At 58.9% G+C, this 57,671-nt stretch carries 41 protein-coding genes (1 of these 41 only partly in view); 15 read left to right on the top strand and 26 right to left on the bottom strand.

Annotated elements, in window-relative coordinates; genetic code table 11:
* Both Q0V31_RS16285 and Q0V31_RS16280 read right to left on the bottom strand, forming a co-directional pair.
* A protein-coding gene (locus tag Q0V31_RS16285) for a cyclic nucleotide-binding domain-containing protein (RefSeq protein ID WP_298189349.1) crosses the window boundary here: on the bottom strand, window positions 1-278 show its 5' portion. The gene continues 196 nt to the left of window position 1, outside the view; 278 of the gene's 474 nt are visible here — the first part of the coding sequence; the start codon lies at window positions 276-278; the stop codon falls past the left edge of the window.
* A 104-nt stretch (window positions 279-382) separates the two neighbouring features.
* Window positions 383-2,413: a S9 family peptidase gene (locus tag Q0V31_RS16280; RefSeq protein WP_298189346.1), complete on the bottom strand. Its 2,031-nt coding sequence runs from the start codon at window positions 2,411-2,413 to the stop codon at window positions 383-385.
* Window positions 2,414-2,566: 153 nt separating this feature from the next.
* Here Q0V31_RS16280 and Q0V31_RS16275 point away from each other — a divergent pair, with 153 nt between their 5' ends.
* From Q0V31_RS16275 to Q0V31_RS16265, 3 genes are all read left to right on the top strand, one after another.
* Window positions 2,567-3,040 carry an MFS transporter gene (locus tag Q0V31_RS16275; RefSeq protein ID WP_298189343.1) on the top strand — a complete coding sequence of 158 codons (474 nt, stop codon included), beginning with the start codon at window positions 2,567-2,569 and terminating at the stop codon, window positions 3,038-3,040.
* A 194-nt stretch (window positions 3,041-3,234) separates the two neighbouring features.
* Window positions 3,235-4,023 carry a class II glutamine amidotransferase gene (locus Q0V31_RS16270; protein WP_298189341.1) on the top strand — a complete coding sequence of 263 codons (789 nt, stop codon included), beginning with the start codon at window positions 3,235-3,237 and terminating at the stop codon, window positions 4,021-4,023.
* Window positions 4,024-4,042: 19 nt separating this feature from the next.
* Complete coding sequence (locus Q0V31_RS16265; RefSeq protein WP_298189339.1) at window positions 4,043-4,567, top strand: DUF2937 family protein; 525 nt, start codon at window positions 4,043-4,045, stop codon at window positions 4,565-4,567.
* A gap of 8 nt (window positions 4,568-4,575) precedes the next feature.
* Here the strand turns inward: Q0V31_RS16265 and Q0V31_RS16260 are convergent, their stop codons facing one another.
* From Q0V31_RS16260 to Q0V31_RS16250, 3 genes are read right to left on the bottom strand one after another with little or no spacing between them, the layout of a single operon-like run.
* Complete coding sequence (locus tag Q0V31_RS16260) at window positions 4,576-5,916, bottom strand: TolC family outer membrane protein (protein ID WP_298189337.1); 1,341 nt, start codon at window positions 5,914-5,916, stop codon at window positions 4,576-4,578.
* Window position 5,917: 1 nt separating this feature from the next.
* On the bottom strand, window positions 5,918-7,264 hold the full coding sequence (locus Q0V31_RS16255; RefSeq protein ID WP_298189335.1) for an HlyD family type I secretion periplasmic adaptor subunit: 1,347 nt from the start codon (window positions 7,262-7,264) through the stop codon (window positions 5,918-5,920).
* A gap of 5 nt (window positions 7,265-7,269) precedes the next feature.
* Window positions 7,270-9,009, bottom strand: a complete 1,740-nt coding sequence (locus Q0V31_RS16250; RefSeq protein WP_298189333.1) for a type I secretion system permease/ATPase — start codon at window positions 9,007-9,009, stop codon at window positions 7,270-7,272.
* 643 nt (window positions 9,010-9,652) lie between these two features.
* Here Q0V31_RS16250 and Q0V31_RS16245 point away from each other — a divergent pair.
* A complete protein-coding gene (locus Q0V31_RS16245; protein WP_298189331.1) occupies window positions 9,653-15,658 on the top strand; it encodes a peroxidase family protein in 6,006 nt (2,001 codons plus the stop codon).
* A 124-nt stretch (window positions 15,659-15,782) separates the two neighbouring features.
* Here the strand turns inward: Q0V31_RS16245 and Q0V31_RS16240 are convergent, their stop codons facing one another.
* Window positions 15,783-16,961 (bottom strand): VWA domain-containing protein, encoded by a 1,179-nt coding sequence (locus Q0V31_RS16240; RefSeq protein ID WP_298189329.1) that lies wholly within the window; start codon window positions 16,959-16,961, stop codon window positions 15,783-15,785.
* A 144-nt stretch (window positions 16,962-17,105) separates the two neighbouring features.
* On the bottom strand, window positions 17,106-17,951 hold the full coding sequence (locus Q0V31_RS16235; protein ID WP_298189327.1) for a MoxR family ATPase: 846 nt from the start codon (window positions 17,949-17,951) through the stop codon (window positions 17,106-17,108).
* Between the two features lie 262 nt (window positions 17,952-18,213).
* Between Q0V31_RS16235 and cysK the strand changes: the two genes are divergently transcribed.
* On the top strand, window positions 18,214-19,188 hold the full coding sequence (gene cysK / locus Q0V31_RS16230; protein ID WP_298189325.1) for a cysteine synthase A: 975 nt from the start codon (window positions 18,214-18,216) through the stop codon (window positions 19,186-19,188).
* 164 nt (window positions 19,189-19,352) lie between these two features.
* Here cysK and Q0V31_RS16225 read toward each other — a convergent pair whose 3' ends face one another.
* The 3 genes from Q0V31_RS16225 to metH form a co-directional block, all read right to left on the bottom strand.
* A complete protein-coding gene (locus tag Q0V31_RS16225) occupies window positions 19,353-21,308 on the bottom strand; it encodes a methyl-accepting chemotaxis protein (RefSeq protein ID WP_298189322.1) in 1,956 nt (651 codons plus the stop codon).
* Between the two features lie 270 nt (window positions 21,309-21,578).
* Entirely contained in the window at window positions 21,579-22,904 is a 1,326-nt protein-coding gene (locus Q0V31_RS16220) for a leucine-rich repeat-containing protein kinase family protein (RefSeq protein WP_298189320.1), read from the bottom strand.
* A gap of 125 nt (window positions 22,905-23,029) precedes the next feature.
* Window positions 23,030-26,740, bottom strand: a complete 3,711-nt coding sequence (metH, locus tag Q0V31_RS16215; protein ID WP_298189317.1) for a methionine synthase — start codon at window positions 26,738-26,740, stop codon at window positions 23,030-23,032.
* A gap of 164 nt (window positions 26,741-26,904) precedes the next feature.
* On the opposite strand from metH, the gene Q0V31_RS16210 reads away from it, so the two are divergent.
* Complete coding sequence (locus tag Q0V31_RS16210; protein WP_298189314.1) at window positions 26,905-29,184, top strand: fatty acid cis/trans isomerase; 2,280 nt, start codon at window positions 26,905-26,907, stop codon at window positions 29,182-29,184.
* 57 nt (window positions 29,185-29,241) lie between these two features.
* On the opposite strand, the gene Q0V31_RS16205 is transcribed toward Q0V31_RS16210, so the two are convergent.
* Both Q0V31_RS16205 and acnA read right to left on the bottom strand, forming a co-directional pair.
* Entirely contained in the window at window positions 29,242-30,807 is a 1,566-nt protein-coding gene (locus Q0V31_RS16205) for a PAS domain-containing methyl-accepting chemotaxis protein (RefSeq protein ID WP_298189312.1), read from the bottom strand.
* Between the two features lie 136 nt (window positions 30,808-30,943).
* Complete coding sequence (gene acnA, locus Q0V31_RS16200) at window positions 30,944-33,688, bottom strand: aconitate hydratase AcnA (protein ID WP_298189310.1); 2,745 nt, start codon at window positions 33,686-33,688, stop codon at window positions 30,944-30,946.
* 283 nt (window positions 33,689-33,971) lie between these two features.
* Here acnA and rlmM point away from each other — a divergent pair, with 283 nt between their 5' ends.
* The 3 genes from rlmM to Q0V31_RS16185 are packed head-to-tail and all read left to right on the top strand — an operon-like array spanning window position 33,972 to window position 35,777.
* On the top strand, window positions 33,972-35,027 hold the full coding sequence (rlmM, locus tag Q0V31_RS16195; protein WP_298191111.1) for a 23S rRNA (cytidine(2498)-2'-O)-methyltransferase RlmM: 1,056 nt from the start codon (window positions 33,972-33,974) through the stop codon (window positions 35,025-35,027).
* A gap of 43 nt (window positions 35,028-35,070) precedes the next feature.
* On the top strand, window positions 35,071-35,322 hold the full coding sequence (gene tusA, locus Q0V31_RS16190; protein WP_298189307.1) for a sulfurtransferase TusA: 252 nt from the start codon (window positions 35,071-35,073) through the stop codon (window positions 35,320-35,322).
* Window positions 35,322-35,777, top strand: coding sequence for a gamma-glutamylcyclotransferase family protein (locus tag Q0V31_RS16185; RefSeq protein ID WP_298189305.1), 456 nt, complete (start codon window positions 35,322-35,324; stop codon window positions 35,775-35,777). The genes tusA and Q0V31_RS16185 overlap by 1 nt, the downstream gene beginning before the upstream one ends.
* Here the strand turns inward: Q0V31_RS16185 and Q0V31_RS16180 are convergent.
* Window positions 35,735-36,817, bottom strand: a complete 1,083-nt coding sequence (locus Q0V31_RS16180; protein ID WP_298189299.1) for a DUF3080 family protein — start codon at window positions 36,815-36,817, stop codon at window positions 35,735-35,737. The genes Q0V31_RS16185 and Q0V31_RS16180 overlap by 43 nt on opposite strands.
* Window positions 36,817-38,196, bottom strand: a complete 1,380-nt coding sequence (locus Q0V31_RS16175) for an MATE family efflux transporter (protein WP_298189296.1) — start codon at window positions 38,194-38,196, stop codon at window positions 36,817-36,819. The genes Q0V31_RS16180 and Q0V31_RS16175 overlap by 1 nt, the downstream gene beginning before the upstream one ends.
* Window positions 38,197-38,349: 153 nt before the next feature.
* On the opposite strand from Q0V31_RS16175, the gene pdxB reads away from it, so the two are divergent.
* Window positions 38,350-39,498, top strand: a complete 1,149-nt coding sequence (gene pdxB, locus Q0V31_RS16170) for a 4-phosphoerythronate dehydrogenase PdxB (protein ID WP_298189293.1) — start codon at window positions 38,350-38,352, stop codon at window positions 39,496-39,498.
* Between the two features lie 45 nt (window positions 39,499-39,543).
* Here the strand turns inward: pdxB and Q0V31_RS16165 are convergent, their stop codons facing one another.
* Window positions 39,544-39,705 carry a PA1571 family protein gene (locus Q0V31_RS16165; protein ID WP_298189290.1) on the bottom strand — a complete coding sequence of 54 codons (162 nt, stop codon included), beginning with the start codon at window positions 39,703-39,705 and terminating at the stop codon, window positions 39,544-39,546.
* 154 nt (window positions 39,706-39,859) lie between these two features.
* Between Q0V31_RS16165 and Q0V31_RS16160 the strand changes: the two genes are divergently transcribed.
* The 4 genes from Q0V31_RS16160 (at window position 39,860) to Q0V31_RS16145 (ending at window position 45,073) form a co-directional block, all read left to right on the top strand.
* Window positions 39,860-40,975 carry an ATP-NAD kinase family protein gene (locus Q0V31_RS16160; RefSeq protein ID WP_298189287.1) on the top strand — a complete coding sequence of 372 codons (1,116 nt, stop codon included), beginning with the start codon at window positions 39,860-39,862 and terminating at the stop codon, window positions 40,973-40,975.
* 27 nt (window positions 40,976-41,002) lie between these two features.
* A complete protein-coding gene (locus tag Q0V31_RS16155; protein WP_298189284.1) occupies window positions 41,003-41,440 on the top strand; it encodes a thiol-disulfide oxidoreductase DCC family protein in 438 nt (145 codons plus the stop codon).
* 146 nt (window positions 41,441-41,586) lie between these two features.
* Complete coding sequence (locus tag Q0V31_RS16150; protein ID WP_298189282.1) at window positions 41,587-43,365, top strand: ABC transporter transmembrane domain-containing protein; 1,779 nt, start codon at window positions 41,587-41,589, stop codon at window positions 43,363-43,365.
* 154 nt (window positions 43,366-43,519) lie between these two features.
* Window positions 43,520-45,073 (top strand): phospholipase D family protein, encoded by a 1,554-nt coding sequence (locus Q0V31_RS16145; protein ID WP_298189279.1) that lies wholly within the window; start codon window positions 43,520-43,522, stop codon window positions 45,071-45,073.
* 9 nt (window positions 45,074-45,082) lie between these two features.
* On the opposite strand, the gene rhtA is transcribed toward Q0V31_RS16145, so the two are convergent.
* The 9 genes from rhtA to puuE form a co-directional block, all read right to left on the bottom strand.
* A complete protein-coding gene (gene rhtA, locus Q0V31_RS16140; RefSeq protein ID WP_298189276.1) occupies window positions 45,083-45,955 on the bottom strand; it encodes a threonine/homoserine exporter RhtA in 873 nt (290 codons plus the stop codon).
* Between the two features lie 257 nt (window positions 45,956-46,212).
* The gene (locus tag Q0V31_RS16135) at window positions 46,213-46,980 is read right to left on the bottom strand and encodes an SDR family oxidoreductase (RefSeq protein WP_298189273.1); all 768 of its coding nucleotides are present in this window, start codon (window positions 46,978-46,980) and stop codon (window positions 46,213-46,215) included.
* A 37-nt stretch (window positions 46,981-47,017) separates the two neighbouring features.
* On the bottom strand, window positions 47,018-48,085 hold the full coding sequence (locus Q0V31_RS16130) for a phosphotransferase family protein (protein WP_298189270.1): 1,068 nt from the start codon (window positions 48,083-48,085) through the stop codon (window positions 47,018-47,020).
* Window positions 48,086-48,466: 381 nt separating this feature from the next.
* The gene (locus Q0V31_RS16125; RefSeq protein ID WP_298189265.1) at window positions 48,467-49,318 is read right to left on the bottom strand and encodes an outer membrane protein OmpK; all 852 of its coding nucleotides are present in this window, start codon (window positions 49,316-49,318) and stop codon (window positions 48,467-48,469) included.
* A gap of 85 nt (window positions 49,319-49,403) precedes the next feature.
* Window positions 49,404-50,879 (bottom strand): nucleobase:cation symporter-2 family protein, encoded by a 1,476-nt coding sequence (locus Q0V31_RS16120; protein ID WP_298189262.1) that lies wholly within the window; start codon window positions 50,877-50,879, stop codon window positions 49,404-49,406.
* Window positions 50,880-51,265: 386 nt separating this feature from the next.
* The gene (locus tag Q0V31_RS16115) at window positions 51,266-52,561 is read right to left on the bottom strand and encodes a urate hydroxylase PuuD (RefSeq protein WP_298189258.1); all 1,296 of its coding nucleotides are present in this window, start codon (window positions 52,559-52,561) and stop codon (window positions 51,266-51,268) included.
* 49 nt (window positions 52,562-52,610) lie between these two features.
* Complete coding sequence (locus Q0V31_RS16110; protein WP_298189257.1) at window positions 52,611-53,114, bottom strand: ureidoglycolate lyase; 504 nt, start codon at window positions 53,112-53,114, stop codon at window positions 52,611-52,613.
* Between the two features lie 135 nt (window positions 53,115-53,249).
* The gene (gene uraD / locus Q0V31_RS16105) at window positions 53,250-53,765 is read right to left on the bottom strand and encodes a 2-oxo-4-hydroxy-4-carboxy-5-ureidoimidazoline decarboxylase (protein WP_298189255.1); all 516 of its coding nucleotides are present in this window, start codon (window positions 53,763-53,765) and stop codon (window positions 53,250-53,252) included.
* The gene (gene puuE, locus Q0V31_RS16100; protein WP_298189252.1) at window positions 53,762-54,706 is read right to left on the bottom strand and encodes an allantoinase PuuE; all 945 of its coding nucleotides are present in this window, start codon (window positions 54,704-54,706) and stop codon (window positions 53,762-53,764) included. Before puuE ends, uraD begins: the two co-directional genes overlap by 4 nt.
* A gap of 413 nt (window positions 54,707-55,119) precedes the next feature.
* Here puuE and uraH point away from each other — a divergent pair, with 413 nt between their 5' ends.
* On the top strand, window positions 55,120-55,473 hold the full coding sequence (gene uraH, locus Q0V31_RS16095; protein ID WP_298189249.1) for a hydroxyisourate hydrolase: 354 nt from the start codon (window positions 55,120-55,122) through the stop codon (window positions 55,471-55,473).
* A 102-nt stretch (window positions 55,474-55,575) separates the two neighbouring features.
* On the opposite strand, the gene Q0V31_RS16090 is transcribed toward uraH, so the two are convergent.
* Together Q0V31_RS16090 and Q0V31_RS16085 are read right to left on the bottom strand one after the other, a co-directional pair.
* Window positions 55,576-56,202 (bottom strand): LysE family translocator, encoded by a 627-nt coding sequence (locus tag Q0V31_RS16090; protein ID WP_298189245.1) that lies wholly within the window; start codon window positions 56,200-56,202, stop codon window positions 55,576-55,578.
* A gap of 67 nt (window positions 56,203-56,269) precedes the next feature.
* On the bottom strand, window positions 56,270-57,619 hold the full coding sequence (locus Q0V31_RS16085) for an NCS2 family permease (protein ID WP_298189242.1): 1,350 nt from the start codon (window positions 57,617-57,619) through the stop codon (window positions 56,270-56,272).
* Window positions 57,620-57,671 lie beyond the last annotated feature (52 nt).

Here is a 57,671-nt window from a genome sequence, read left to right as displayed (position 1 = left end):
ACCGCCATCTCACCGAAGGCGCGGCCCTTGCGAAGTTTGGCGATCTCGAGGGGGTGGCCGCTGGAATTGGTTTTGCGGATCGAGACCGCACCGAAGTGAATAATGCACATAAACGTGCCGGGATCACCTTCCATGCAGATAACGGCATCGGGCTCAAACTGACTGATGCTGAAGTAGCCAGCCGCGCTCAGCACCTCAGTAGCATGCAGGCTGTTGAACAGGCCGCAGTCGAGGAGCATGTCGCGAATTTCATCAATCAGATACGACTTTTCTGGCATGGGCTTGGGCTGCGCGATAAAGGGAAGGGCATGACGGTATCTGCCACGAGCGGGTTTGCCAACTGCCGCTCGCCAGAAGTCGGGTGGTCATCACCACGTTAGTTTCAGCAGCGTTTGAGCACCTTGAGGATAAAGGCGTACTCCAGCGCGACATCCTTGAAGGCCTGGTAGCGTCCACTCATGCCGCCATGGCCGGCATCCAGGTCGGTTTTCAAGAGCAGCAGGTTGTTGTCGGTCTTGTGCGCGCGCAGCTTGGCCACCCATTTGGCCGCTTCCCAGTACTGCACGCGGCTGTCGTTGTAGCCGGCTACGGCGAGGATCGCCGGATAGGCTTGGGCCTGCACGTTCTCATAGGGCGCGTAGGCTTGGATGCGCTCGAATACCTCGGGCTCGCTCGGGTCGCCCCATTCGTCATATTCGGTGACGGTCAGCGGCAGGTCGGGGTTCTGCATGGTGTTGAGCACATCGACAAACGGCACCTCGGCGATGGCTGCTGCGAACAACTCTGGGCGTTGGTTGAGCACATTACCGATTAATAGCCCACCCGCGCTGCCGCCGCTGATCACCAGCCGCTCGGCCTGGGTGTAACCGCTGCTGATCAGGTGTTCGGCGCAGGCAATAAAGTCGCTGAACGAGTTATGTTTGTGTTGCAGTTTACCCGCGCGGTACCAGGCTTCCCCAAGCTCGCCGCCGCCGCGCACATGGGCGATGGCAAACACAAAGCCGCGCTCAAGCAGTGACAGGCGCGCGTGGGAGAACCAGGGGTCGAGGCTTTCGCCGTAAGCACCGTAGCCATACAAATACAGCGGTGCATGGGTGCCGAGTACCTCGCGCTTGGCCACCAGACTGATCGGCACCTGCGTGCCGTCTGCTGCTGTGGCCCACAGGCGTTGGCTGACGTAACTGTCGGCATCGAACGGCCCGAGCACCGGGGTTTCCTTGAGCACGATCTGCTCACCAGTGGTCAGCTCCAACTGACGCACTTGCGCGGGGCGGTTGAGCGCTTCATAGCGCAGGCGAATCACCGGGCTGTCGAATTCCAGGCTGTCCTGCACATACAGGCTGTAAGCCGCATCGGGCAACTGCACGCGGTAGGCGGTTTGCCCTTGCGCGTGCACCTCGATGATCGGCAGGCCGTTCTCGCGCAGGCTGAGTGCCAGTGCCTGTTGATTGAGGCTAAAGCCTTCGAGCATCACCTGCGGATCATGTGCGCGGCGCAGTTGCCAGTGCGCACGGCTCGGCGTTGAGTCGTCGGCACTGAACAGGGCGAAATTGATGCCGTGTTGATTGCTGCGAATCAGCCAGCACCATTGATCCTCCAGCATGCCGTGGTCGATGTCATATTCATGGCCTTCTTGGCGCGGGGCCACGCAGCTGAAGTTGCCTTGTGGTGTGGCGGCGTCCAGCACCCAGGCTTCGCTGGTGGTTTTGCTGCCCAGTTGCAGAATCAGCTGGCGCTCGGAGCTGCTGCGGTAACAGCTGAGGAAAAAGCGTCCGTCAGGTTCATTGAACACCAGCTCGGCCGCGTCAGTACCCAGTGTGTGGCGATAGAGTTTGTGCGGGCGGTGGGTGTCGTCCAGTTCGCCGAAGAACAAGGTCTGGCTGTCATTGGCCCAGGTCATGCTGCCGTCGCAGTCAGCGAACGGCAGCTCAATCAGGCTGTCGTCGGCCAGTTCCTTGACGAACAACTGGTAGGTTTCCTCACCGCTGGTGTCCAGGCTGTAGGCCAGGCGCTGATGATCAGGGCTGATGCTAAACGCGCCCAGCGAGATAAAGCCGCCATCGGCCAGGGCATTGGGGTCGAGTAGCAACTGCTCGCTGTTTTCATCGACACGCAGCGAGCCATCGGCCGGTTTGCGGCAGCGGTAATGCCGTGGGTATTCGTCGCCAGCGACAGTGCGCTGGTAATACAGGTACGGCCCCCAAGGTGAGGGCAGGCTCAGATCGGTTTCGCGGATACGCCCCTTGATCTCCTCAAACAGGCTTTCACGCAGCGCTAATTGTTCGCTGAGTTGCTGTTCCAAGTAGGCGTTTTCCGCCTTGAGATGATCGAGCACCTCCACGCTGTCGCGGTTTTCCAGCCAGCAATAAGGGTCAGCGGCGTTATCGGCGCGGGCGATGGGGGCGTATGACATGAAACAACTCCTGGAGCTGAGAGCGGACAGTAGGACGCCGCAGCAGGCAAAAGCCGTTATCATAAGCGCCACTTCGCCCGTCGGCTGCTGAAATGTACACGCTCATGTGTCGACTCGCCGGCCGAGCCCTTAATGCCAGAGAATTTGCGTGTTATGACTGAAAACGACTACCTGCTTGCCTGGGGGGCCTACCTAGTGGCAGCGCTTGGCTGTCTGTTGGTGTGGTTTCGTTTGACCAGCTGGATGTGGCGTTACGTGCGTGAGCCGCTGCGCGTGCTGGTCGTGGTGCTGTTGTTCAGCCCGACCATCGTGGACCCTGGCAAAGAGCAGTTCGCCCCGGCGATTGCTATTACCGCCATGGACCTGCTGTTGGATGTAGGCAACAACGCCTGGCGCGCCGCGGCTGATCTGAGCATGTACGGCTTGATCCTGTTTGTGCTGTATGCGCTGTTTGTGGCCATTCGTTGGCCCGTAGAACGCTGGTGGCAGGGGCGCAAAGGCCCTGCACCGATTGCCGATGATGAGCCTACCCTGCGCGAAATGATGGCGCACGATGCTGAAGACTCTGGCGACACCCGCGTAGATGCGCGTGGCGAGCGCCGTTTTCGGTTAGAACCGCGTCTGTAAGACGCTGTGCTACCTGCGCGAGCAGTAAGTACGTGCCGCCTGTGAAGGCAAAACCCTGGATTGGCAACGCCCACGGCATCGCGATATCTGATGCAGGTGCTGTGGTGCGTCCTGACGCGTTTTTACCCTGCGGCCTAAGCGCCTGGAGGCCGGATTGCTAGTAGAAGCGGAACAACTGCGCGAGGCGTTACGCCATGTGTGAATTGCTGGGCATGAGCGCTAATGTGCCGACCGACATCGTCTTCAGTTTTACCGGTTTGATGCAGCGTGGCGGGCGCACTGGCCCGCATCGTGACGGCTGGGGGATTGGCTTCTACGAGGGCCGTGGTCTGCGTTTGTTCCAGGACCCGCGGGCGAGTAGCGAGTCGGAAGTGGCGCAGTTGGTGCAGCGTTACCCAATCAAGAGCGAAGTGGTCATCGGCCATATCCGTCAGGCCAATGTTGGCCGGGTGTGCCTGGCCAATACCCACCCGTTCGTGCGCGAAATGTGGGGGCGCAATTGGTGCTTTGCGCATAATGGCCAGTTGGCAAATTTTGCCCCGCGCTTGGATAACTACCGGCCGATTGGTGATACCGACAGCGAAGCGGCGTTCTGTGATCTGCTCAATCGTTTGCGCCATGCATACGCTGAGCCGGTAGCCATGGCTGCGTTGCTGCCGACCCTAGTCAGTGCCTGTGCCGGTTACCGGCAACTCGGTGTGTTCAACTGCCTGCTCAGTGATGGCGAGTGGTTGTTCAGCTTCTGTTCGAGCAAGTTGGCGCACATCACCCGGCGTGCACCGTTTGGCCCGGCGCATTTAAAAGATGCCGACGTGCAGGTGGATTTCCAGGCCGAAACCACGCCCAATGATGTGGTCACGGTACTGGCCACCGAGCCGTTGACCGACAACGAAAACTGGACGCTGTACCAGCCGGGTGAGTGGCGTTTATGGCGCGGCGGTGAATGTGTGGCGCAGGGTTTGGCTGATTCGCTGCAGCGTTGATTTAGAGGGGGAGGGAGTCATGTTCAGAAGCTATCTGCGGTTAGCCTTGTTTGCCCTGGGGTTGCTGGTCGGGGTGCAAGTGCCGGGCTTTATCGATGACTACAGCAAGCGAGTCGAAGCCCATCGCATTGAAGCCGAGCAGGGCCTCAAAGGTTTTCGGCAAACCGCACAGCGCTTTTTTAAAGGTGACTTGGTCGCGTTGGTCGGCCATTACCAGGCCAGCCCTGACCCGGTAATGCGCAGCGATGCACAGAGCCTTGGCAGCTTGGTCGAGCGTACGGCATTTTTGCAGCGTGAAGCCAAGGCCATGCAAGGCCCTTGGTACGCTCAGGTCTTGCACCTGGCCACAGCCGCAGACCATGAGCTCATGGAAGAAACCTTCAGCGCCTACCGTTATCAAGTGCTGTTGGCACCCGAGGCGATTGCCTGGGGCATTGCCTGCGCCATGCTGCTGGCCTGGTTGCTGGAAAGCCTGGCGCTGCTGATTGGTATGCTGCTCGGCGTTGGCCGCAGCCAGAAGGTGCAGCAGCGCCATTGGCGCTGAATACGTGCTTAGAAACTCATCGTCAGTTCAGGGCCAAGGTAGGCGTTGGCTTGGAGAATATCGTCCTCGCCGAGTAGGCCAACCGCCGCGGCCAATTGCAGGCGTGCCAGCAGATAACGCAATTTCGCTTCAAGCAAGTCACGTCGGGCGATAAACACCTGCTCTTCGGCGTTGAGAATGTCGACGTTGGTGCTGGAGCCGGCAAGAAAGCCCTTCTTAGCTGAGTCTTGGGCGCGGTTGCTTGAGACCACGGCCGTTTCCAGGGCTTTGATGCGAGCCTGACCGCTTTGCACCCCCCTGAACTCGCGGGTTATCGAGGAGAAGACTTCCTCGCGTGCGGCATTCCCTTCCTCGCTTGCCTGCTCTCGGCTGGCCACGGCTTGGCGCACTCGGGCACTCACACCACCACCGGCATACAGCGGCATGTTGAACTCCAGCCCGGCTGATGCGTATCTGTTTTGTTGGTTTATGGTGGACAGTGACTCGCTCTCATTGTCGGTGTAGCCCAGCACTAAATCGAGGGTTGGCCAGTGACCGCCTTTGGCCCGATTAACTTCTTCATCCGCTACGCTCTGGTTGAAATCCCGCGCTTTGAGCACAGGGTTATGGGTCCGCGCTTTATCCAGCCAAGCCTGTAAATTACCGGGGTGCAGCAGTGGCATTGTAAAACGCTCCTGCAGAGTGGCGACTTGCCGTGGCTCCTCACCGATCATCTCTTGCAGCAGGCGCAGGGCAACGACCAGACGGTCCTGCGCCTCAATCAGTTCGGCCTTGGCCAAATCGCGGCGCGCAGTGGCTTGATCGACATCGGTGATGGTGCCATCGCCCAGATCGAAACGCCGTTGTGAGGCGCTGACTTGTTGCTCGAAAGCCTTGAGTTTGGCATTCGCCAGATCAATGGTTTCACGCGCCAGCAAAACGTCAAAGTATCGATTGGCCAGCCTCACCGCTACATTCTGCGTCTTGGCGTCGAACACCGCCTCGCTGTAGTCGGCGCGGTATTTACCCTGGCGGTATTCGGCCATTTTTTGTTTGTTGAACAACGGCTGACGCAACTGCACGGCGAGATTTTGCGAGTCGTAATCGAGGTCATTGCTCACTGACCTGCCAAACATATTGTCCTGTTCCTGAGTACCATTGATACGGTTTTTGCTGGCGCTGGCATTGATCCGCGGTAACAGGCCAGCACGTCCGAGGGCGCGATTTTCCATGCCAGCGTCACGCTCATAGGCTGCGGCGCGGTAGGTTGGTCCTTGCAGTTGGGTGATTGCCCAAGCCTCCTGCAAGTCCAGCGCTGCGGCAGGCAGGCTAATGAGTCCAGCGAGACACAGGAGTAGTCGAGCGGTCATGTCATTGCTCCTTGAAAGCGCCATCAATGCGGTCAAACATCGGTTTCATCAGGTAGCTCATTAGGTTACGTTCGCCGGTCTTGATGGTGACGGTGGCCGGCATGCCCGGGCGAATCATGCTGTTGCCGAGCTTATCCATGCCGGAACTCGTCACCTCGACCTGAGCCAGGTAGTAAGGTTGTTTGTTGGTTTCGTCGATCAACCGGTCAGCCGAAATGGTCATTACGCGTCCGGGGATGCTGGGTGTTTGGGCGTGGTTGAAGGCGGGGAAGGTGATGTCCACCGGCAAGCCTGGGATCATTTTGTCGATCGCTTGCACGGGAATCATGGCGTCCACTTGCAGCGGCTCGCCGGCGGGCACCACATCCATAATGGTTGAGCCGGCCTGGATCACGCCGCCTACGGTTGAGACATTGAGAGCCAATATGATGCCGTCTATTGGCGAGCGGATAACCGTATTGGTCACTTCATAATCGAGTACGCGTAGACGGTCAGCCAGGGCAGTGGCTTCTTTCTGGGTGTCGCTGAGTTGCGACTGCACCTCTTTCTGATAGTCCTGCTCAAGTTGCAAAATACGCAGCTTAAGTTCGGCAATCTGGTTACGAGTGCGGCCGATGTCGGCAATGTTTTGCGAGAGTGCGGCATTTAGATCGGCACCGTTGCGCTCCAGTTCGAGCAAGCGATTACGCGTCACGTAGCCTTCCGCCGCCAAGCTACGAACGCCCACCATTTCCTGCTTGAGAAAATTTACCTGTGCACTGCGCGAGCCTTGAATCTGCCGCAGGCCTTTGAGTTGCTCTTCGGCACCGAGGATGTTTTCACGCAAAATACTGGCTTCGCCAAGCAGTGCCGCACGGCGGGTGTTGAAGAGCCGTTGTTGCAGGCTCATGGCCGACGCCAGGCGCGGGTCGTTGGCGAATTGGCTAAGCAGTTGTGTATCAAAACTGACCTCGCGAGCACCGTCACGCTCGGCCTGCAGGCGGTTTTCGACGGTGCGCACCACAATGTATTGCGCGCTGACCACGCCTTGCTCAGCGATGGCGCGGGTGGAGTCGAGCTCAATCAGCGCTTGGCCTTTTTTAACCTGGTCGCCTTCACGCACCAGAATGGCCCGTACCGATCCGCCGGTGAGGTGTTGGATGGTTTTGCGGGCATCGGTCACGTTGACTGTGGCAGTGGCCACCACGCCCGCATCCAGAGGGGCCAGGCTAGCCCATAGCAGAAACCCACCAAAGCCGGCCAAAACCAACCACAGGCCCCAGCGACTAGGTCGATGGTCGTCGATGTCGATCACCTGCTCAGGGTTGGCCAGGATCAGACCCTTGTGCTCGTAGTCGAGATTGGACATGGACCTCACTCCTTGCTCTTGACGGAGGCCAGGGTAGGTGCGTTGCCCTGGTTATGCGCCACGTTGGCTTGACGCAGGCTGGCGAAGACTTCGTCGCGGCTGCCGAATACCTGCACTGCACCCTCGTGGAGCATCAAAAGCTTGTCCACGATGTTCAGTACGGTGGGGCGATGGGAAATCAGTACCAGGGTTTTGCCTCGGCGCTTGAGGTCTTGTAACGCCAGCACCAGAGCCGCTTCGCCGACGTCATCGAGGCTGGCGTTGGGCTCATCAAGGACAACCAGAGATGGGTCGCCGTACAGCGCGCGAGCTAGACCTATGCGTTGTTTCTGCCCGCCGGAGAGCGAGCCGCCATCAGCGCTGAGGTAGGTGTCATAGCCTTGTGGCAGGTGCAAGATCATGTCGTGCACGCCGGCTTGTTTGGCCGCGAGAATGACAGCTTCGCTGTCGATGCTGCCGAAGCGTGCGATGTTTTCGGCGATGCTGCCTTCAAACAACTCGACATCCTGAGGCAGGTAGCCAAGCCAGGGGCCGAGTTCCTCCTTGTTCCACAGGAAAATATCCGCGCCGTCCAGACGAACCTTGCCGGCATAGGCGGGCCAGACGCCCACCAGTAAACGTGCGAGGGTGGATTTGCCTGCGGCCGAGGGGCCGATCACACCGAGCGCCTCGCCAGGCATGAGGTTAAAACTTACACCGCGCAGGGTGGCGTTGCCAGAACCGGGGGGGCTGGCAAAAACCCCGTTTAAGCTGAGCAGGCCAGTTGGCTTGGGCAATGACATTGAGATCGGGCGGGCAGGAAAATCATTCAACAGAGTATTGAGTCGCTCCCAAGCACTGCGACTGGAGAGCACTTGCTTCCAGGCGGCAATCACTTGCTCGACTGGGGCGAGGGCGCGTCCGGATAAAATCGAGCAGGCGATCATCATCCCGGGGGTGATCACGCCTTTGATCGCCAGTAATGCGCCAGCGCCGAGGATCAAAGATTGCAGGGCGACGCGAACAAAGCGCGTGGCCCCATTTATATAGGCTGCTCGATCAGAGGCCAGGGTTTGCATTTCGAGGATGCGCAAGTGATTGCCGAACCAGCGCTTGCGGATTGCCGGCAGCATGCCCATGGCTTCAATGACTTCAGAGTTGCGCAGGTTGTTGTTGGCAAAACTGCCGGACATTAGTGAGGCCTTGTTGGCTTCACCTAAAGGTTTACGGGTGGATATTTCGGTTAGGTAGGCGAGGGCAAACAGCAGCAGTGAACCAATCAAGCTGATAAGCCCGAGCAGCGGGTGTACCAGATAAATCACCAGCAGATAGATTGGCGTCCAAGGTGCATCGAAAAACGCGAACAAGCCATTGCCAGTGAGAAATTGCCGGACCAACGCCAAGTCTTGCAGGGCTTGTGCGGGGTTACCGCCACTGCGCCTGAGGTTGCGTTCAAAGGCGGCAGTGAAAACGCGTCTGTTGAGCATCATGTCGAGCCGATTACCGACCCGAATCAACACGCTGGAACGTACCACCTCGAGCAACGCCATCAGCACGTAAAGGCCCAACACCAATACGGTCAGCATGAGCAGAGTGGTGACGTTGCTGCTAACCAGGGCGCGGTCGTAAACCTGCAGCATGTAAACCGCTGGGGTTAGCATCAGCAGGTTGATCACCCCACTGAAGGCGGCCAGTACATAGAAGGTGCGGCGTAAGCGAAACAACACTTCGGCTAATTCGGAGCGATGGGACGGCAACGTGTCCATATATAGGTCTCCAATACAGCAGGCCAACAAGTGCCGGGCAGGCAGGGCGATAAAACGTATTCACCTAGCAGTAGACATCGCCTGCAAGCGCCGCGTGTGGCATCAGCTTGAAGCGCAGCTAGTGAGCTAGGTATAGATGGCGTTTTACGCTTTCGCCAAAGTATTGGTTGGAATGATCTTATCTTTCTGCTGAGTGGTTTCTTTGTATTTTTTCATTTGCAGCAGTAGCTTATGATTTGTAATGGATTTTATTGTTCGGATAGACGGTATCTTGACAGTACTCGGTAGTGCGACTTAAGTCTGACTATGCGTGTGGGTATTGCTGAAGCAAACGGCGAGGTAATTACGTTTGCGGCAACACCCACTCATAGCGCTTAGGGCATAAATAATCATGGATAGAGTGTCGCGTCTCCTCACCACTCGCGTTGCAACGCAAGGTCACTACTTGCTTGCGCGCCGATTCCACGGGCCGCCTGGGTTGACTGCGTGGCCTTAAGTCACAGGCTTATGCATTGCGTAGGTATGGCTTAGCAGCCAGGCACTAGAAGGTTTGCTTAATCGCTTAAGCGCGCGTTAGTCGTGCGGCGAGGGGGTTTTTGGGTCTTTTAAAGTACGGGGGTTTACTTCATTTGGAGCAATCGTCATGTCTAGCAGCCAATATGATTTCACCGTCACACAACAGGACCTTGAGTTCATTCTCAAGCAAATAAAGATTTCCGAAGCGACTACCGACCCGTTGACCGGAGCGGTAGTCGGCTTGCCAGAGCTGGTTGGCAGCCCTTTGCTGCCTTACGGCTTACGCACGGTGGATGGCTCCTGGAACAGCCTGCTACCTGGGCAACAAGCTTTAGGCGCTGCCGATAACATCATGCCGCGCCTGGTTGAGGCCAACCTGCGCGATGCCGATCTCTCGCCCATCCAGTTCGGGACGCAGATGCCGACGTCTTATGCCCAAACCAGCGGGTTTGTCTTCGACTCACAGCCGAGGATTGCCAGTAACTTAATTGTCGATCAAACCGCCAATAACCCGGCTGCCGTGGCCGCGGCTCTGCAATTGGCCGGGCATGCCGATCCTTATGGTGAGGCAACTGTCATCGCCACCTTTAATGTTCCGGTACAAACCGCCAATGCGCTGATTCAAGCCGCGCACGCGAGCATCATCGCGGCGGGCAGTGACCCTGTTCTCTTAGCCGAAGCGCAGCAACAATTAGTCGATGCTAAGGCCGTGCATGCAGTGGCCTTTTCAGCATTGAGAGCGGAGATGGAGGATGCCGGCCTGACCGTGTCGGACAGCGGCACCATCGGCATCGAAAACCAATCTCCGGATATCGGCTTATCGCCAGCCTTCAATGGCTGGATGACCTTGTTTGGTCAGTTTTTTGACCACGGCTTGGACCTGGTGACCAAAGGCGGTAACGGCACGGTGTTCGTACCGCTGCTGCCCGACGACCCGCTGTATGTGGAAGGCAGTCAGACCAACTTCATGGTCTTGAAACGTGCCACTCAGGTGAATGGCCCAGGTCCTAATGGCATTCTGGGTGACGACGACGACACCACTCATGAAAGCATCAACACCACCACGCCGTTCGTCGACCAGAACCAAACCTATACCTCACACCCGTCGCATCAGGTCTTCCTGCGTGAATATGTGATGGTCGACGGCAAGCCGATGGCCACTGGTCATTTGCTGAGTGGTGCACATGGTGCTGGCAACTGGGGCGAGGTCAAAGCCCAGGCCAGCTCCATGCTGGGCATCCAGTTGGTGGATATGGACGTGCACAACGTGCCTTTGCTGGCCACCGATGCCTATGGTGCGTTTCTGCGCGGTGCCAGTGGCTTTGTGCAAATCGTTACGGTCAGTGGTTTGGTCGAAGGTGACCCTGCTGCCAATGGCGGGCTCGGTGTTTTACTGCCGCCCGATACGATTCGCACTAATCATGCCTTCCTCGACGACATCGCACACGGAGCGGCCCCTGGCTTTGCCGACTTGGATGGCAATCCGGCTACCCCGCCTACCGAGTTGCTGGCGGATTCCGACACAGTAGTGGGCTCCATGCCCAACCCAAATTTCGACCCAAGCTTGCCCGTTGGGCCGAATAACATGCCGATCCTGCCTCAGGCGCCCGGCACCTATGACAACGAACTGCTGGATCGGCACTTCATCACCGGTGACGGGCGGGGTAACGAAAACATCGGTTTGACGGCTGTGCACACGATTTTCCACTCCGAGCACAACCGCCTGGTCGAGGCTTACAAGCTAACCATCCTCAAGAGCGCCGACCTGAGCTTTATCAACGAATGGCTGGTGACTGACCTGACTAACTTGAATCAGGTGCCGACTGATCCGGCAGGTATCGCCGCGCTTAACTGGGACGGTGAACGGCTGTTCCAAGCCGGGCGCTTCGTCACCGAGATGCAGTACCAACACTTGGTCTTCGAAGAGTTTGCCCGTGCCGTACAGCCGACAATCAACCCCTTCGTATTTTCCAACTCGGCCGACATAGACCCAGCCATCATGGCTGAGTTCGCCCATGTGGTTTATCGCTTTGGCCACTCTATGTTGACCGAGACGGTTGATCGTCTGGATTTCAACATGCAGTCGGACGATATAGGCCTGATTGCCGCTTTCCTCAATCCGCTGGCCTTTGATGGTGATGGTGCCATGAGTGTGGAAGCCGCTGCTGGGGCTATTGTGCGGGGCATGACGCGCCAGGCGGGCAACGAGATTGACGAGTTTGTCACCAGTGCGCTGCGTAACAACGTGCTTGGTCTGCCACTCGACCTGGCCACGCTGAATATGGCCCGTGCCCGCGACACCGGGATGCCGAGCTTTAACGAGGCGCGCGCACAGTTTTATGCCAACACCGGCGACAGCCAATTGGCGCCCTTCACCAGTTGGGCCGGGATGGCACCGGAGCTAAAAAACCCGGCATCCATCATCAACTTCATTGCGGCCTACGGTACCCACTCCAGCATCACCAGTGCCGATACCTTGGCGGGTAAGCGCGACGCGGCAATGACCTTGGTCTTTGGCGTTGCCGGCCCGGGTGGCACGGTGCCCGCTGATCGCATGGATTTCCTCAACAGCACCGGCGCGTGGACGGCGGCTAATTCCGGCCTCAACGATGTCGACTTCTGGATCGGTGGTTTGGCTGAACGCAAAAATGAGTTTGGCGGCATGCTCGGCGCCACCTTCAATTATGTGTTTGAAAACCAGATGGAGAACCTGCAGAACGGCGACCGTTTCTACTACCTCAGCCGGGTACAGGGCACCAACATGCTTAACGCGTTGGAGGCGAATACCTTCTCCAAGTTGATCATGCGCAACACCGACCTGGGCAACGAGGGCTCCTCGCACCTGCCGAGCCTGATTTTCCATACGCCTGATCTGATTCTGGAAATGGATATCAGCAAGCAAATTGGTGCCGACCCCATCGAGTCGAATCCCATTCTGCAGATTCTCCATCCCAAGGTTATTCGTGTTGCACCCGGCGCCGATGTGGATGGTGACGGTAAGGCGGATGGCGGCTATTTGCGTTTCACCGGCGGTGAGCACGTGGTGCTTGGTGGCACAGCGGGCAACGATACAATTATCGGCGGTAATGGCATTGACACTATCTGGGGTGGTGCCGGTAACGACCGTCTGGATGGCGGTAATGAAGCCGACCAAGTGCATGGCGGCGATGGCGACGACATCATCACAGATCTCGGCACGCCAGCTGGCGGCGCAGACTTCTTGCATGGTGACGCCGGCAATGACGTGATCTCCTCAGGCATGGGCAACGACCTGGTGTTTGGCGGTGCGGGTCAAGACTTCATCATCACCGGTCATGATGCCACTGAGGTATTTGGCGGCCTTGACAACGACTTTATCCTGGGTGGTAACGATTCAGACTTCCTGCTGGGTAACGAGGGGGATGACTGGATTGAGGGCGGCGAAGGGTTTGACACCCTAGCCGGGGAAAACTCGGAGTTATTCTTCAACAGCCCGATCATTGGCCACGATGTGCTCAATGGACAGGGCAACGACACCGACTACGATGGCGAGTCGGGCGATGACATCATGTTCCAAGGTCCCGGCATTCAGCGTAACAACGGCATGGCCGGGTTTGACTGGGCTGTGCACAAGGGCGACCCTAATGGGGCTTTCTCCGACTTGGGAATCCCGATCTTCGTTAACCAGCAGAATCTCATTCTGCGTGATCGCTTTGACCTGGTCGAAGGCCTGTCGGGATGGAACTTCAATGACACCCTGATTGGTCGCGAGGTCGTGACCGGGGCCGCAGGTGCCGATGGTGGTGGGGCGGCGATATTTGATGCGAATACTCCATTGGAGAGCTTCTCGAACGCCCTGTTGCAAACAAGCGTTGACCGGATCAATGGTTTTGATCAGTTGGTCAGTCACTTGATCACAGAAACCTTTACCTGGAACGGTAAGGCGTACACCGTTGTGGTGATGGACGAAGCCGCTGTGGTGCGTGATGGCAACGGTATCGTCACTTTTGTCGGTGACAGCCCCTCCGACATTTTGCTCGGCGGGGGCGGCAGCGACTTTCTCCAGGGTAAAGCCGGTAATGACATCCTCGATGGCGACGCCTGGCTGAATGTGCGCATTAGCGTGCTGAATGCGGTTCCAACGGCTGCCAACCCTAATCCGGGTCAGTGGTTCAGCGTCGATAGCATGAATGAAATCAAGCTGCGCATGCTTAGCGGTGAGATCAACCCCGGTCAATTGCAGATCGTGCGGGAGATTCTCTATAGCAACAGTGCGGACGATATCGATACCGCGGTGTTTAGTGGAGTCTTTGCCAACTTTGAAGTCACCGAGAACTTCGACGGTAGCTTCCAGGTAGTCGATACGACGGGGGCTGAAGGCTCTGACTGGCTGCGCAACATCGAGCGGGTTGAGTTTGCTGACCACACAATGTGGCTGGTTGATCGTCCTGCCACAGGTAGTGTGACCATTAGCAGCCTGACCCCAGCCGAAGATCAGCTATTGACCGTCACGGATACCATCAGCGACCCCAATGGCTTGTTGAATGCGACCATTACCTACACCTGGCAGGCGGATGTGAATGGTGTGTGGACGGATGTCGGCAACGGGCCAAGCTTCCAGCCTGGAGATGCTGAAGTAGGTTTAACGCTGCGGGTAGTTGCTTCGTTTGTCGATGATGGGGGTTATCCAGGATCAATTACGTCTGACATCACGGCGGCGGTCACTAACGTCAACGATGCACCGACCGGTTTACCGCTGCTTAGCAATGACACGCCAATTGTCGGGCAGCTGTTGAGTGCGTCGACCCTTGGCTTGGCCGATGCCGATGGCTTGGTCGGAGTGACATTTGCCTTCCAGTGGCAGTCCGGTAGTGGCGCCACCTTCAGCGATATTGCGGGAGCCAATGGTGAAACTTTCACCGTCACCGCAGCTCAGTCGAGTCAGCAGATACGTGTAGTGGTGTCCTACACCGACAACCGCGGTACGTTCGAGAGCGTCACGTCGGCGGCTACAGCACTGGTTGCCAGTGCCGTGATCATCGGCACCAATGCAAGCGAAACCCTGACTGGCACCGAGTTTGATGACCAGATATTCGCATTGGGCGGCAATGATGTGCTCATTGGTTTGGCGGGTAATGACTTGCTGGATGGCGGCGCGGGTAGCGACATTCTAGATGGTGGCTTAGGCGCCGATGTGATGATTGGCGGCACTGGCAACGATACCTACATTGTCGATGATGTTGGCGATGTGGTGACTGAGCTGGCGGGGCAAGGCACCGATACTGTGCTGACCTCACTGCTGAGCTATGTGCTCGACGCTAACGTAGAAAGGCTGACCTTTACCGGCATCGGTGACTTTGTTGGGACAGGTAATGCCTTGAACAACATCCTGACAGGTGGCAATGGTAATGACAGCCTGGATGGTGGCGCCGGCGCTGATCGGATGATTGGCGGTTTTGGCGACGACAGCTACTTTGTCGATGTCGCCAATGACATCATCATCGAAGGAGTTGGCGGTGGTATTGATACCGTCTATTCCACCAGCTCTAGCTTTAACCTGCGTGCCAACGTGGAGAACCTGACCCATGTCGGTAGCAATGCCACGGTAGTCAACGGCAACGGCTTGGATAACGTAATCCAAGGCGGGGTCGGCAACGATACGCTGAATGGCGCTGGCGGTAACGATACCCTGATAGGGGGCGATGGCAACGACACCTTAAACGGCGGTGGCGGTAATGACCTGCTTGAAGGCGGGATGGGTAATGACACCTTGCTCGGCGGAGCCGGTAACGACACCTTGGAAGGTGGCGCGGGTGATGACTTCTTGAACGGCGGAGGGGGCAATGACCGCATGATCGGTGGCGAAGGTAACGACATCATGGACGTCAGCCAAGGCAATGACATCTTGGTGTTCGGGGCGAACTTTGGCAACGATACCGTTATTGGCTTCGATGCCAACCCCGTGGGTGGTCAGGATCTGCTAAATATCGCCTACTTCAACCTGACTGCGGCAACCTTCAATAGTCGCGTGAGCATCACTGACATTGGCAACGACACCTTGGTGTCAATCAATGGCGCTGACGGCGGCACTATCACCTTGGTTGGTGTCACCAATGCTACTACGGTGACCATTGCTGACTTCCAGCTGGTGTGAGAGCCACGATAAACCCATGCCAGGGACGGCAGGCTTTGCACGCGCTTGCGTGATGCGTTAACAAAAAGCCCCAGTCGAGAGTCGGCTGGGGCTTTTTTTGTGCGCGCTGAGTGTTGGCTCGGGGTTACTTCGACAAAAACTTCATGCCGTCTTCCAACCCCTGCAAGGTCAGCGGGTACATCTGGTCTTCCAGCAATTCACGCATGATATTGGTCGACGCGGTGTAGCTCCATGTGTCCTTGGGGTAAGGGTTGATCCAGATAAGTTTTTTGTACTTCTCCATAAAGCGCTTAATCCAGACGTAGCCCGGTTCTTCGTTCCAATGCTCGACGCTGCCGCCGGCCTGGGTGATCTCATACGGCGCCATGGCGGCGTCGCCGACGAAGACCACTTTGTAATCAGCACCGTATTTATGCAGCAGATCCTGGGTGGAGAAACGCTCGGAAGTGCGGCGTAGGTTGTTCTTCCACACCGACTCGTACACGCAGTTATGGAAGTAGAAGTACTCCATATGCTTGAACTCGGTCTTGCAGGCGCTGAACAACTCTTCGCAGACCTTAACGTGGGCGTCCATCGAGCCGCCGATGTCGAACAGGATCAGCAGCTTCACCGCATTGCGCCGTTCCGGGCGCATCTGGATATTCAGCAGGCCGCCGTCCTTGGCGGTGTGGTCGATGGTGCCGTCCAAGTCCAGTTCATCCTGCGCACCCTGGCGAGCGAACTTGCGCAGGCGCCGCAGGGCCACCTTGATATTGCGCGTACCCAGTTCGACCTGATCGTCGAGGTTCTTGTACTCACGCTGGTCCCAGACTTTAACCGCCTTGCCCTGACGCTTACCCGCATCACCGACACGAATGCCTTCCGGGTTGAAACCGCCTGAGCCGAATGGGCTGGTGCCGCCGGTACCGATCCATTTGTTGCCGCCCTCGTGGCGTTCCTTTTGTTCTTCGAGGCGCTTCTTGAACTCCTCGATCAGTTTGTCGAGGCCGCCCAAGGATTCGATTTTGGCGCGCTCTTCATCGGTCAGTGAACGCTCGAACTCTTTGCGCAGCCACTCATCGGGGATCAGTGCCTCGATGTGCTGGTTGAGGTTTTCCAGGCCCTTGAAGTAAGCCCCAAACGCGCGGTCGAACTTGTCGAAATGCCGCTCGTCTTTGACCAAGATGGTGCGCGCGAGGAAATAGAATTCGTCCATGTCGGCGAACACCACGTTGTGTTTCAACGCGTTGATCAGGTCGAGCAGCTCACGCACCGACACCGGCACCTTAGCGGCGCGCATTTCATTGAACAGGTTGAGCAGCATATAAGCGCCCTCATGAGTAACCGTAGGGTGGGTTAGACGCGCAGCGGCGTAACCCACCATCGATGCCGCAGGCACCGTCATGGCCAGCCAGTTGGCTGGTGGGTGGGTTACGCCTCTGGCTAACCCACCCTACAAGAGCGTCGCTTAGCGCGAGGCGCGGCGGCTCATAAACGCCAGGCGCTCCAGCAGCTGCACATCCTGCTCGTTCTTCACCAGGGCACCGGCCAGTGGCGGGATGGCCTTGGTTGGATCGCGCTCGCGTAGCACGGCTTCGCCGATATTGTCGGCCATCAGCAGCTTGAGCCAGTCGACCAGCTCGCTGGTGGACGGCTTCTTCTTCAGGCCCGGTACTTTGCGCACGTCGAAGAACACGTCCAGCGCTTCGGCGACCAGGTCTTTCTTGATATTTGGGTAGTGCACGTCGACGATCTTCTGCAAGGTCGCGCGATCCGGGAAGGCGATGTAGTGGAAGAAGCAGCGACGCAGGAAGGCGTCCGGCAGTTCTTTCTCGTTGTTCGAGGTAATGATGATGATCGGGCGCTTGCTGGCCTTGATCGTCTCGTTGGTCTCGTAAACGTAGAACTCCATCTTGTCGAGTTCTTGCAACAGGTCGTTGGGGAACTCGATGTCGGCCTTGTCGATTTCGTCGATCAGCAGAATCACCCGCTCTTCGGCCTCGAAAGCCTCCCACAGCTTGCCTTTCTTGATGTAGTTGCGCACATCGTGGACTTTGTCCGAATCCAATTGCGAGTCACGCAGGCGGCTGACCGCATCGTACTCATACAGGCCTTGGTGGGCTTTGGTCGTGGATTTGATGTGCCAGGTGATCAGGCGTGCACCAAAGGACTCCGCCAGTTGTTCGGCCAGCATGGTTTTACCAGTGCCCGGCTCGCCCTTGACCAGCAGTGGACGCTCCAAGGTAATAGCGGCATTGACCGCGAGCTTGAGGTCGTCGGTGGCGACGTAGGACTGGGTGCCTTCGAACTTCATCGGTAAATCCTCGAACGGTAACGCGCAGGCCATACCTGCGGGTTCAGTATTTGAAAAGCAGACTATAACGCGCAGCCCTGCCGACTGTGAACGCAGACGGGCCATTCAGTCACTGAATGGCGGGTCACGCAGCGCTTGTCACAACTATTGGCTATCAAAACGGCTGCGGCTTTGCGCCAGAGCACTCGCGCTGCTGGACTGCTGCTGCAAGCGGCCTTAGGCTTGAGAACTTACTCGGCAACCGATGAACAAGGACCTCGCCATGAGCCGCATCTTCGCAGACAACGCACAAGCTATCGGCAACACGCCGCTGGTTCGGATCAATCGCCTGGGCCCGGCTGGGGTAACCATCCTGGCCAAGATCGAAGGGCGCAACCCCGCCTACTCGGTGAAGTGCCGCATCGGCGCGAGCATGGTCTGGGATGCCGAAAAGCGCGGTGTGCTCAAGCCCGGTATGACCATCGTTGAGCCGACCTCCGGTAACACCGGTATTGGCCTGGCCTTCGTCGCGGCGGCGCGCGGTTACAAGCTGCTACTGACCATGCCGGCCTCGATGAGCTTGGAGCGCCGTAAGGTACTCAAAGCATTGGGTGCTGAGCTGGTTTTGACCGAGCCGGCCAAAGGCATGAAAGGCGCCATCGACAAGGCTGCAGAAATCGCCGCCTCCGACAGCAGCACCTACTTTATGCCGCAGCAATTCAATAACCCCGCCAACCCGGCGATTCATGAAGCGACCACCGGCCCGGAAATCTGGAATGACACCGACGGCGCGATTGATGTGCTGGTGTCTGGCGTCGGTACCGGCGGGACCATTACCGGTATCTCGCGTTACATCAAGCAGACTCAGGGTAAGCCGATTATCTCGGTAGCCGTTGAGCCGATTGGCTCACCGGTGATCAGCCAGACCATCGCCGGTGATGAGGTCAAACCCAGCCCGCACAAGATTCAGGGTATCGGCGCCGGCTTTGTCCCAGCCAACCTCGATTTGAGCATGGTCGACCGGGTGGAGCTGGTGTCGGACGATGACGCTAAGGCACTTGCTTTGCGCCTAATGCGCGAGGAGGGGATTCTCTGCGGTATCTCCTGCGGCGCAGCCATGGCGGCGGCGCTGCGTATTGCCGCCGAGCCTGAGATGCAGGGTAAAACCATTGTGGTGATCCTGCCGGACTCCGGTGAGCGCTACCTGTCGAGCATGCTGTTTGCCGACATGTTCACCGAGCAGGAATTGCAGCAGTAAGCGGCAGCGGCCTCAAAAAAACCGCCAACTAAGGCGGTTTTTTTGTGAGGACTTACTGGGTAATTCACGATCCACATGGTCGTACCGTCGGCCAGCAGATCAACCAGATACAAGTGCCTATTTAGCTATAGGCACCTACACGCCTGCCAACGACCGCACAGCGCTCAGTCCGTACGGAAGCAGCCCACCAGCTTGTTCAGCTCGCTGGATATTTGCGTCAGCGAGTGCGTGGTGGTTTTGGACACGCTGGACACCTCGCTAATACGACCGGCATCGCTGTGAATATCAGTGATATGGCGGTTGATGTCTTCGGCCACAGCATGTTGCTCCTCGGCTGCAGTGGCTATCTGGGTGTTCATGTCCTTGATCGTTGTCACCGCCACATGCACGCCAGCAAATGCCTCTTCCACCTGGGCGGTAAAGGCCACCGACTCGTTTGATTGCACCAGGCTGTGCTGCATCTCCAGTGCCACACTCTGGCTGCTGATGACCAGCTTGTGCAGCAAACCGTTGATCTGTTCGGTCGAATCGGAGGTGCGCTTGGCCAAGGCGCGTACTTCATCGGCAACCACGGCAAACCCACGGCCTTGGTCACCGGCACGAGCGGCCTCGATGGCGGCGTTGAGCGCCAACAGGTTGGTCTGGTCGGCAATGCCGCGAATGGTGTCGAGAATGGCGGTAATGTCCTGGGTATTCTGCTCCAGCTGGCTGATCGACTCAGATGCCAGACGAATACGCTCACCCAGGCTGCTGACCTGGCTGACCATAAGGCCGATGACTTGCTGCCCTTTATTCGCCTGATCCTGGCCATGCTGAGCGGCTTCAGCGGCGCGATTACAGTTCATGGCCACTTCATTGGCCGTGGCGACCATTTCATGGAACGCAGTAGACACCATGTCCACGGCCATCGACTGGCGTTGCGCTGTAGAGTCGAGTTGGTCGGCCTGAATCCCTATATCCATAGCCTCCCGTTCAACTTCTAGGCTGGAAGCGCGAATTTCCCTGATCAAGTTCTGGATGCTGGCAACAAAACTGTTGAACCCATTGGCCATTTGCGCCGTTTCGTCATTGCCCTTGACCAGCAAACGCCGCGTCAGGTCAGCGTCGCCGCTGGCGATATCGCGCAAGCCGGTCGAGGTATTGTTGATCGGCGCTATCAGCATCTTGGACAGTGCTACGCCGCACAGCCCAAAAACCACTACCAGAGCACTGCCGAGAAGCGTGATCACCCACACCAGATGCCAGGCACCGGCGCTGATTTCGCTGCTTTCGATCAGGCCAATATAGGTCCAACCCAGAGTTGGCGATTTATACACGCTGGCGTTGTAGTCTTTACCTTCCAGCTCCACGCTATAAAAGCCTGCCGGCTGGCTGGCGAGAAACTTGTACCCATCCCCCAGACTAGCCAATGCTTTAAAGTTGTATGTGGGGTGCATAGGGTCAGCCAATACTGTGCCGTCACCTTCCACCAGTAACAGATAACCCTTGTCACCAAAGCGGACATTCTTGGCCACTTCTGTCAATTTGTTCAGCGAAACATCCAGAGAGATAACACCTGTTCCGCCATCGGCATCGGTAAAAGTCTGCGTGGTGGAAATGATGACGGCGTTAGCTTCTTTGAACTCGTAAGCCTGAGTACGGACAGGCTTGCCGTTGCCAGTGAGCGCTGCTTTGAACCATGGCCGTTCGCGTGGATCGTAGTTGGCGCGAAGCTCAGACACTGGCCATTGCAGATAATGCCCCTGGCTAGTAGACGCATACACAAATGAGTAGCTGGGGTGTGTTGTGCCGAACTGCTCGAATAGTTCATAGATTTCGACGCCAGCCCCACTGGTAGGGGGTGACATTTGCGTTGCTTGCGATTTTTCCATGTAGCGAGGCAGGCTGCTATCGGCGGACTGCAACAGCCGAGTCTGAGTCAATAGCGTGACGTTTTCTGCAGCGCTTTCAAGGAAAATAGAAAATGCATTATCCACTTCTTGAATCTGCTTAACGCTGCTCTGATTGAACTGGGTGCGCTCCCGGTCCATGGCCTGCCTAGTGACAAACAGCGTAATAATCAGCACGGGAATCAAGGTCACGACAATAAAGGCGGCTATCAGTTTGAAGCGAATAGTCATATATCCCTCTGATTTATTATTTATGCCGTCCGGGAGGACTTGCCACCATAAACTTTGTAGGAATAGTGACACTTGTCTGAAATCGACCTGAAGTTGTATGGATTCACCCCATCAATGTCGGATCAAGACCTAGATCGCGTGAAAACGCATAGGCTGGAAATTTAAGCGCCAGTCGTATTCAAATGGCGCAGGCACTATCAGGAAACAAAAATAAAGGGGCGGAATGATTTATTTTTAATCACTCCGCCCCTTTAAACGCTGATGATTTACTTAGGTCATGTCGCAGTCTTTCAGCCACTCTAGGATGTCGACAAACAATGGCCGCTCGGAAGGTTGCGGGTTGTTACAACGCGCATGCAGTTGCCACAAGCGGGTTTGTTGATGTGGCTGATCATCCTTATTACAGCGGCGTAACAACTCCTCCAGCAAACCGGCAAAGGCCCTGGCCTCGAGTTGTTGCAGGGCGATCCCGCTGCTGCTCTGGGGTTCAAAAAACGAAGCAGCGCCGAAGTCGCCCAGTAGCGTTTGCCCTGCTGCGTCGACCAGCAAGTTATGTGCATACAAATCGCCATGAAGAATGCCGCGTTCATGCAGGTGAGCGACGGCCGCCGCTGTGCCGCGCAAAATGCGTAAGGCTTCTGCCACGGTGAAACGGCGCTGCTCGGCGTAACAGTCGCGCGTGCAGCTGGCGAGTGAGGGTGGCCCGGCCAGTGTTTGGAAGCTTGGCGCAATACGCTCCAGTAACAGGCCGGGCGGGCCGTCCTGCAGTCGTTGCAGTGGGCCGGCCACGCTGATCAGGTTGGCGTGTTCACCGGCTGCGATGCAGGCGGCCATCTCACTGTGGGCAAGCCCGTCGCTGGTCACATCGCCCTTGAATATTTTCACCGCCATGGCCCGCGCCGGCTGGTTGGGCTGCTGCCAGGTTGCGCTGTGGATGATCCCCGAGGCGCCCTGGCCGAGTATTTCACCCAGTTCAAGGGTGTCGTGCGCGATGGTCGGCAATGGGTGTTGCCGGAGAATTTCAGTTTCGCTGGCGTCACTGAATGGATTGCCGGCAAAGGCCAGCCAGCACAACGACGGTAAGTCCGTGAGCCATGCCGGCAGATGCTCTAGGCGGTTTGCCGCGATGCGCAGCAGCTCCAAGCGATGCAGGTTGGCCAGGCTCGCGGGTAGCGCGCGTAGTCGGTTGCCCGCCAGCATCAGCTTTTGTAAGTACGCACAGTCACCTAACTCAGCCGGTAGCTGCTGCAGTCGATTGTCGGTCAGGATCAACCAGCGCAACTTCGGTGGTAGTGCCGCAGCAGGCAGGTGTTGAATGCGGTTGCTCTTGAAACCGATCATTTCTAGCTGGGTGCAGTTGCCCAATACCTCAGGTACTGAGGTGAACTGGTTGTCTGAGCAAAACAGAATGCGCAGCTTGTGCAGGCGCGCTAAGTCAGCGGGGAGTGCGCTGAGGCGGTTTCCCGAGAGGTTGAGCACTTCGAGGCTGTCGGCCAGGGAGAAAATCTCCTCTGGGAAGTCGGACAGGTCGCAGCAAAGGTCCAGCCGAGTGATACCGGCCAGTTCTCCGCTGCGAAGTTGTTCAAGGCTGTGCATAAGGGGAGGGGGCTCGCGCACTGACAACAATGCCCGGTGCTGTTTGGCTGACCAGGGCGTAACCACAGCGGCTGCGGGCTGAGCATGAAGCCGCCCGCAGCCGTGTGTTTATCCGCAGCAGTTGTTTAGTTGTCGTACCCCAGATTCGGCGCTAACCAACGCTCGCTTACGTTGAGGTCCTGTTTCTTGCGGGTGGTGTAGCTTTCCACCTGGTCCTTGTCGATTTTGCCGACGGCGAAGTACTGCGCCTGCGGGTGGGCGAAGTACCAGCCGGAGACGGCAGCCGCCGGGAACATGGCGTAGTGCTCGGTGAGGAACACCCCGCTGCGGCCGGCTTTGTGGAACTCAGCCGCGGGGTCGAGCAGTTCAAACAGGGCCTTTTTCTCGGTGTGATCCGGGCACGCCGGGTAGCCGGGGGCAGGGCGGATGCCTTTGTAGGCTTCCTTGATCAGCTCGTCGTTGCTCAGCGCCTCGTCGGGCTCGTAACCCCAATGGGTTTTGCGCACCTGTTGGTGCAGCCATTCGGCGCTGGCTTCGGCCAGGCGGTCGGCCAGGGCTTTAACCATGATCGAGTTGTAGTCATCACCAGCGTCCTGGTAAGCCTTGGCCACGTCCTCGGCACCGATACCAGCGGTGGTGATAAAACCGCCGATGTAGTCGGTCACGCCGCTGTCTTTCGGCGCGACGAAGTCGGCCAGGGAGAAGTTCGGCTTGCCGTCCGGCTTGATGGTTTGCTGGCGCAAGTGGTGCAAGGTGGCCAGTTTTTCGCCGTTGTCGGCGTAGACGTCCAGGTCGTCGTCATTCACCTGATTGGCCGGCCAGAAACCAAATGTGGCGCGGGCACTGATCAGCTTCTCGTCGATCAGCTTCTTCAGCAGCGCCTGAGCATCGGCGAACAGCGCGGTGGCGGCTTCGCCAACCACTTCATCGGTGAGGATGCGCGGGTACTTGCCGGCCAGGTCCCAGGAGATAAAGAACGGCGTCCAGTCGATGTAGTCAACCAGCACATTAAGGTCGATGTCCTCCAGCACTTTCACGCCGGTAAAGCTCGGTACGCTTGGCTGATAGCTGGCCCAGTCGAACTTGGGCTTGTTTTCCACCGACTTGGCGTAGCTCAGGCGCTCGGTGCGGGCGCTGCGGTTGGCCGTGCGCTCGCGCACTTCGATGTAGTCCAGACGGGTGCGCTCGACGAAGTCGGCTTTCAGCTCTTTCGACAGCAATTGCGTGGCCACACCAACGGCGCGCGAGGCGTCGGTGACGTAGATCACCGCGTCGTTCTGGTACTTGGGCTCAATCTTCACCGCCGTGTGGGCTTTGGAGGTGGTCGCGCCGCCGATCATCAGTGGCAGGCTAAAGCCCTGACGCTGCATTTCACGGGCGACATGCACCATTTCGTCCAGCGACGGGGTGATCAGTCCGGACAGGCCGATGATGTCGCACTTTTCGGCAATCGCGGTTTGCAGGATTTTCTCTGCAGGCACCATCACGCCGAGGTCGACGATGTCGTAACCGTTACAGCCGAGCACCACGCCGACGATGTTTTTGCCGATGTCGTGTACGTCGCCTTTGACCGTGGCCATGAGGATCTTGCCTTTGGCTTCCGGCTTGTCGCCCTTTTCCAGCTCGATAAAGGGGATAAGGTGGCCAACCGCCTGCTTCATCACCCGGGCGGATTTCACCACCTGCGGAAGGAACATCTTGCCCGCGCCGAACAGGTCGCCGACCACGTTCATGCCGGCCATCAGCGGGCCTTCAATGACCTCGATGGGCCGGGCACACTGCTGACGGCATTCTTCGGTGTCTTCGATGATGTGGCTGGTAATGCCCTTGACCAGCGCATGCTTGAGACGCTCGACCACGCCCCAGGTACGCCACTCTTCGGTTTCAACTTCCTTGACGCTGCCGTCGCCCTTGTAGTTGTCAGCAATGGCCAGCAAGGCTTCGGTGCCGTTCGGGGTACGGTTAAGCACCACGTCTTCCACCGCATCGCGCAGCTCTTTGGGAATCTGGTCGTAGATTTCCAGCTGGCCGGCGTTGACGATGCCCATGGTCAGGCCGTTCTGGATCGCGTAATACAAGAACACCGAGTGAATGGCTTCACGCACCGGGCTGTTGCCACGGAAGGAGAACGACACGTTGGACACGCCGCCCGAGGTCAGCGCATAGGGCAGGTGATCACGAATAAACGCACAGGCCTCGATAAAATCGACGGCGTAGTTGTTGTGCTCTTCGATACCGGTGGCCACGGCGAAGATGTTCGGGTCGAAGATGATGTCTTCCGGCGGAAAGCCCACTTCATTGACCAGAATGTCGTAGCTGCGCTGGCAGATCTCACGCTTACGCGCAGCAGTATCGGCCTGGCCGGCTTCGTCGAAGGCCATCACCACCACGGCAGCGCCATAACGCTTGCACAGATTGGCGTGGTGCTTGAACTGCTCGACGCCTTCCTTCATCGAGATCGAGTTGACGATGCCCTTGCCCTGGATGCACTTGAGGCCGGCCTCGATCACTTCCCACTTGGAGGAGTCGATCATGATCGGTACACGGGAGATATCCGGTTCGCCAGCGATCAGGTTCAAGAAGGTGACCATGGCCTTCTGCGAGTCGAGCATGCCCTCGTCCATGTTGATGTCGATCACCTGAGCGCCGGCTTCCACCTGCTGCAGGGCGACTTCGAGGGCTTCGGTGTAGTTGTCTTCACGGATCAGCCGGGCGAATTTGGCCGAACCGGTGATGTTGGTGCGCTCGCCGACGTTGATAAACAGCGAGTTGCGGTCGATGGTGAACGGCTCCAAGCCCGACAGGCGGCAGGCCTTGGGAATATCTGGAATGGCGCGTGGCTTGTACTTGGCCACTGCCTCGGCAATCGCCTGGATATGCGCAGGCGTGGTGCCGCAGCAGCCGCCGACGATGTTCAAAAAGCCGCTGGCGGCGAACTCTTCGACCACCACGGCCATTTCTTCCGGGCTTTCGTCGTATTCACCGAAGGCATTTGGCAGGCCAGCGTTGGGGTGCGCCGATACGTGGGTGTTGGCCTTGGCGGCCAACTCTTCCAGGTACGGACGCAGCTCTTTGGCACCAAGGGCGCAGTTCAAACCGACCGAAATGGGCTTGGCGTGGCTGATGGAGTTCCAGAACGCCTCAGTGGTTTGCCCGGACAACGTGCGCCCGGATGCGTCCGTGATGGTGCCGGAGATCATGATCGGCAGTTCGAAACCAAGCTCCTCATACACACCCTGCACGGCGAAAATAGCGGCCTTGGCGTTGAGGGTGTCGAAGATGGTTTCGATCAGAATCATGTCCGCGCCGCCTTCGATCAGGCCGCGGGTTGCCTCGGTGTAGTTCTCTACCAGCTCGTCGAAGGTGACGTTGCGGTAGCCGGGGTTATTTACGTCCGGGGAAAGCGAGCAGGTGCGGCTGGTCGGGCCTAAGACGCCGGCAACAAAGCGCGGGCGCTCCGGGGTTTCCAGGGTCTTGGCGTCGGCCACGCTGCGGGCCAGGCGCGCGCCTTCGACGTTCAGCTCATACACCAGGCTCTCCATGCCGTAGTCGGCTTGGGATACTTGGGTGGCGTTGAAGGTGTTGGTCTCGAGAATGTCTGCGCCGGCGTCGAGGTAGGCCTTCTCGATGGCGCCGATCACGTCAGGACGGCTGAGGATCAGCAGGTCGTTGTTACCTTTGACATCCTGTGGCCAATCGGCGAAGCGCTCGCCACGGTAGTCCTCTTCCTCCAACTTGTAGCTCTGGATCATCGTACCCATGCCGCCGTCGAGGATCAGGATGCGCTCAGAGAGAGCCTTCTGCAGAGCGTGGAGGCGGGCGTTGCGATCAGACATGGAGAGCTACCTGGGTAACGTAAACAAAGGCGGCGATGATAACAAAGCTGCACGCTTTTGCAGCGCTCGCGATTTATCATGAATTTAGTTCATGTTGATGGGTTCGCCTTGCATTGCCGCAGACAGCTAGAATCGCCGCCTATGCCCTTTTAGAGACGCCTCTCATGTTCTGCCGCTTACTGTTTAGCGCGTGTGTATTGTTCGTCGGCTCAATACAGGCGGCCGAACGGCTCTATTACAACCGCGATATTCAACCGATCTTTACCCAGCACTGTGTGGCTTGCCATGCCTGCTATGACGCGGCCTGCCAGCTCAATCTGGGCAGCGGCGAAGGCGTGCAGCGCGGCGCGAGCAAGGCCACGGTGTACAACGGTGTACGCACCCAGGCGCAGGCCACCACGCGTTTGTTTGTTGATGCCCATGACCCCGAGGCTTGGCAGCGCAAAGGCTTTACCTCGGTGCTGGAGTCACAAGGCACTCAGGCCGCGCTGCTGGCGCGTATGTTGGAGCTGGGCCATCAGCAACCGTTTGCCGCCAATAGAAAACTGCCGGCCGAGCTGGACATCAGTATCAAGCGGGTTAACCAATGCCCGCTGCCGCAGGAGTTCGTCGAATTTGCCGGTAAGAATCCGTTGGCGGGTATGCCGTTCGCGGTGACTGGTTTGAATGAGACGGACTACCAGACGCTGCAAAATTGGCTGAAGCAGGGCGCTGCGGTAGATCAACCGGCGGAACAAACCACCGCGGCAGAGGCGCAGCAAATTGCTATCTGGGAGGCGTTTATGAACGCCTCGGGTGCCCGCGAGGCGTTGGTTTCGCGCTGGTTGTTCGAGCACTTGTTCCTCGCTCACCTGCATTTCGCCGAGGGCCAGCAAGGTCATTTCTTTCAACTGGTGCGTTCGCGCACGCCCAGTGGCCAGCCGCTGGACATCATCGCTACGCGGCGACCGAATGATGACCCTGGCAGTGAGTTCTACTATCGGCTGATGCCGGTGCCAGGGGTGATCGTGCACAAGACCCATATTACCTATGGGCTGAGTACGGCGAAGCTGGCGCGCATCAAGCAGCTGTTCTTCGCCACCAACTGGCAGGCTGATGCGGTGCCTGGCTACGGCCTGCAGCGCCGCGCCAATCCGTTTGAGACCTTTGCCGCGATCCCGGCTCAAGCACGCTACCAATTCATGCTGGATAACGCCGAATACTTCGTGCGCACCTTTATTCGCGGGCCGGTGTGCCGTGGGCAGATTGCCACGGATGTGATTCGCGATAATTTTTGGACGCTGTTCCAGGACCCACAACACGATCTTTACATCACCGACCCGCTGTACCGCGAGCAGGCGAACGCGCTGCTGGCCATGCCTGGACAGCTCGATAGCATCAGTGACCTCGTCGGCCTGTGGCGCACCTACCGCGATAAGCGTAATGAGTACGAAGGGCTGCGCATGCGGCGCTATGCCGACGCGCCTGCGCCAAGCTGGTCGCATATCTGGGCCGGTAACGACAACGCGCTGCTGTCGATCTTCCGCCAGCATGACAGTGCGTCGGTGCGTAAAGGCCTGATTGGTGAAGTCCCGCAAACGATTTGGTGGCTGGATTTTCCCTTACTGGAACGCACCTATTACCAGTTGGTGGTCAATTTCGATGTATTCGGCAACGTGTCCCATCAGGCACAAACGCGGCTGTACTTTGATTTGATTCGCAACGGTGCGGAGGTCAACTTTCTGCGCTTAATGCCGGCCACCTCGCGTAAAGGCTATTTGAGCGATTGGTACCAGAGCAGCGGCAAGCTGAAAGTCTGGCTCGATTACCACGCCATCGACACTAAAACCCCGAGTGCCTTGCTGCTGGCCGGCAGCGACCCCAAACGCAGTTTTGTCGAGACCTTGCTGGAGCGGTACGGCAGCTTGAATGCCCGGCCTGACCCGATCAATCGCTGCAGCGGCGCGAATTGTCACCGCGCGGGTTTGAGTACCGAACTGCAGTACGCCGAACAGTCCTTGAGCCGCCTGGCAGCGAAGCCGGCAGGCACACTCAAGGTGATTGATCAGCTTCCGGAGGCCACCCTGCTGCGGGTGGCAATGGCCGATGGCCAGCGTGAGGTGTACAGCATGCTGCGCAATCGCGCGCACACCAGCGTGGCCTTTATGTTGGGCGAAGAGCTGCGCTACCAGCCGGCGCTGGATAGCCTGACGGTGTATCCGGGGGTGCTCAGCAGCTACCCGAACTTTATCTTCAATATTCCGGTGGCGCAGGTCGCGGAGTTTGTCGCGGCGCTGGAACAGGCGCGTGATGCGTTTGCCTTCGAGCGGGTGGTTGAGCGCTGGGGCATTCGCCGCACGCATCCCGAGTTTTGGCGCTATTTCCACGATATGGCGGCGTATATCCAACACACCGAGCCCGTTGAGGCCGGTGTGCTGGATATGAATCGCTATGAGAATTTGTAGCGGCGGGGCAGGCGAGGCATCTGCAGGTTATTGGCCTGCAGATGCGTGCTGGCTGTTTTAGCGGTTAAAGCGCTCAACCAATGCGTACTGACCTTGAGCAGTCGCGGTGAGGGCTTCGCTAAGCCGGGCGGTGTCATGCGCTTCGCCCGCTGTCTGGTCGGCGAGCTGGGCGATGGTGGTGATGCTGCGATTCACCTCGTCGGCCACGGCGCTCTGCTCCTCGGCGGCAGCGGCGATCTGGTCGGCCATGTCGGCAATATTGGCCACGGCGTCACTGATCCCAGCCAGGGCGTCATCGGCTTGTTGCACACGCACAACGCCTTCCTCTGCCTGTTTACGGCCGATTTCCATGGTGGTCACGGCTTCTTCGGCGGTGCGCTGCAGCTTGGCAATCAGTTGGTGAATCTGCCCGGTTGATTCAGCAGTGCGTTGTGCCAGTGAACGGACTTCGTCGGCGACCACGGCAAAACCACGGCCCATTTCACCTGCGCGGGCAGCTTCGATGGCGGCGTTCAGCGCAAGCAGGTTGGTCTGGTCGGCGATGCCTTTGATCACATCCACCACGCCGCCGATCTCATTGCTGTCTTGGGCCAGGCGGGTCACCGTTTCACCGGTATCACCCACCGATTGCGACAGACGCTGGATGGCCTGGCGGGTTTCGCTGGCAATGCTGCGGCCGGCGCTGGTCAAGCGGTTGGCATCCTGGGTGGCAATGGCGGTGCGCGCCACGTTGCTCGCTACTTCCAGGGTGGTGGCGGCCATTTCATTGATGGCGGTGGCAACCTGATCGGTTTCGCTGCGCTGACGCTCCAGCCCGGCGGAGCTGTTGTGCGCTAACGAGTCAGCTTGCTTGGCCTGCAGGGTCAGTTGCTCGGCGGTGTCCTGCAGGCGCGTCAGGCAGGTTTTCAGGCGTGCTTCCTGGCTGAGCAGAGACATCTCCAGGCGACCTTCGGCTCCACGGCTGTCGGTGTACATCTTGGCAATCAGCGGGTCGCTGGTGGTCTGCTCAGCCATGCCCAACAAGCGTTTGAGGCCGCGTTGCTGCCAGCTTATCCCGGCCAGGCCGAGCGGTATCGAGAGAGCGGCGGCGAGGGCAAAGCCCCAGCTGGTGTCGAGCCAGGCACCGATGAGGAAAGCAATTTGGCTGATCAGGATAAACGGCAGCCAATTCTGCAGAACCGGCAGCCAGCGATCGCTGCTCGGAATGGCTGATTGGCCGCTGTTGAGGCGCTGATAGAGTGCCTCGGCGCGGCGCACCTGTTCGGTGGTTGGTTTGACCCGTACGGATTCAAAACCTATTACCTGGTTGTTCTCGGTAACCGGCGTGACGTAGGCGTTGACCCAGTAGTGGTCACCATTTTTGCAGCGGTTTTTGACGATGCCCATCCACGGTTTGCCCTGCTTGAGGGTGTCCCACATGTGCTGGAACACGGCTGGCGGTACATCCGGGTGGCGGACCAGGTTATGCGGCGCACGAATCAACTCATCACGGGTGAAGCCGCTGATCGCCACAAAGGCGTCGTTGCAGTAGGTGATCTGCCCTTTGACGTCGGTGGTGGAGATCAGTCGCTGCTGCGCGGGGAAGCTGCGGTCACGCTGAGTAATAGGCTGGTTGTTGCGCATGGTGGGGTAATCCTTTGATCGATGTCACATGATCGGCCATTGCCGCTAGAAGTTGAATAGAAAATACCGCGCTGATCAGGCGCGGTATCGTTTACACATAAGCGGTTAGGCCTCTAGGCCAGTCTTTGCAGGCGGGTCACGGGGCGGCGATCAACTGGCGCAGTACGTAGTGGAGGATGCCGCCGGCCTTGAAGTATTCAACTTCGTTGAGGGTGTCGATGCGGCACAGCACTTCGACGCTCTCGCGGCTGTGGTCCTCACGGTGAATCTCCAGGGTCAGGGGCATTGCCGGATGCAGCTCTACGCCGTCGAGGCCAGCGATGGTCAGGGTCTCCTTGCCGGTGAGTCGCAGGCTTGTACGGCTCTGTCCGGGTTTGAACTGCAACGGCAATACGCCCATGCCCACCAGGTTGGAGCGGTGGATGCGCTCGAAACTCTCGGCAATCACCGCCTTGATGCCGAGCAGGTTGGTGCCCTTGGCGGCCCAGTCGCGGCTAGACCCGGTGCCGTACTCCTTGCCGGCGATCACCACTAGCGGCGTGCCGGCGTCCTGATAGCGCATGGCCGCGTCGTAGATCGACAGTTGCTCGCCGCTTGGTACGTGCAGGGTGTTGCCGCCTTCCTCGCCGCCGAGCATTTCGTTGCGGATGCGGATGTTGGCGAAGGTACCGCGCATCATCACGTGATGGTTACCGCGCCGTGAACCGTAGGAGTTGAAGTCGATCGGCTCAACCCACTGTTCACGCAGGTAGCGGCCGGCGGGGCTGTCGGCTTTGATATTGCCGGCCGGGGAGATGTGGTCGGTGGTCACCGAGTCGCCGAGCAGGGCGAGAATACGCGCCTGATGAATATCACCGATATGCGGCGGGGCGTCGGCGATGTTCTCGAAGAACGGTGGATGCTGAATATAGGTCGAGTCGTCCTGCCAGACGTAGGTCGCAGCCTGGGGGATTTCGATGGCCTGCCATTCGGCATCCCCGGCAAATACCTCAGCGTATTCCTTGTGGAACATGGCGGTGTCGACCTTGAGGATCGCCTCGGCGATTTCCGCCTGGCTTGGCCAGATGTCCTTGAGGTAAACCGGTTGGCCGTTTTTATCTTCACCCAAGGCTTCGCGGGTGATATCGATGCGTACGTTACCGGCCAGGGCATAAGCCACCACCAAGGGCGGTGAGGCCAGCCAGTTGGTTTTCACCAGCGGGTGCACCCGGCCCTCGAAGTTGCGGTTGCCGGACAACACCGAGGCGACGCTGAGGTCGGACTGTTGAATGGCCTGTTCAATCGGCTCGAGCAAGGGCCCGGAGTTGCCGATGCAGGTGGTGCACCCGTAGCCGACCAAGTCAAAGCCCAGCGCATCCAGGTACTGCGTAAGACCGGCGGCATTGAAGTATTCGGTGACCACTTTGGAGCCGGGTGCCAGCGAGCTTTTCACCCAGGGCTTGCGCTGCAGGCCTTTCTCCAAGGCTTTCTTCGCCAGCAAGCCGGCGGCCATCATCACGCTGGGGTTAGAGGTGTTGGTGCAGGAGGTGATAGCTGCTATCACTACCGCGCCGTTCTTCAGTCGATGGGTTTGCCCCTCGTGTTGGTAGTCGGTTTCCCCCACCAACGCTGCACTGCCCACCGCTGCGCCGCCACCGCCTTCGCCGACCAAGCGTGCTTCGGCGCTGGGCTCGGGCTTGAATTGCAAAGCGATAAAGTCGTCGAAGGCATGCTTGACGTTAGGCAGGGTGACGCGGTCTTGCGGGCGCTTCGGCCCGGCCAGGCAGGCTTCTACGCTGCTCATGTCGAGTTCAAGACTGTCAGTGAACAGCGGCTCAACTCCCGGTTCACGCCACAAACCCTGAGCCTTGCAGTAGGCCTCGACCAGTTTCACGGTTTGCTCTGGGCGACCGGAGAGACGCAGATAGCCGAGGGTGATCGCGTCAACTGGGAAGAAGCCGCAGGTCGCGCCGTATTCCGGGGCCATGTTGGCGATGGTGGCGCGATCCGCCAGCGGCAGCTCGGCCAGGCCGTCGCCGTAGAATTCGACGAACTTGCCGACCACGCCTTTGCTGCGCAGCATCTGGGTGACCGTCAGTACCAGGTCAGTGGCGGTGATGCCTTCTTTGAGTTTTCCGCTGAGTTTGAAGCCGATCACCTCGGGAATCAGCATCGACACCGGTTGGCCGAGCATCGCTGCTTCTGCCTCAATGCCGCCGACGCCCCAACCGAGCACGCCCAGGCCGTTGATCATGGTGGTGTGCGAGTCGGTGCCGACCAGGGTGTCGGGGAAGGCGAAGGTGTGCCCGTTTTCTTCTTTGGTCCATACGGTACGGCCGAGGTATTCCAGGTTGACCTGGTGGCAGATGCCGGTGCCCGGTGGCACCACGCTGAAGTTGTCGAAGGCATGCTGGCCCCAGCGCAAAAAGGCATAGCGCTCGCCATTGCGCTGCATTTCCATGGCGACGTTCTGCTCGAATGCGGAGTGGCTGGCGAACTTGTCGACCATCACCGAGTGGTCGATTACCAAGTCGACCGGAGACAGCGGATTGATTTTCTGCGGGTCGCCGCCGGCCTTGGCCATGGCGTCACGCATGGCGGCCAGATCAACCACGGCCGGTACGCCGGTGAAGTCCTGCATCAGTACCCGCGCCGGGCGGTATTGGATCTCGCGTTCGGAGCTGCGGCTCTTGAGCCAGTCGGCCACGGCTTGCAGGTCAGTGCCGGTGACGGTTTTACCGTCCTCCCAGCGCAGCAAATTCTCCAGCAGCACTTTCAGCGACATCGGCAATTGGTCGATATTGCCCAGCGTCTTGGCGGCTTCGGGCAGGCTAAAGTAGTGGTAGCTGTGGCCGTCAACGTCGAGGCTGCGACGGCTGTTCAAGCTGTCTAAAGAAGGCATTGCGCATCTCCTTGGGCTTGCCACGCTGCAAGCCGGATTAATAACTGCAGAGCTCTCACCCTAGCCCTGCCGGGGCATGCTGCCAAGCACTGCGCATCTGCGGTTGCTTGTTCAGCACGGTCTTTGTCGGCGCTGTAGCCATGGCGTGGCGCTGTCTTGCCTGATTCCATACAGGCACTTGCCAAAGCCTCAGCGGTTAAGACTGGACAGGTCGCGGGGGCTAAGGGTTCCCGAGTCGGCTATGATGCGCGCCTTGAGGAGAACCCCGATGAATACCCCCGCAATCAATACACTGCTACTGCACTGCCGCCCCGGTTTCGAGAATGAGGTGTGTGCGGAAGTCGCCGAGCATGCTGCGCGCCTGGATGTGGCCGGTTATGCCAAGGCCAAGCCGAGTACCGCCTGCGCGGAATTTATCTGCACTGAGGAAGACGGCGCCGAGCGCTTGATGCGTGGGGTTCGCTTCAATCAACTGATCTTCCCGCGGCAATGGGCGCGCGGGGTGTTTATCGACCTGCCGGAACTCGACCGCATCAGCGTGTTGCTCAGCCATCTGGCTACGTTCCCGGTGTTTGGCAGCCTGTGGCTGGAAGTGCTGGACACCAATGACGGCAAAGAGCTGTCGAATTTCTGCAAGAAGTTTGAAGCGCCGCTGCGCAATGCCCTGACTAAGGCCGGCAAGCTGGTCGAGGATGAGCGCAAACCGCGCTTGCTGCTGACCTTTAAAAGCGGCCGTGAAGTGTTTGTCGGCATGGCTGAAATCAACAATTCAGCGCAGTGGCCCATGGGCATTCCACGGCTGAAATTCCCCCGTGAAGCGCCCAGCCGTTCGACGCTCAAGCTGGAAGAGGCCTGGCATACCTTTATTCCCCGCGAACAATGGGATGAGCGGTTATCCGGTGAGATGACCGGTGTCGATCTGGGTGCGGCTCCCGGCGGCTGGACCTATCAGCTGGTCAAGCGTGGCATGCTGGTCACCGCGATCGACAACGGCCCTATGGCTGAAAGCCTGATGGATACCGGCCTGGTGCAGCATTTGATGGTTGACGGCTTTACCTGGAAGCCCAAGCAGCCGGTGGACTGGATGGTCTGCGATATCGTCGAAAAACCGGCGCGCAGTGCCGCGCTACTGGAAGCCTGGATCGGCGAAGGCCACTGCCGTGAAGCCGTGGTTAACCTGAAACTGCCGATGAAACAGCGCTACGCCGAAGTCCGCCGTTTGTTGCAGCGCCTGGAGGATGGCTTTGCCGAGCGCAAGATCAAGGTGTCGATTGCCTGCAAACAGCTCTACCACGACCGCGAGGAAGTGACCTGTCACTTGCGCCGGTTAGGTAAATAAGCCTTTTTGCGCGAAAATAGCGGCCTGCTACTGGAGCCCACTGATGTCTTTGCAAACCCCTGTGATTCCCGATGACACCCTCGACGCGACTGGGCTGAACTGCCCGGAGCCGGTGATGATGCTGCACAACAAAGTGCGCAACCTGCAGGCCGGTGGCCTGCTCAAGGTGATTGCCACCGATCCCTCGACGCGCCGCGACATTCCCAAGTTCTGCGTATTTTTGGGCCATGAGCTGGTCGAGCAGGCTGAGGACGGCACGACTTATCTGTATCTGATCCGCAAGAAGCTCGACTGATGGATTGGTATTTTGCCTACGGTTCAAACATGAATCCGGCACGGATGCAGGCGCGCGGCCTGACGGTGCTTGAAGCGATGCCTGGCCGCCTGCCGGGCTATGGCTTGTGTTTCAACAAACGGGCGATGGACCGCGCGCCCGGCCGGGCCTACGCCAATATCCGTCACGCGCGCCAAGGGCAGGTGGAAGGCGTGCTCTATCGCCTGCAGGACGCTGGTGAAATCGCCAAGCTGGATCACTTCGAAGGCACGCCGATCTACTACAGCCGCGAGTGCTTGCCCGTTGTCACGCTACAGGGCGTGCAGCCGGCTTGGGTGTATATCGCCAACCCGGCCTTTCGCGAAGAGGGTTTGCTGCCCAGCAAGGACTATCTGGCGCATCTGCTGGCCGGCCGTGAGTTGCTCTCCGAGGCTTACTGGTCGGCGTTGGCGGCGTTGCCGTTCCATCCCGACTGACCAGGGGCAAGGCCGCAGCTGTTGAGCAGGTCTTGCCAGCTGCGCACATGACGCACAGTCGCTTGTTGGAAACCTGCCCATAACGAGTGCTCATCTGCACTCAGGCGCTCGAGGTACTGGCGGGTAGCGTTCGGCACCTGCGCCACGCGAGCAAGGCGGCGCAGGCTGTCACTCCAGGCTTGGCCGCGCTGGTCTGCCTGCGCCAGATAAGGCTGCAGGCTGCCAGCGTAATACTTGACGAAGATGTTTTGCAGAATCCGCCCGCGCTCTGTGGCCCTTCCCGTGGGGCAGACGGGCCTTTGCTGCTGACGGCTTTCCAGCATCTGGCTGGCCTGGTTGAGGCTGTGGGTCAGGCTGGCCAAACTGCTGATTAGTTGACCGCCTTGATCACTGGCGTGCAGGGCGAAAAACAACGGGTCCAACTGCGCGGCACTTGGCGGTAAAACAGCGGGCAGAGCACTGCCGATGCCCGCGAGCTGGGCCAGGGCATCCTGCGCCGCGCTATCTTCAGGCGCTCCGACTGGCAACGCCTGATTGGCAAAGCGCAGGTAGCGCTCAACCTCTGGGCTGGCATTCAAGGCATTCCAGAATACTGCCGGCAGCTGCTCGCGTTTGTCCTGGGCGAGTTGCTCCAGGGTGCCGCGCAGTTCCTCTTGCTCCTGCTTGCGCAAGTATTCGCTACAGCTGTCGAGGGCGCGCAGCAGGTCGCCTTCATAAGCCAGTCGGCTGCTGGCCGTCAGTTGTTTACCCAGGCTGTTGTTGCGCTGGCTGATTTGTTGTTGCAGGGCAGGGCAGTGACGCGCGTCAACCAGCAGTGCAAGCAGGCTGATGCGTAACTCGGGAATCTCGATAAGCCGTTCGCGGCGTGCCGACAGACGGTAGCGAACCAGCTCGGCAACGTCGAAATTGACCGCCGGCTCGACATCCAGGGCGTTGCTCAGGCGCTTCAGGTAATCGGCCTGCAGCGCTAAGCCATCATCGTCTGGCGTGCAGGCGCACAGAACAAGTGCAGTAATCAGAAGTAGCAGGCGGGCGTTCATCAGGCCATTTTAGCGATTCGAATGCGTTTGCGCGCGCTGCCGGCCAAGCGTAATGCGAGCATGCCGCCGGCGCAGGTCAAGCCGACTATCAGGCCTTGCCAGAGCCCGCTGGGACCACTGGGCTGGCCAAACCAGTCGGTCAGGCCCAGCACGTAGCCGACCGGCAAGCCAATACCCCAGTAGGCGAAAAGAGTCAGAATCATGGTCACTCGGGTGTCCTGATAGCCGCGCAGCGCGCCGGCAGCGGTCACCTGAATAGCGTCGGAAAACTGGAACAGCGCCGAGTACACCAACAAGGTGGTGGCCACTACGATCACGGTTTTGTCTGGCGTATAGATCTGCGCAATATCTTCGCGCAGCAGCAACATCAGGCTGGCCGACAGGCAGGCATAACCCAGCGCGGCCACCATGCTCACCCCAGCGGCAAAGCGCGCCTCCCGTGGCTCGCCCCGGCCCAGCGCTTGGCCCACCCGCACGGTGGCGGCCATGCCCAGGGAATAGGGGATCATAAACACCATGGAGCTGAAGTTCAGGGCGATCTGGTGACCGGCCACCACGGTGGCGCCCAGGCCACCGATCAGCAAGGCAATCACCGCGAAGATGCTCGACTCGGCAAACACCGCAATGCCAATGGGCAGGCCTACTGACAACAAGCGCTTGAGCAACGGCCAATGCGGGTTTTCAAAATGGCTAAAGATTTTGCTCGACTGATAGAACGGCGCCCACTTTACCCACCAGAGCATGCTCACAAACATAAACACCATGACCAGGCCCGTGGCCCAGCCGCAGCCGACGCCGCCCATGGCCGGCAGTCCGAGCTTGCCGTAGATAAAGATATAATTGAGCGGAATATTCAGCGCCAGGCCGCACAGGCCAATGACCATACTCGGTCGGGTATGCCCCAGGCCGTCACTGAAGCAGCGCAGCACGTAATACAGCGCCACGGCCGGGAAACCGCAGGCCACGGCGCGCAGATAACCCATGGCCGGTTCGATCAGCACCGGGTCGACATTCATTAGGGTGAGGATGATTTCAGCGTTCCACAGCATCACCGCGGCAACGATACTCACGGCGAGAGCCAGCCAGAGTGCCTGACGCACCAGAGGGCCGATCTCGGAATGCGCGCCGGAACCGAAGCGTTGCGCGACCTTGGGGGTGGTGGCCAGCAGGATGCCGGTCATCAAGAGAAACACCGGTATCCAGATCGAGTTGCCCAGCGCCACGGCGGCCAGATCCTGCGGGCTGACGCGGCCCGCCATCACGGTATCGACGAAGCCCATGGCGGTATTGGCCAGCTGGGCAATGATGATCGGCGTTGCCAGCTTCAGCAGGCTGCACAGTTCAGTGCGGGTGCGTTGCAGGCGGGATTGGGCAAGCATGACGGTATCCGGAGAGGGTGGCAGAAAACCGGGCAGTTTACGCCTTGACGGCTCAGTCAGGAAAGTGTGATTTCACTCTTGCTAGCGCCGGCCCCAGCCTAGCCAAACCGCCACGTCGGGGTAGAATGCCGGCCTGATAGAGGGAGCCCTGCCATGCGAATTGTCGCGGACGAAAATATTCCACTGCTGGATGAGTTCTTTGCCGGCTTCGGTGAGATCCAACGGCTACCCGGTCGCGGCATTGATGCGGCCGCCGTTGCCGAGGCCGAGCTGCTATTGGTGCGCTCGGTGACGCGGGTTGATCAAGCCTTGCTGCAAGGCTCGGCGGTGAAATTTGTCGGCACCTGCACCATTGGCACTGACCACCTTGACCTCGACTATTTCCAGCAGGCGGGCATCACCTGGGCCAGTGCGCCGGGTTGCAACGCCCGTGGCGTGGTCGACTATGTGCTGGGCAGTTTGCTGGTGTTGGCCGAGCAGCAGGGCGCGGATCTGGCATCGCGCACTTATGGCGTCATCGGTGCCGGGCAGGTCGGTAGCCGGCTGGTCAAGGTGCTGCGCGCTCTGGGCTGGCGTGTACTGGTGTGCGACCCGCCACGGCAGGCTGCCGAGGGCGGTGATTTCGTCAGCCTGCAGCAGGTGCTGGATGAGTGTGATGTGATCAGCCTGCACACCCCGCTTGAGCGCGGCGGTGAGCACCCGACTCGTCATCTGTTTGATCAGCACCGTCTGTCTGCACTAAAAGCGGGCAGTTGGTTGATCAATGCCAGCCGTGGTGCGGTGGTGGATAACCGAGCGTTGCGCGAGTTGCTGCTACAACGCGGCGATCTGCAGGTGGTGTTGGACGTTTGGGAAGGTGAACCCCAGGTCGATGTTGCGCTGGCTGGCCTGTGCCGCATCGCTACGCCGCACATCGGCGGCTACAGCCTGGATGGCAAGCTGCGCGGTACTGCGCAGATCTATCAAGCGCTGTGCCGGCACCTCAAGGTTGCCCCCAGCGTTGAACTGGCGCAGCTGATGCCGGCCGCCTGGCTGAGTACGTTGACCCTAGATGGCTGTGCCGATCCGGCATGGGCCTTGGCCAGCATCTGCCGTGCGGTGTATGACCCGCGCCGCGATGATGCAGATTTCCGCCGTAGCTTGCAGGGTGATGCGCCGAGTCGGCGGGCTGCCTTTGACGAGCTGCGCAAGCATTACCCGATGCGACGGGAAATCGACGGGCTCAAGGTCTGTATGCAGGGTGATGCGCCGGCATTAGGCAGCCTGGTGCAGGCGTTGGGCGCGAGTTTGCAGCAGGTGTAATGAAGGGCAGCGCATGCTGCCCTGGCGGGGCGTTACTGCGGAGAGTTACTTACGCTTGGCCGCTTGCTGTTGGGCTTTTTCCAGCGCATTGCAGGCCTGTTGGATCATGTCTTCGGTGATCGGAACTTCCCGGCCTTGTTCGTCGATGACAGAGCCACCGACTGGCATTGGCGTGGTTTTTGGCGGGTTCTGCTGCGAGCTGTGCATGGTTGTCTCCTCATCGATTAGCGCGATTTTATGAGTGTTGGATGACGGCGCTATGACAATTGCGACGGCGTAGAGCCGGCGCAAGACACAGGGCCAAGTAGTCACCTGCAGGCACTGTGCCAGAATGCCGGCAGGAAATGAACAAGAGGGTGTTATGGGGCTTTTCCATATTGGCTTGATTATCAATCCCTTGGCAGGGCTGGGCGGTCCGGCGGGGTTCAAGGGTAGCGACGGCATGGCGGCGCAAGCCTTGGCCTTGGGTGTTGAGGCCAAGGCGGCGCAGCGCACGCAAACGGCGCTGGAAGTGTTGCTGCCGCTGCGCGAACGCTTGCAGTTCATCACCTTCCCCGGAGCCATGGGCGCTGACTTACTGACTGATATGGGCTTTGCCCACCGTGTGGTCGGTGATCTGCCTGTGGGGCCCAGCAGTGCCAGCGATACCCGCAAGGCGGTTGAACTGCTGCAAGAGGCTCAGGTGGCCTTGATCCTCTTCGCCGGTGGCGATGGTACGGCGCGGGATATCTGTGCGGCCGCTCGCGAAGGTCAGCCGGTGCTGGGCATTCCGGCTGGAGTGAAAATCCAGTCGGGGGTGTATGCCATCAGCCCACGCGCCGCTGGCGAACTGACCGCACGCCTGGTTGCAGGCGGCCTGGTGCGCCTGAGCAGTGGCGAGGTGCGTGACATTGATGAAAGCGCCCTGCGTGAAGGCCGGGTGACCGCGCGCTGGTATGGCGAGCTGACGGTGCCGCAGGAAGGCGGCTATGTGCAGCAGGTCAAGCAGGGCGGCGTGGAGTCCGAAGAACTGGTACTGGGCGACCTGGCTGATTGGCTGCAGGACAGCTGGGAAACGGATGTGCGCTACGTCTTCGGCCCCGGTTCGACCCTGCATGGCCTGGCACAGAACCTGGGATTGCAGGCCACGCTGCTCGGCGTCGATGTGGTGGAGAATGGCCAGCTGCTGGCCACTGATGTCAGCGAGGCGCAGCTGTTTGAACTGGTCGATGGTCATCCAGCACGCCTGCTGGTGACGGCCATTGGCGGTCAGGGGCACATCATCGGCCGTGGCAATCAGCAGATCAGCCCACGGGTACTGCGCGCCATCGGCCTTGAGCATCTGCGGGTGATTGCCACCAAACGCAAACTCGGCACACTGGAAGGCCGCCCGCTGCTGGTGGACAGCGGCGACGTGCAACTCGACGATGCATTCCCTGATGTGGTGCGCGTATGGGCCGGTTATAAGGAAGAGCTGCTGTATCCGGTGGGTAAGTGACCGCAGCTGTGCTGAGAGGAGTTGAACATGACCGCTCAAGTACCTCCGCCATCCATCCAGAACGGTGAGCGCGTGCTGCTGTTCGATGGCGTTTGCAAGCTGTGCAGTGGCTGGGCGCGTTTTTTGATTCGCCATGACCCGCAGCAAACAATTCGGCTAGCGAGTATGCAGTCCGCCGAAGGCCAGGCCTTATTACGCTGGTTTGCGCTGCCCACCGAGCGCTTTGACAGCATGCTCTATGTCGAAGCTGGCGTGCGCTACGAGCGCTCGGGGGCGTTGCTGCGCATCATCGCTCAACTTCCGGGTTACTGGCGCTTGCTGGCCTGGTTACGGCTGATTCCACGGCCGTTACGTGACTCCTGTTATAACGGCATTGCGCGCAACCGCTATCGCTTGTTCGGTCGCTATGAGCACTGCCTGCTGCCCAACGCTGACCATGCACGGCGCTTTCTGCATGACGACTGATGGTGCCTGCTGGTTGATCTCGCCCTCATCAGCCCCCATCTATTGCTAAAGGCCTGCAAGCCGTGGTGCGGCCATGCCTCGGTGGGCTGCTTTACGTGCCAAACGCCTGCTTCTCTAATTGGCCTCAGCGCCCATGGTGAGTATTCATGCCCTCGATTCTGTCTTCCCGTCAGCGCAGCGCCTTGCGTATGGCCTGGCGTTTTATTGCGCCGTATCGCGGGCGTGTGCTCGGGGCCTTGCTGGCACTGATGTTCACCGCCGCCATCACGCTGTCCATGGGCCAGGGCATCAAGTTGCTGGTCGATCAGGGCCTGTCGACCCAATCACCGGCCGCGTTGCAGCAGTCGATCGGGCTGTTCTTCGTGCTGGTATTGGCCCTGGCCATCGGCACCTTTACCCGTTTCTATCTGGTGTCGTGGATTGGCGAGCGTTTTGTCGCGGATATCCGCAAGCGCGTGTTTAACCACTTGATCGAACTGCATCCGGGCTTCTATGAAAGCAACCGTAGCTCGGAGATTCAGTCGCGGCTGACCGCCGACACCACGTTGTTGCAATCGGTGATTGGCTCGTCGCTGTCGATGGCGCTGCGCAACTTGATCATGCTGATCGGCGGCAGCGTGTTGTTGGTGGTGACCAATGCCAAGCTCAGCGGCATCGTATTGATGGCACTGCCGCTGGTGGTCGCGCCGATTCTAATTTTTGGCCGCCGTGTGCGTGCGCTGTCGCGACAGAGCCAGGACCGCGTTGCCGATGTCGGCAGCTATGTCGGTGAAGTGCTCGGGCAGATCAAAACCGTGCAGGCTTACAACCATCAGGCCGAGGACAAACACCGCTTTGGCCTGTCTGCCGAGGCGGCTTTCGACACCGCGCGTAAGCGCATTGCCCAGCGTGCCTGGCTGATTACCGTGGTTATCGTGTTGGTGCTGGGCGCTGTCGGCGTGATGCTCTGGGTCGGCGGCATGGATGTCATCGCCGGGCGGATCTCTGGCGGTGAGCTGGCGGCCTTCGTCTTCTACAGCCTGATCGTCGGCTCAGCCTTCGGCACCCTCAGTGAAGTGATCGGCGAGTTACAGCGCGCCGCCGGCGCGGCTGAACGCATCGCCGAACTGCTGCAGGCGCGCAATGCAATCACCGCACCGGCCGCGGATAGGGTGCAACTGGCGCAGCCAGTGCAAGGGCGTATCGAGCTGCAAGGGCTGCGCTTTGCCTACCCATCACGCCCCAACAGCTTTGCCATCGACGGTATCGATCTGCAGGTTACGCCAGGTGAAACCTTGGCGGTGGTTGGCCCCTCGGGGGCGGGTAAGTCGACGCTGTTTGACCTGCTGCTGCGCTTTTTCGACCCACAAGAGGGGCGCATTCTAGTTGATGGACAACCGATTCAGCGGCTTGACCCCGCCGACCTACGGCGCAGCTTTGCCCTGGTGTCGCAGAATCCGGCGCTGTTTTTTGGCACGGTAGAAGACAACATCCGCTACGGCCGTATGGATGCCAGCCTGGCCGAAGTAGAGGCAGCTGCCAAAGTGGCGCATGCCCATGGGTTTATCATGAAGCTGCCCAACGGTTACCAAACCCATCTGGGCGATGCAGGCCTCGGCCTGTCTGGCGGCCAGCGGCAACGCCTGGCGATTGCCCGGGCGTTGCTGGTGGATGCGCCGATTCTGCTGCTCGATGAAGCCACCAGTGCGCTGGATGCAGAGAGCGAGCACCTTATCCAGCAAGCACTGCCACGCCTGATGCAAGGCCGCACCACCCTGGTCATTGCCCACCGCTTGGCCACGGTGAAAAGCGCGGATCGGATTGCCGTGATCGAACACGGCAAACTGGCCGCCATTGGTAGCCACAGCGAGTTGGTACTCAGCAGCCCGCTGTATGCACGCCTGGCCGAACTGCAGTTCAGCAATGAGGCCGAGGCGACGGTTTAAGCGCACAGCCGCACTGCCTGGTCAGTTGCGGCTTGATCAGCGCGCTGGAGCAGTGACGCGACCCGTTTGGGGTGTTGGCATGGCCATATGCGTTTTTATCCTGAGGCCTGTTTGGTTAGGCTTTAGCGCTGAGTTCATAGTGAGGGTGGTGTTAATGGCGAAGTGGAGTACACGCGGTACAGCTGCAGCCATATTGAGCGTGTCGCTGTGGTTGAGCGGTTGCAGTTTGCCAACGCTGGAAGGGCGTCCAGCATCGTTTGCCCTGCCGCCCGAGCAGGCGGCGCAGACCACTCTGGGACGCGGCATTGCGCCTGTGCTGGAGCGGCGTGGCGACTTGAGCGGTTTTCATGCGTTGGCCGACCCGCAGGATGCATTCGCCGCCCGCGCGCTGCTCAGTCACGCCGCCGAGAAGACTCTGGATGTGCAGTACTACATCTGGCGAGATGACATCACCGGCATTTTACTGCTGGAAGAGCTGCACGCCGCCGCACAGCGTGGGGTTCGCGTACGCCTGTTGCTCGATGACAACGGCACATCGGGCCTCGACTCATGGCTGGCAGCGCTGGACAGTCATCCACTGATCGAGGTGCGCCTGTTCAACCCGTTTTCGCTGCGCAGCCCCAAGTCCTTGGGCTTTGTCACGCACTTCTCCCGAGCCAATCGGCGTATGCACAACAAATCACTAACCGCCGATAACAGCGCCACCATCGTCGGCGGGCGCAATATTGGCGACGAGTATTTCGGCGCCAGCGATGGCGTGTTGTTCGCTGATCTGGATGTGTTGGCCATTGGCCCGGTGGTGCAGGCCACCTCGAATGATTTTGACCGTTATTGGGCCAGTGCCAGTGCGTATCCGGTGGCTGGGCTGCTGCCTGCCGTACTGCCTGAGCAACTGCAACAGTTGCAAGCGCGTTCCAGTCTGGTCGAGCAGGAACCGGCCGCCGCGCAGTATGTACAGGCGTTACAGCAATTGCCGTTTATTCAGCAATTGCTCGATGGCCAGCTGCCGCTGCAATGGGCGGCTGCCAGCATCGTCAGCGATGACCCCGCCAAGGGCCTCGGGCAGGCCGCCGGCCATGGGTTACTGAGTCAACAACTGGCGGTAATTTTGGGTCAGCCACAGCGCCATATTGAGCTGGTCTCGCCGTATTTCGTGCCCACCGCTGCGGGGGTTGAAGCCTTTGCGCAGCTGACCGCACGGGGCGTGCGAGTACGGATCTTGACCAATGCGCTGGAGGCTACTGATGTCGTCGCCGTGCATTCAGGTTACGCCAAACGCCGCAAGGCCTTGCTCGAAGCCAGCGTCGAGTTGTTTGAAATGCGCCGTAATGCGCCAGCAGCCAAGCTGCGGGGCAAGGCCGGGCCGTTCGGCAGTTCGGGCTCCAGTCTGCATGCCAAGACCTTTGCCGTGGACGGCGAGCAGGTGTTCGTTGGCTCGTTCAACTTTGACCCGCGCTCGCTCAACCTCAATACCGAGCTTGGCTTCGTTATCCAAAGCCCGGCCTTCGCGCGTCAGATTCAAGCCGTCTTCGATCAGGGCATGCTGCAGAGTGCCTATCAGGTTCAGCTGACGGATGACGGCCAGTTGTATTGGCTGGAGCGCCAGGGTGAGCAGCTGCGGCGACTCGATCAGGAACCTGGCACGAGCTTTTGGCAGCGCACCGGAGTCAGGCTGCTGAGCTGGTTGCCGATCGAATGGTTACTGTAAAAGGCTCGTTTAAAGGGCCTTAACCTGAGGTCTGATCGTGGCTGCCGCGCCCGCTGAGGCGAGGATGATGGCGCTGATGGCCAGCCATTGGTTGAGCGTCAGCTGCTCGCTGAGAAACAGCAGCCCGGAGAGCGCGGCGATGGCCGGCTCCATGCTCATCAAAATGCTGAAGGTGCGCGCGGGCAGACGGGTCAGGGCAATCATCTCAAGGCTATAGGGCAGGGCCGAGGACAGCACCGCAACAGCCAGGGCAATGGGCAGCAGGTCGAGTGAAAACATGCTGCCGCCGGCTTGCCACAGGCCAATCGGGAATACCAACAGGGCCGCGACTATGGTGCCCAGGGCCACGGTTTGCTTACCGTGCTCGGCCCCCGCCTTTTGCCCGAAGACGATGTACAACGCCCAGCACAGTCCCGCTGCCAAGGCCAAGGCCATACCGACCGGGTCCAGCGGTACCTCGCTCTGGCCGTTGGGCAGGAGCAACCACAAGCCAAACACGGCAAGCGCAATCCAGAAGAAATCCAGCAAGCGGCGTGACGACAGCAGCGCCAGGCCCAGCGGCCCGGTGAACTCCAGGGCTACGGCGATGCCCAGCGGGATGGTTTTCAGTGAAAGGTAAAACAGCAGGTTCATGCTGCCCAGTGACACACCGTAGGCCAGTAACGAGCGGCAGGACGCCAGGCTCAGCTTGGCCTGCCAGGGGCGCATCAATACGCACAAGATCAACGCACCGAGCCCCAGGCGCAGGGCCGTGGTGCCGCTTGCGCCAATTTCAGGGAACAAGCCTTTAGCCAGGGAGGCGCCGCCCTGAATCGAGGTCATGGCAACGAGCAGCAGCAGGATTGGCAGGATCACCAGGGAAAATTGGCTTGAGCGCGGCATGGGGGACCTTAATATCTACAGCATCAATTTAGGGTTAAACCTGAGGGCGCGCAGTGAGCGGCGCGACCCTGACCATTAGAGCGACGACCATCGACCTCGCAGAGGCACTAATACGCTGACCTTTTGCCGCATCTGCAAAGGCTATGTGCTGGTAGTGCAACACGCATAAAAAAATCCGCGGCCCATGCAGGCTGCGGATTTTGATTTGTTACGGGCAAAGGTCAAGCTAAAGGGCTTAACCGAACGCCTTTTACTCGTTAGGAGAGGAAACCACCGTCGACGTTCAGCGCCACACCGGTGGTGTAGCTGGAGGCATCACTGGCCAGGTACAACACGGTACCGGCCATTTCGCTTGGCTCGGCTACGCGCTTGAGCGGGATGCGCTGCAGGGCGAGCTTGAGAATCGCGTCGTTCTTCACCAGCGCAGAGGCAAACTTGGTGTCGGTCAGGCCTGGCAGCAGGGCGTTGCAGCGGATGCCGAACTGCGCACATTCCTTGGCGAACACCTTGGTCATGCTGATTACTGCCGCCTTGGTGACCGAGTAGATACCCTGGAATTCGCCAGGGGAGACGCCATTGATCGAGGCGACGTTGATGATACTGCCGCCACCGTTGGCCTTCATCAGCTTGCCGCCTTCGATGGACATGAAGTAGTAGCCGCGGATGTTGACATCGACGGTCTTCTGAAAGGCCCCCAGGTCGGTGTCCAATACGTTGCAGAACTGTGGGTTGGTGGCGGCGTTGTTGACCAGGATGTCGAGGCGGCCGAACTGTTCTTTGATTTGCGCGAAGACGTTGGTGATCTGCTCCATTTCACCAATGTGGCAAGCCACGGCAGTCGCCTGGCCGCCATCAGCAATGATCGCGTCAGCGACTTTCTGGCAATCGTCGATCTTGCGGCTGGAAACAATCACGTGAGCGCCTTGTTGCGCCAATAGCTTGGCGATGGCTTCGCCGATACCGCGGCTGGCACCGGAGACGAATGCGATCTTGCCGTCGAGGTCGAACAGTTGGGTCTTGGACATGTGTTTTTCCTTTCTTATTGAGAGGCCTGTTCGGCCGTTACAGCTGCGATTTATTGATGACCTGCAGGCTCATCTGCTCCAGCAACTTGTTCATATGAATGAACTGGGCGAAGCGTTTGTCCTGGGTTTGGCCGTGGTAATAGCGGTAGTAAATCTGCTGCACGATGCCGGCCAAACGGAACAGGCCGTAGGTGTAGTAGAAATCGATGCTGTTGATTTCAATCCCTGAGCGCTCGGCGTAGTAGTCGGCAAACTGCTGGCGCGTGAGCATCCCTGGGGCGTTGCTTGGCTGACGGCGCATCATCTGCACAGGGGCAGGGTCATCGGCTTCGATCCAGTAGGCCAGGGTGTTGCCCAGGTCCATTAACGGGTCGCCGATGGTGGTCAGCTCCCAGTCCAGTACGCCGATGATCTCGCTTGGGTTCTGCGGGTTGAGAATCACGTTGTCGAAGCGGTAGTCGTTATGCACGATGCCGGGCTTGTGGTGGTCGGCGGGCATCTTCTCTTTAAGCCAGGCCTTGACAGGCTCCCACAGCGGCGCATCGGGGGTCAGGGCTTTTTCATAGCGATCACTCCAGCCGCTAATTTGCCGCTGTACATACCCTTCCGGCTTGCCCAGGTCGCCCAGGCCGCAGGCCTGATAGTCGACGTTGTGCAGTTCTACCATTTTGTCGATAAAGCTTTTGCACAGGTTGCGGGTCTGCTCTTCGCTGAAGTTCAGCTCGGCCGGCATGTCGGAGCGCAGGATGATGCCGTTGACCCGCTCCATCACATAGAACTCACCGCCGATCAGCGCTTCGTCCGTGCAGTGCGCGTAGGCTTTCGGGCAGTAGGGGAAGCCGGCGTTGAGCTGATTGAGGATGCGGTACTCGCGACCCATGTCATGCGCGGACTTGGCCTTGTGACCAAACGGCGGGCGACGCAGCACCAGTTCTTGGCCTGGGTACTCGAGTAGGTACGTCAGGTTCGACGCACCACCGGGGAACTGGCTGATGCGCGGCTCGCCTGTCAGGCCTGGGATATGCGCCTTGAGATACTGGTCGATGACCGCGGCGTCGAGTTCTTCGCCTTCGCGGATACGGGTGGACTGGTCAGTAAGCGCCATGTTTATCCCTTCTGCTTATGATGGGTGCCTAACATAATTAGCTAATCTAATGCGCCAATGCAGCGCTCACAACCTCTGCGGGCTGTTATAGGCCAGCGTGTTGCAGCCTAATCAAGATGCCTGATTGATCTTATAGCCGAGTATTTTTCAGGCCTAATAGTGAACCTGTGCCAGGTCGCAAGCTGACTATTGAGTCGCTGTACGGCAGACATTTGCCAACACTGCCTTTAACGTAGCGCTGCGTCAGCGGCAGGCCTGCACACGCGGGCCACTTGAGCCTATGCCGCGTTGCCCGAACCGCCAATAAAAAAGGGGGATGGCTACTATGCCATCCCCCTTTTTGTTCAGGTTACCGCCTACCCGGTAACCTGCCTTGGGCGCTTAGAAGTGGTACTTGACCAGCGCCTGGATTGAGCTCTGGTCGAAGCCATGGCCGGAGCCATCAATTGGTTTAGCGCCGTAGCGGTTATTCCACATGTTGACTTCGCTACCGACATACAGCTTGCGGCCTTCGCCAAACAGCGCTTTACCCGCATCCCATTTGACCTGAATGGAAGAGCCGACCGAGGTGCGGGTATTCGCTGTCGACGTTCCGGCACGCCAGTCAACGAAACCATCCACCACAAAATCCTGCTCGCCGATAGCGAAGGGGTAAGCGCCGGAGAGGGTCAGCTGATAGGTGTGAGCGTTGTTGTTGCCATGGTTACGGTCAAAGTAGACGTTGTTGTTGACTTTCACCCGGTACAGGTTGGCATTGAAGAAAGCAAAACCGGGCACGTTCCAGGCCGTACCGATGCCATACAGGTAGTTCTCTGTACCTGCGCCGCCATTGCCTTTTTCATAGGTAAAGGCCGCATACACGTCCTTCAACGGGCCGACGGCGAGCTTCTGACCGCTCAACCAGCTGAGGCTCACACGCGGCGAGAGCTCCATGTAATAGAAGCTGTCTTTTTCTTGGCCGAAGTCACCACGGCGCGACTGCTTGTTATCCGCCAGCACATAGTCGGCAAAGCCGAATGCGTCGCCCCATACCCAACCACTGGCATGTTCAGCGGTAAAGGTGGTTTGCGTGCCCTGCTGCTCGGTGTTGAATTGACCTCTATTGAAGTTTTCGCCGTACAGGTAAGAAAGGCTGTTGTTCTGCCACAACAGGGCGTCACCGGCCACTGCCTGCTGGCAACCAAGAATGCCGGCGGACAGTACGATGAAGCTGGCTAGACACTTTGAGCTCATTGTTTTTTCCTTATTATTTGGACTTACGTCGTTGCTCCACACTCGGCCGCGAGCAGCCGAGTGGGTCTGGTGCGGACTAGGGTGTTCAGCTGGCGTTATAGGCTTTGCCTGTACTCGCTTCACGCTCTTCGCCATGCCTGTTCTGCAGCACTGTGTGCAGATGCGCTTCGGGGTCGTAGGAATGGTCGACTGGCGCGGGATCTTCTTCCGGCAGGAACACGTTGAGCAGGATTGCACTCAGGGCGCCGATGGTGATCGGTGAGCCAAAGATGTTTTTCAGGAAGTCCGGCATCTGCGACAGCGCGCCCGGTACTGCGGCTACGCCCAAGCCAAGACCGAGAGAGATGGCCACGATTAGCACGTTGCGGCGGTGCAGGCCTGCTTCAGAAAGGATGCGGATACCGGCGACGGCGACCGTACCGAACATGATCAGGGTGGCACCGCCAAGGACCGGCTTGGGCATCAATTGCAGCACCGCGCCGAGGGTCGGGAACAAACCGAGCAGGACGAATATTGCCGCGATGTAATAGCCAACGTGACGACTGGCGACGCCGGTGAGCTGGATTACGCCGTTGTTTTGGCTAAAGGTAGTCATTGGCAGGCTATTGAACATGGCCGCCATGGCCGAGTTGCAGCCATCGGCCAGCACGCCGGACTTGATTCGACGCAGATAGACCGGGCCTTGAATCGGCTGCTTGGAGATGATCGAGTTGGCAGTCAGGTCGCCGGCGGTTTCCAGCGGCGTGATCAGGAAGATCACCGCGATCGGCACAAACGCCAACCAATCGAAGCTAAAGCCGAACTTGAACGGCACCGGCACACTGACCAGCGGCACGTCAGCCATGTTGGCGAAATCCACCCGGCCGGTGTACCAGGCCACGGCAAAGCCCACCGCTAAGCCGACAATCACCGCAGACAGGCGTACCACCTGCGACTTGAAGCGGTTGAGCACGATGATGGTGGTCAGTACCAATGCCGCCAACCCCAGGTGATGCAAGGCCCCCAGGTCCGGCGCGCCGAAGCCACCGGCGATATCAGTCATGGCCACCTTGATCAGCGACAAACCAATCAGGCAAATAATCGTGCCGGTCACCACCGGGGTGACGATTTTGCGCAACTTGGTCATCACCTGGCTAAAGGCAATTTCAACGAATGCCGCGCAAAAGCACACGCCAAACAGGGTCGAGAGAATCTCCTCGGGGCTGCCGCCACGCGATTTAACGATCATCCCGGCGCTGAGAATGGCACTTAGGAAGGCAAAGCTGGTGCCTTGCAGGCACAGCAACCCTGAACCGATCGGGCCAATACGCTTGGCTTGGACAAAGGTGCCAAGGCCGGAAACAAACAGCGCCATGCTCACCAGATAAGGCACATAAGCACCGAGGCCGAGTACGTTGCCAACAATTAGGGTGGGGGTGATGACACCGACGAAACTCGCCAGCACGTGTTGCAGCGCAGCAAACAGAGAAGGGCCAAAGGAGGGGCGATCATCCAGCTGGTAGATCAGGTCGTGGCTACCAGCAGACGGAGCTGCGGCGCTTGCGGTATTAGTCGTGGTCATATCAGAGCCTGCCATTTGTTTTTATACGGTCATGGGCTTGCGAGGCTTCACGGCGCCTCTGTTCTGCACGCAGTTGAAAGGTGTCTGCGTGGTCATAACGCTTCGACTATAGCAACTTGTCCACACCTATAAAAACAATTTATTTTGCGATTGTGTACAAAATAATAAGTGAGATGGTTGGATATTGATGGCGACCTGTCAGTTCACCTGTCATCGTCTGACGGCAATCTGCGATTGTTTTAGGCGCAAGCGTAAGTAGGCCGCCAGGCGAGCGAGACGGCAGACATAAACAAGGAAGGGGGGCAGCCAGGGCGATGCCTGTGGCGGAGATTTATTTGCGAGGGGGCACAAATGCCGCGCTCAGATAAGCGCGGCATTCGGCTGGATCAATTGAGCTGTGCGCCCTGGTCAATCCATGCGCCGATCAACTCACGTTCTTCAGCGGTCATCTGGGTCATGTTGCCCAGCGGCATGATTTGCGAAGCAACGCTTTGTGCGTGGATCTTCGCCGCCTGGCCCTTGATCTGCTCTGGCGTATCCAGCATGAAACCCAACGGGGCCGCACTGAACAGCGGGCTGCTCGGGGTCGCCGAGTGACATACGCTGCAGCGTTCCTGAATCACACTGTTGACCTTGGCAAAGTCAACGCCAGCCGAAGTGGCGGGCGCTGCCGCTGGTACGGACGGCTCAGCAGCCTTGCTTGCCGCTGGGTTGGCACTGACGCCGGTAGCCGGTACGGGGGCGTACTGGATCGCGGCGGCTTTCGGTGCGGATGCCGGGGCGGCTTGCATGCTCGGGCCGGTGACGAACGCCAGGCAGATCATGCCCAGAGCAGCGGCGGGCAGGGTCCAGATGTATTTGCTGCTGTCATGGCGGGTGTTGAAGTAGTGCCGCACCAATACCGCCAGAATCGCGATGCCCGCCAGAATCAGCCAGTTGTACTGGCTACCGTAGGTGCTCGGGAAGTGGTTGCTGATCATGATGAACAGCACCGGCAAGGTGAAGTAGTTGTTGTGGCGCGAACGTAACAGGCCTTTGGCGGGCAAGGTTGGGTCGGGCGTGGTGCCGTCTTCAATGGCTTTAACCAGCGCGCGCTGGGCCGGCATGATGGTGAAGAACACGTTGCCGACCATGATGGTGCCGATGATTGCGCCGACATGGATATAGGCTGCACGGCCGCTGAAGATCTGGCTGAAAGCATAGGCGGCGGCGATCAACAGGACGAACAGCACCGCACCGAGCAGCGCCGGGCGCTTGCCCAAGGCCGAATCACACAGGAAGTGGTAGGCCACATAGCCCGCAATCATCGAGCCGAAGCCGATGACGATGGCCAGTTCTGGCGCCAGATCAACGCCCGGTTTGACCAGATACAGGCTTGGGTTGAGGTAGTACACCACCAGCATCAGGGCCACGCCCGACAGCCAGGTGAAATAGGCTTCCCATTTGAACCAGTGCAGGTTCTCCGGCATTTTCGGTGGGGCCAGTTTGTATTTTTCCAGGTGGTAGATACCGCCACCGTGGATCGCCCATAAGTCGCCGGACAGGCCATCCCGTGGGTTGCTGCGGTTGAGGTTGTTCTCCAGCCAGACGAAGTAGAAGGATGCGCCGATCCAGGCCACGCCGGTGATCATATGCACCCAGCGAATGCTCAGGTTTAGCCACTCAGTCAAATGTGCTTCCACAATCAATACCTCTTTCCCAGTACCGACACGCCGTCAGTCTGGGCTTCTCTTATTGGTGGGGGGCGAGGAGCAGTAGCTCGTCGTCGGTAAAGAAATGCTCATCGCAGTTGTTACCAGAACCACTGCGATCAACCACCAGGAAGTCATCCCGCTTTTCGATCGTCAGCACCGGGTGGTGCCAAACGCCGCGATGGTAATTGATGCCTTGCCGACCATTACTACGGAAGGCACGGACTAACCCTGATACAGGTGCATCGCCAGCGGGCGCGACCACGATCAGAAAGGGGTTGCCGAGCAGCGGGATAAACGCCTGGCTGCCTAGCGGATGTCGTTCCAGCATGCGCACAGTCAGCGGCATCGGCACTTGCTCGGCACTGAAAATGCTGATGATCGCCTTATCGTCGGGCTGTGCGGTTTCAACCGTGGCCAGTTTGTGATGGCGGCGAGTCGAACCGTTGTTGATCATGAAAAATTCGCTGCCTGCGGTTTCGATGACATCACCAAAGGGGGCGAAGGCTTCTTTGCTTAAGGGCTCAATGATCAAATTGCGCATGTGGGTCTTCTTATCGGTTGCGTATAAACCATGCCTGTTGCCAAGCGTGGGCTTTGTGTCGGCGTGGCCTCTGTCGTAAGCAAATCACCTGACAGAACCCGCATGATGCCTGCGCAGCTTGTTCGATGTTACGGCTTACAACTGTTGCAGACGGAACAGCGCGATCTTGTTGATTTCGGCCAGTGCGCAGGCGAACTCTTGCTCCGGGGCGTTATGGATACGCTCCTCGAACGCCGCGAGGATCTGGTGCCGATTGCTGCCTTTCACCGCCATGATGAAGGGGAAGCCGAACTTGGCTTTGTAGGCATCATTGAGCGTGGTGAAGCGGACAAACTCTTCTGCCGTGCATTCGTGAATGCCAGCACCGGCCTGCTCTGATGTTGAGGACGCGGTCAACTCACCCTGCACGGCGGCCTTGCCAGCGAGGTCCGGGTGCGCATTGATCAGTGCCAGCTGGGCAGCGTGATCGGCGCTGAGCAACAGGTTGGCCATGCGCTGATGCAAGCCGTCAACCTCATCAATGCTAGGGTCCTGACCGAGGTCAAAAGCTTGTTCGGCGACCCAGGGCGAGTGCTCATAAATGTCGGCGAAGGTGCTAACGAACGCTTCGCGGCTCAGGCTCGACGGGGTCAGGGTTTGAAAACGGTTCATTGCGCGAGCTCCTTACCAGCCGGCTGAGTGAAGGGGTGGGTCGCATGCCAATGTTTGGCTATGTCGACGCGACGAGCGCACCAGACCTGTTCGTGGCTTTGCACGTATTCAATAAAGCGTGCCAGTGCTGCCATGCGCGCAGGGCGGCCGAGCAGGCGGCAGTGCATGCCGATGGTGAGCATCTTCGGTGCGCCGGCTACGCCTTCGGCGTAGAGCACATCGAAGGCGTCTTTGAGGTAATGGAAGAAGTCATCGCCGGTGTTGAAGCCCTGCACCTGGGTGAAGCGCATGTCATTGGTGTCTAGGGTGTAAGGGATCACCAGGTGCGGTTTATCTGCGGTGCTGGCAGGGTCCCAGTAGGGCAGGTCATCGTCGTAGGTGTCGCTGTCATACAAAAAGCCACCTTCTTCGCGCACCAGACGGCGGGTGTTCGGACCGGTACGCCCGGTGTACCAGCCAACTGGGCGCTCACCGGTCAGCTCGGTGAGGATGCGAATAGCTTCGTGCATGTGCTCACGCTCTTGCGCTTCGTCCATGTACTGGTAATCGATCCAGCGATAGCCGTGGCTGCAAATCTCGTAGCCCGCCGCGACCATGGCCTTGATCACTTCCGGGTGACGCTGCGCGGCCATGGCCACGGCAAAGATGGTCAGCGGAATATTGTGCTTCTGGAACAGCCTGAGCAAACGCCACACGCCCGCACGGCTGCCGTATTCATACAGCGACTCCATGCTCATGTTTCGTGCACCTTGCAGCGGCTGAGCGGAGACCATCTCGGAGAGAAAGGCCTCGGATTCTTTGTCGCCGTGCAACACATTGCGCTCGCCGCCTTCCTCATAGTTGAGGACAAACGACAGGGCAATACGCGCATCATTTGGCCAATGCGGGTGGGGCGGGTTGTTGGCGTAACCGATCAGGTCGCGTGGGTAGTCAGCGCTCACTGCAGTCTTCCTTCTTGCTGTGTGTGGCGGTCATTGGGCAAGGGTAAATCCGTTGCGCGACCGTGATGGCCTAATTGTATACAAAACACATTGCATCTTGTAAATCTAAAAATCACTTATTTTTATGGCTTCTGCTTTATCTAGGGTGCTGCTCAGTGCATCAGCTATTGCCTGGTATTTGCCGTAATCATAGGTACTTATGAGCTGCCTGAGGTTCGTTTGCGCAGCGATAGACAGGCATTACATGTGGCTTATTGTGTACAGTTTTTTAATAAAGTGTCTTATTTGTTGTTTTCAGCGTGCTATGCTGCAGCTCAGCCGAGGCTGCTTGGCCCGATCAATCTGCCGAATTCAATAAAAGTAGAGGAGGTGCGGTGTCTGCGTTGGCATATCTACGCAGGTGCCCATAAGCGATGGGACGATTAACCACACACGTACTGGATGCTGCCCATGGTTGCCCTGGCAGCGAGCTGAAAATCGAGCTGTACCGCGTTGCAGGCACTCAGCTTGAGTTGCTCAACACTGTCGTCACCAACCACGACGGCCGCTGTGATGGTCCCGTACTGCAAGGTGACGATTACCGCAGTGGTGTATACCAGCTGCACTTCCACGCCGGCGATTATTACCGCGCCCGCGGCGTCACATTGCCAGAGCAGGCGTTTCTCGATGTTGTGGTGCTGCGCTTTGGCATCGACGCCGGGCAGGAGCATTACCACGTGCCACTGCTGATCTCGCCCTACAGCTACTCCACCTACCGCGGTAGCTGAACCGAATGCTTGTCACCCTCTGACTCAATTCAAGAGTCCTTAGCCCGTACACACTGCGGGCTTTTTTTCGCCGGCAACTTAGCCCATTGGTTAGTCGCGCTATTAACGGCTGAGTAGCGAGGCGGCCCCCGCGCCACCGAATAATGCCGCGCTGATGCGGTTGAACCACACCTGCCCCTTGCCCGAGCGCAACTGACGTGCCGCGCCCTGTGCACCGAGGCCATAGAACAGCTTGCAGGTCAGATCCAGCACCGCCCAGGTGGCGATCATCACCAGCAGTTGTTGAGGCAAGGCGTGTTCAGCGCTGAGGAACTGCGGCAGGAAGGCGGCAAAGAACAGGATGTCCTTGGGGTTGCTGGCTCCCAGGCCAAAAGCTTTCCAAAACATGCTGCGATAGCTTGGGTTGACTGGCGGTTCATCGGCTACAACAGGCTTAGCGGCCAGGCGTGAGGCTTGCCAGCTTTGCCAGGCGAGATAAAACAGGTACAGCGCGCCAACTATTTTCAGCAGGCTGAACAGCTGCTCGGAGGCCAGCAGCAATGCGCCCAAGCCAAGTGCCGAAGCACTCAACAGGCAGAGCGAGGCAGACACCCCGCCAATAAAAGCCGGGGCCGAGCGGCGTAGACCATAGTTCAGGCTGTTACTGACCATCAGCAACGACAGCGGCCCGGGAATCAAAATCACCACCAGCGCAGCGCTGGCGAACAACAGCCAGGTATCCAGGTTCATTAGCAACTCTCCAGATGTGAAAAGCCCCAGCACAGCGTGCCGGGGCTTGAGTGTTAGCCAGCCAACCTTACAGGAAAGCGAACTTGGCAATAAAGATGCCGCAGAGTACGTACAGGCTAATCGATACCTTATCGCGCTGGCCGGTCAACAGCTTCAGGGTTGCATAAGTCAGAAAACCCAGCGCAATCCCGTTAGCAATGGAGAAGGTCAGCGGCATCATCACCACAGTAACGATCGCGGGGATGGTGTCGGTGTTGTCTTTCCAGTCGATGTGCGCCATGCCGCTCATCATCAACATGGCTACATAAATCAGCGCACCAGCGGTGGCGTAGGCCGGGATCATCCCTGCCAGCGGCGCGAAGAACATCGCCGCCAGAAACAATACACCAACCGTTACCGCCGTCAGCCCAGTACGACCACCCGCGGCTACACCGGCAGCACTTTCCACATAGCTGGTAACAGGCGGGCAACCAACCAGCGAGCCGATGACGCTGGAAGTACTGTCGGCTTTCAGCGCCTGCGACAGGTTCTGGATTTTGCCGTCCTCATCCACCAGGTTGGCGCGGTGAGCAACGCCCATCAGGGTGCCGGCGGTGTCGAACATGTTCACAAAAAGGAACGACAGCACCACGCTGATCATCGAAACCTGGAACGCACCGGCAATATCCATCGCCAGGAAGGTCGGGGCCAGGCTTGGCGGCATCGACACCATGCCGGTGTACTCAACCATGCCCATGGCCATGCCGATACCCGTGACGGCCAGCATGCTGAACAGAATGGCGCCGAACACGTTGCGGTGGCTCAGCACAGCGATCAGCAGGAAGCAGATGGCGGCCAGCAGCGCATTGGGGTTGGCGAAGCTACCCATGGTCAGCAAGGTAGCCTGGCTGTCGACGACGATGCCGGCGGTTTTCAGGCCGATCAGCCCGAGGAATAAACCGACCCCGGCGCCCATGGCAAAGCGCAGACTCATGGGGATGCTATTGAGCAGCCACTCGCGGATGCGCGACAGACTCATGATCATAAACAGGATGCCGGAGAGGAATACCGCACCCAGTGCGGTTTCCCAGCTGTAACCCATGTCGCCAACCACGGTGAAGGTAAAGAACGCGTTCAAGCCCATGCCTGGAGCCAGGCCCACGGGCCAGTTGGCATAGAGGCCCATGAGGAAGCAGCCCAGAGCCGCGCCAACGCAGGTCGCGACAAAAGCAGCCCCCTGGTCAACACCGGCTATTGCCATGATGCTGGGGTTGACGAAGATGATGTAAACCATGGTGAAGAACGTGGTTATGCCCGCAATCACCTCGGTTTTGAGGCTGGTGCGGTGTTCGGTCAGCTTGAAGAAGCGGTCAAGCAGGCCCCGTTTGCTCAGGCCTTGCAACTGTGTCGCCGATTGTTCTTGTTTAGCGCTTTCCACAGGGGTAATCCTCATCTTTTGTTGTGTGCCACCCAAAGCCTGTGCTGCGCAC

Source organism: uncultured Pseudomonas sp. (assembly GCF_943846705.1).
In the GTDB taxonomy this organism is placed as follows: Bacteria; Pseudomonadota; Gammaproteobacteria; order Pseudomonadales; family Pseudomonadaceae; genus Aquipseudomonas.
Note: the sequence above shows the minus strand (reverse complement) of the source record. Positions and strands in the feature narration are given on the sequence as shown.

Coding starts and splice junctions, on each gene's coding strand:
- Q0V31_RS16125 (WP_298189265.1), bottom strand. CDS start 49,318: ATGAGCTCAAAGTGTCTAGCCAGCTTCATCGTACTGTCCGCCGGCATT.
- Q0V31_RS16180 (WP_298189299.1), bottom strand. CDS start 36,817: ATGAACGCCCGCCTGCTACTTCTGATTACTGCACTTGTTCTGTGCGCC.
- Q0V31_RS16145 (WP_298189279.1), top strand. CDS start 43,520: ATGGCGAAGTGGAGTACACGCGGTACAGCTGCAGCCATATTGAGCGTG.
- uraH (WP_298189249.1), top strand. CDS start 55,120: ATGGGACGATTAACCACACACGTACTGGATGCTGCCCATGGTTGCCCT.
- Q0V31_RS16165 (WP_298189290.1), bottom strand. CDS start 39,705: ATGCACAGCTCGCAGCAGAACCCGCCAAAAACCACGCCAATGCCAGTC.
- Q0V31_RS16275 (WP_298189343.1), top strand. CDS start 2,567: ATGACTGAAAACGACTACCTGCTTGCCTGGGGGGCCTACCTAGTGGCA.
- Q0V31_RS16205 (WP_298189312.1), bottom strand. CDS start 30,807: ATGCGCAACAACCAGCCTATTACTCAGCGTGACCGCAGCTTCCCCGCG.
- Q0V31_RS16090 (WP_298189245.1), bottom strand. CDS start 56,202: ATGAACCTGGATACCTGGCTGTTGTTCGCCAGCGCTGCGCTGGTGGTG.
- Q0V31_RS16210 (WP_298189314.1), top strand. CDS start 26,905: ATGTTCTGCCGCTTACTGTTTAGCGCGTGTGTATTGTTCGTCGGCTCA.
- rhtA (WP_298189276.1), bottom strand. CDS start 45,955: ATGCCGCGCTCAAGCCAATTTTCCCTGGTGATCCTGCCAATCCTGCTG.
- Q0V31_RS16260 (WP_298189337.1), bottom strand. CDS start 5,916: ATGACCGCTCGACTACTCCTGTGTCTCGCTGGACTCATTAGCCTGCCT.
- acnA (WP_298189310.1), bottom strand. CDS start 33,688: ATGCCTTCTTTAGACAGCTTGAACAGCCGTCGCAGCCTCGACGTTGAC.
- Q0V31_RS16150 (WP_298189282.1), top strand. CDS start 41,587: ATGCCCTCGATTCTGTCTTCCCGTCAGCGCAGCGCCTTGCGTATGGCC.
- Q0V31_RS16235 (WP_298189327.1), bottom strand. CDS start 17,951: ATGAAGTTCGAAGGCACCCAGTCCTACGTCGCCACCGACGACCTCAAG.
- Q0V31_RS16120 (WP_298189262.1), bottom strand. CDS start 50,879: ATGACCACGACTAATACCGCAAGCGCCGCAGCTCCGTCTGCTGGTAGC.
- Q0V31_RS16225 (WP_298189322.1), bottom strand. CDS start 21,308: ATGACTATTCGCTTCAAACTGATAGCCGCCTTTATTGTCGTGACCTTG.
- Q0V31_RS16155 (WP_298189284.1), top strand. CDS start 41,003: ATGACCGCTCAAGTACCTCCGCCATCCATCCAGAACGGTGAGCGCGTG.
- Q0V31_RS16240 (WP_298189329.1), bottom strand. CDS start 16,961: ATGCTGCTCAACCTGTTCAATGAAATGCGCGCCGCTAAGGTGCCGGTG.
- Q0V31_RS16270 (WP_298189341.1), top strand. CDS start 3,235: ATGTGTGAATTGCTGGGCATGAGCGCTAATGTGCCGACCGACATCGTC.
- Q0V31_RS16110 (WP_298189257.1), bottom strand. CDS start 53,114: ATGCGCAATTTGATCATTGAGCCCTTAAGCAAAGAAGCCTTCGCCCCC.
- tusA (WP_298189307.1), top strand. CDS start 35,071: ATGTCTTTGCAAACCCCTGTGATTCCCGATGACACCCTCGACGCGACT.
- Q0V31_RS16280 (WP_298189346.1), bottom strand. CDS start 2,413: ATGTCATACGCCCCCATCGCCCGCGCCGATAACGCCGCTGACCCTTAT.
- cysK (WP_298189325.1), top strand. CDS start 18,214: ATGAGCCGCATCTTCGCAGACAACGCACAAGCTATCGGCAACACGCCG.
- Q0V31_RS16250 (WP_298189333.1), bottom strand. CDS start 9,009: ATGGACACGTTGCCGTCCCATCGCTCCGAATTAGCCGAAGTGTTGTTT.
- Q0V31_RS16255 (WP_298189335.1), bottom strand. CDS start 7,264: ATGTCCAATCTCGACTACGAGCACAAGGGTCTGATCCTGGCCAACCCT.
- uraD (WP_298189255.1), bottom strand. CDS start 53,765: ATGAACCGTTTTCAAACCCTGACCCCGTCGAGCCTGAGCCGCGAAGCG.
- metH (WP_298189317.1), bottom strand. CDS start 26,740: ATGTCTGATCGCAACGCCCGCCTCCACGCTCTGCAGAAGGCTCTCTCT.
- Q0V31_RS16130 (WP_298189270.1), bottom strand. CDS start 48,085: ATGGCGCTTACTGACCAGTCCACCCGTATCCGCGAAGGCGAAGAACTC.
- Q0V31_RS16135 (WP_298189273.1), bottom strand. CDS start 46,980: ATGTCCAAGACCCAACTGTTCGACCTCGACGGCAAGATCGCATTCGTC.
- Q0V31_RS16160 (WP_298189287.1), top strand. CDS start 39,860: ATGGGGCTTTTCCATATTGGCTTGATTATCAATCCCTTGGCAGGGCTG.
- pdxB (WP_298189293.1), top strand. CDS start 38,350: ATGCGAATTGTCGCGGACGAAAATATTCCACTGCTGGATGAGTTCTTT.
- Q0V31_RS16185 (WP_298189305.1), top strand. CDS start 35,322: ATGGATTGGTATTTTGCCTACGGTTCAAACATGAATCCGGCACGGATG.
- Q0V31_RS16175 (WP_298189296.1), bottom strand. CDS start 38,196: ATGCTTGCCCAATCCCGCCTGCAACGCACCCGCACTGAACTGTGCAGC.
- Q0V31_RS16245 (WP_298189331.1), top strand. CDS start 9,653: ATGTCTAGCAGCCAATATGATTTCACCGTCACACAACAGGACCTTGAG.
- Q0V31_RS16265 (WP_298189339.1), top strand. CDS start 4,043: ATGTTCAGAAGCTATCTGCGGTTAGCCTTGTTTGCCCTGGGGTTGCTG.
- Q0V31_RS16220 (WP_298189320.1), bottom strand. CDS start 22,904: ATGCACAGCCTTGAACAACTTCGCAGCGGAGAACTGGCCGGTATCACT.